The 57,135-nt window shown below is 62.7% G+C and carries 53 protein-coding genes (1 of these 53 only partly in view); 27 read left to right on the top strand and 26 right to left on the bottom strand.

All coding sequences use genetic code 11. From position 1 onward, the window contains the following. The 4 genes in view from moaC to WA950_RS12820 are tightly spaced (at most 15 nt apart) and all read right to left on the bottom strand, a layout consistent with a single transcriptional unit that may run on beyond the window. Positions 1-28, bottom strand: the 5' portion of a protein-coding gene (gene moaC, locus WA950_RS12835; protein WP_424552098.1) for a cyclic pyranopterin monophosphate synthase MoaC. 467 nt of this gene lie to the left of the window's left edge; only the first 28 of its 495 coding nucleotides appear in the window; it begins with the start codon at positions 26-28; its stop codon lies off the left edge, out of view. Then, positions 25-840 (bottom strand): indole-3-glycerol phosphate synthase TrpC, encoded by an 816-nt coding sequence (gene trpC, locus WA950_RS12830; RefSeq protein WP_424552097.1) that lies wholly within the window; start codon positions 838-840, stop codon positions 25-27. Before trpC ends, moaC begins: the two co-directional genes overlap by 4 nt. Positions 841-848: 8 nt before the next feature. Then, a complete protein-coding gene (gene trpD / locus WA950_RS12825; RefSeq protein ID WP_424552096.1) occupies positions 849-1,871 on the bottom strand; it encodes an anthranilate phosphoribosyltransferase in 1,023 nt (340 codons plus the stop codon). 15 nt (positions 1,872-1,886) lie between these two features. Further along, positions 1,887-3,776, bottom strand: a complete 1,890-nt coding sequence (locus WA950_RS12820; RefSeq protein ID WP_424552095.1) for a SurA N-terminal domain-containing protein — start codon at positions 3,774-3,776, stop codon at positions 1,887-1,889. 281 nt (positions 3,777-4,057) lie between these two features. On the opposite strand from WA950_RS12820, the gene WA950_RS12815 reads away from it, so the two are divergent. The 5 genes from WA950_RS12815 (at position 4,058) to WA950_RS12795 (ending at position 10,347) form a co-directional block, all read left to right on the top strand. Further along, a complete protein-coding gene (locus tag WA950_RS12815) occupies positions 4,058-5,704 on the top strand; it encodes a Na/Pi cotransporter family protein (protein WP_424552094.1) in 1,647 nt (548 codons plus the stop codon). 80 nt (positions 5,705-5,784) lie between these two features. Then, positions 5,785-7,164 carry a bifunctional UDP-N-acetylglucosamine diphosphorylase/glucosamine-1-phosphate N-acetyltransferase GlmU gene (glmU, locus tag WA950_RS12810; protein WP_424552093.1) on the top strand — a complete coding sequence of 460 codons (1,380 nt, stop codon included), beginning with the start codon at positions 5,785-5,787 and terminating at the stop codon, positions 7,162-7,164. Positions 7,165-7,292: 128 nt separating this feature from the next. Next, positions 7,293-9,119 carry a glutamine--fructose-6-phosphate transaminase (isomerizing) gene (gene glmS / locus WA950_RS12805; RefSeq protein ID WP_424552092.1) on the top strand — a complete coding sequence of 609 codons (1,827 nt, stop codon included), beginning with the start codon at positions 7,293-7,295 and terminating at the stop codon, positions 9,117-9,119. Continuing rightward, complete coding sequence (locus WA950_RS12800) at positions 9,116-9,610, top strand: GNAT family N-acetyltransferase (protein ID WP_424552091.1); 495 nt, start codon at positions 9,116-9,118, stop codon at positions 9,608-9,610. The genes glmS and WA950_RS12800 overlap by 4 nt, the downstream gene beginning before the upstream one ends. A 35-nt stretch (positions 9,611-9,645) precedes the next feature. Further along, complete coding sequence (locus tag WA950_RS12795) at positions 9,646-10,347, top strand: DUF502 domain-containing protein (protein ID WP_424552090.1); 702 nt, start codon at positions 9,646-9,648, stop codon at positions 10,345-10,347. 38 nt (positions 10,348-10,385) lie between these two features. Here WA950_RS12795 and WA950_RS12790 read toward each other — a convergent pair whose 3' ends face one another. Next, entirely contained in the window at positions 10,386-10,601 is a 216-nt protein-coding gene (locus tag WA950_RS12790) for a hypothetical protein (RefSeq protein WP_424552089.1), read from the bottom strand. Positions 10,602-10,736: 135 nt separating this feature from the next. Next, entirely contained in the window at positions 10,737-12,842 is a 2,106-nt protein-coding gene (gene recG, locus WA950_RS12785) for an ATP-dependent DNA helicase RecG (RefSeq protein WP_424552088.1), read from the bottom strand. Between the two features lie 163 nt (positions 12,843-13,005). Between recG and WA950_RS12780 the strand changes: the two genes are divergently transcribed. The 4 genes from WA950_RS12780 to WA950_RS12765 all read left to right on the top strand — a co-directional run bounded on the left by WA950_RS12780 (position 13,006) and on the right by WA950_RS12765 (position 18,338). Further along, positions 13,006-13,314, top strand: coding sequence for a succinate dehydrogenase assembly factor 2 (locus tag WA950_RS12780; RefSeq protein WP_424552087.1), 309 nt, complete (start codon positions 13,006-13,008; stop codon positions 13,312-13,314). Continuing rightward, on the top strand, positions 13,311-16,814 hold the full coding sequence (mfd, locus tag WA950_RS12775) for a transcription-repair coupling factor (protein ID WP_424552086.1): 3,504 nt from the start codon (positions 13,311-13,313) through the stop codon (positions 16,812-16,814). Before WA950_RS12780 ends, mfd begins: the two co-directional genes overlap by 4 nt. A 29-nt stretch (positions 16,815-16,843) precedes the next feature. After that, complete coding sequence (locus WA950_RS12770) at positions 16,844-17,602, top strand: class I SAM-dependent methyltransferase (RefSeq protein ID WP_424552085.1); 759 nt, start codon at positions 16,844-16,846, stop codon at positions 17,600-17,602. Positions 17,603-17,696: 94 nt separating this feature from the next. Continuing rightward, positions 17,697-18,338 (top strand): glutathione S-transferase family protein, encoded by a 642-nt coding sequence (locus WA950_RS12765; protein WP_424552084.1) that lies wholly within the window; start codon positions 17,697-17,699, stop codon positions 18,336-18,338. Positions 18,339-18,344: 6 nt separating this feature from the next. Here the strand turns inward: WA950_RS12765 and WA950_RS12760 are convergent, their stop codons facing one another. Both WA950_RS12760 and WA950_RS12755 read right to left on the bottom strand, forming a co-directional pair. Next, positions 18,345-19,016, bottom strand: a complete 672-nt coding sequence (locus tag WA950_RS12760) for a DsbA family oxidoreductase (protein ID WP_424552083.1) — start codon at positions 19,014-19,016, stop codon at positions 18,345-18,347. Between the two features lie 119 nt (positions 19,017-19,135). Continuing rightward, positions 19,136-20,932 (bottom strand): extracellular solute-binding protein, encoded by a 1,797-nt coding sequence (locus WA950_RS12755; RefSeq protein WP_424552392.1) that lies wholly within the window; start codon positions 20,930-20,932, stop codon positions 19,136-19,138. A gap of 292 nt (positions 20,933-21,224) precedes the next feature. Here WA950_RS12755 and WA950_RS12750 point away from each other — a divergent pair, with 292 nt between their 5' ends. Further along, positions 21,225-21,848 (top strand): invasion associated locus B family protein, encoded by a 624-nt coding sequence (locus WA950_RS12750; RefSeq protein ID WP_424552082.1) that lies wholly within the window; start codon positions 21,225-21,227, stop codon positions 21,846-21,848. 74 nt (positions 21,849-21,922) lie between these two features. Here the strand turns inward: WA950_RS12750 and hspQ are convergent, their stop codons facing one another. Then, positions 21,923-22,255 carry a heat shock protein HspQ gene (hspQ, locus tag WA950_RS12745; protein WP_424552081.1) on the bottom strand — a complete coding sequence of 111 codons (333 nt, stop codon included), beginning with the start codon at positions 22,253-22,255 and terminating at the stop codon, positions 21,923-21,925. 155 nt (positions 22,256-22,410) lie between these two features. Between hspQ and WA950_RS12740 the strand changes: the two genes are divergently transcribed. Both WA950_RS12740 and WA950_RS12735 read left to right on the top strand, forming a co-directional pair. Further along, entirely contained in the window at positions 22,411-23,394 is a 984-nt protein-coding gene (locus tag WA950_RS12740; RefSeq protein WP_424552080.1) for a hypothetical protein, read from the top strand. A gap of 42 nt (positions 23,395-23,436) precedes the next feature. Next, positions 23,437-24,474, top strand: coding sequence for a TAXI family TRAP transporter solute-binding subunit (locus WA950_RS12735; protein WP_424552079.1), 1,038 nt, complete (start codon positions 23,437-23,439; stop codon positions 24,472-24,474). A 93-nt stretch (positions 24,475-24,567) separates the two neighbouring features. Here the strand turns inward: WA950_RS12735 and glnA are convergent, their stop codons facing one another. Together glnA and WA950_RS12725 are read right to left on the bottom strand one after the other, a co-directional pair. Further along, complete coding sequence (gene glnA / locus WA950_RS12730) at positions 24,568-25,977, bottom strand: type I glutamate--ammonia ligase (protein ID WP_424552078.1); 1,410 nt, start codon at positions 25,975-25,977, stop codon at positions 24,568-24,570. A gap of 59 nt (positions 25,978-26,036) precedes the next feature. Continuing rightward, on the bottom strand, positions 26,037-26,375 hold the full coding sequence (locus WA950_RS12725; protein ID WP_003515720.1) for a P-II family nitrogen regulator: 339 nt from the start codon (positions 26,373-26,375) through the stop codon (positions 26,037-26,039). A gap of 360 nt (positions 26,376-26,735) precedes the next feature. On the opposite strand from WA950_RS12725, the gene WA950_RS12720 reads away from it, so the two are divergent. Further along, positions 26,736-28,223: an NAD(P)H-hydrate dehydratase gene (locus WA950_RS12720; RefSeq protein WP_424552077.1), complete on the top strand. Its 1,488-nt coding sequence runs from the start codon at positions 26,736-26,738 to the stop codon at positions 28,221-28,223. 40 nt (positions 28,224-28,263) lie between these two features. Here WA950_RS12720 and WA950_RS12715 read toward each other — a convergent pair whose 3' ends face one another. Continuing rightward, positions 28,264-29,067: a DUF72 domain-containing protein gene (locus WA950_RS12715; protein ID WP_424552076.1), complete on the bottom strand. Its 804-nt coding sequence runs from the start codon at positions 29,065-29,067 to the stop codon at positions 28,264-28,266. A 22-nt stretch (positions 29,068-29,089) separates the two neighbouring features. Continuing rightward, positions 29,090-32,008: an excinuclease ABC subunit UvrA gene (gene uvrA / locus WA950_RS12710; RefSeq protein ID WP_424552075.1), complete on the bottom strand. Its 2,919-nt coding sequence runs from the start codon at positions 32,006-32,008 to the stop codon at positions 29,090-29,092. Between the two features lie 289 nt (positions 32,009-32,297). On the opposite strand from uvrA, the gene WA950_RS12705 reads away from it, so the two are divergent. From WA950_RS12705 to WA950_RS12695, 3 genes are all read left to right on the top strand, one after another. Further along, positions 32,298-32,819 (top strand): single-stranded DNA-binding protein, encoded by a 522-nt coding sequence (locus WA950_RS12705; protein WP_424552074.1) that lies wholly within the window; start codon positions 32,298-32,300, stop codon positions 32,817-32,819. Positions 32,820-32,902: 83 nt separating this feature from the next. Further along, entirely contained in the window at positions 32,903-33,310 is a 408-nt protein-coding gene (locus WA950_RS12700) for a cupin domain-containing protein (RefSeq protein ID WP_424552073.1), read from the top strand. Between the two features lie 139 nt (positions 33,311-33,449). Next, on the top strand, positions 33,450-34,013 hold the full coding sequence (locus WA950_RS12695) for a GNAT family N-acetyltransferase (protein ID WP_424552072.1): 564 nt from the start codon (positions 33,450-33,452) through the stop codon (positions 34,011-34,013). 56 nt (positions 34,014-34,069) lie between these two features. Here WA950_RS12695 and WA950_RS12690 read toward each other — a convergent pair whose 3' ends face one another. Continuing rightward, positions 34,070-34,699 carry a MarC family protein gene (locus WA950_RS12690; protein WP_424552071.1) on the bottom strand — a complete coding sequence of 210 codons (630 nt, stop codon included), beginning with the start codon at positions 34,697-34,699 and terminating at the stop codon, positions 34,070-34,072. Between the two features lie 237 nt (positions 34,700-34,936). On the opposite strand from WA950_RS12690, the gene gyrA reads away from it, so the two are divergent. Then, on the top strand, positions 34,937-37,720 hold the full coding sequence (gene gyrA / locus WA950_RS12685; RefSeq protein WP_424552070.1) for a DNA gyrase subunit A: 2,784 nt from the start codon (positions 34,937-34,939) through the stop codon (positions 37,718-37,720). A 327-nt stretch (positions 37,721-38,047) separates the two neighbouring features. Here gyrA and WA950_RS12680 read toward each other — a convergent pair whose 3' ends face one another. Continuing rightward, the gene (locus WA950_RS12680; protein WP_424552069.1) at positions 38,048-38,173 is read right to left on the bottom strand and encodes a hypothetical protein; all 126 of its coding nucleotides are present in this window, start codon (positions 38,171-38,173) and stop codon (positions 38,048-38,050) included. Between the two features lie 249 nt (positions 38,174-38,422). Between WA950_RS12680 and coaD the strand changes: the two genes are divergently transcribed. The 6 genes from coaD (at position 38,423) to tgt (ending at position 42,825) form a co-directional block, all read left to right on the top strand. Next, complete coding sequence (coaD, locus tag WA950_RS12675) at positions 38,423-38,917, top strand: pantetheine-phosphate adenylyltransferase (protein ID WP_424552068.1); 495 nt, start codon at positions 38,423-38,425, stop codon at positions 38,915-38,917. 34 nt (positions 38,918-38,951) lie between these two features. Then, complete coding sequence (locus tag WA950_RS12670; protein ID WP_424552067.1) at positions 38,952-39,509, top strand: peptidylprolyl isomerase; 558 nt, start codon at positions 38,952-38,954, stop codon at positions 39,507-39,509. A gap of 68 nt (positions 39,510-39,577) precedes the next feature. Continuing rightward, positions 39,578-40,093, top strand: coding sequence for a peptidylprolyl isomerase (locus WA950_RS12665; protein WP_424552066.1), 516 nt, complete (start codon positions 39,578-39,580; stop codon positions 40,091-40,093). Positions 40,094-40,172: 79 nt separating this feature from the next. Continuing rightward, positions 40,173-40,622 carry a DMT family transporter gene (locus WA950_RS12660; protein ID WP_424552065.1) on the top strand — a complete coding sequence of 150 codons (450 nt, stop codon included), beginning with the start codon at positions 40,173-40,175 and terminating at the stop codon, positions 40,620-40,622. Between the two features lie 8 nt (positions 40,623-40,630). Beyond that, positions 40,631-41,698, top strand: coding sequence for a tRNA preQ1(34) S-adenosylmethionine ribosyltransferase-isomerase QueA (gene queA, locus WA950_RS12655; RefSeq protein WP_424552064.1), 1,068 nt, complete (start codon positions 40,631-40,633; stop codon positions 41,696-41,698). Further along, positions 41,695-42,825: a tRNA guanosine(34) transglycosylase Tgt gene (gene tgt, locus WA950_RS12650; RefSeq protein ID WP_424552063.1), complete on the top strand. Its 1,131-nt coding sequence runs from the start codon at positions 41,695-41,697 to the stop codon at positions 42,823-42,825. The genes queA and tgt overlap by 4 nt, the downstream gene beginning before the upstream one ends. A 9-nt stretch (positions 42,826-42,834) precedes the next feature. Here the strand turns inward: tgt and WA950_RS12645 are convergent, their stop codons facing one another. Both WA950_RS12645 and WA950_RS12640 read right to left on the bottom strand, forming a co-directional pair. Further along, positions 42,835-43,254, bottom strand: a complete 420-nt coding sequence (locus WA950_RS12645) for a DUF4864 domain-containing protein (protein ID WP_424552062.1) — start codon at positions 43,252-43,254, stop codon at positions 42,835-42,837. A gap of 188 nt (positions 43,255-43,442) precedes the next feature. Further along, on the bottom strand, positions 43,443-43,868 hold the full coding sequence (locus WA950_RS12640) for a DUF1428 domain-containing protein (protein WP_424552061.1): 426 nt from the start codon (positions 43,866-43,868) through the stop codon (positions 43,443-43,445). 276 nt (positions 43,869-44,144) lie between these two features. Here WA950_RS12640 and WA950_RS12635 point away from each other — a divergent pair, with 276 nt between their 5' ends. Then, the gene (locus WA950_RS12635; RefSeq protein WP_424552391.1) at positions 44,145-45,089 is read left to right on the top strand and encodes a phosphoribosylaminoimidazolesuccinocarboxamide synthase; all 945 of its coding nucleotides are present in this window, start codon (positions 44,145-44,147) and stop codon (positions 45,087-45,089) included. Here WA950_RS12635 and WA950_RS12630 read toward each other — a convergent pair. The 8 genes from WA950_RS12630 to WA950_RS12595 form a co-directional block, all read right to left on the bottom strand. After that, positions 45,077-45,904 (bottom strand): MBL fold metallo-hydrolase, encoded by an 828-nt coding sequence (locus WA950_RS12630; protein ID WP_424552060.1) that lies wholly within the window; start codon positions 45,902-45,904, stop codon positions 45,077-45,079. The genes WA950_RS12635 and WA950_RS12630 overlap by 13 nt on opposite strands. A gap of 2 nt (positions 45,905-45,906) precedes the next feature. Beyond that, a complete protein-coding gene (locus tag WA950_RS12625; RefSeq protein ID WP_424552059.1) occupies positions 45,907-46,686 on the bottom strand; it encodes a TatD family hydrolase in 780 nt (259 codons plus the stop codon). 7 nt (positions 46,687-46,693) lie between these two features. Beyond that, positions 46,694-48,244, bottom strand: coding sequence for a methionine--tRNA ligase (gene metG / locus WA950_RS12620; RefSeq protein WP_424552058.1), 1,551 nt, complete (start codon positions 48,242-48,244; stop codon positions 46,694-46,696). Positions 48,245-48,329: 85 nt separating this feature from the next. Beyond that, entirely contained in the window at positions 48,330-49,361 is a 1,032-nt protein-coding gene (locus tag WA950_RS12615) for a DNA polymerase III subunit delta' (protein ID WP_424552057.1), read from the bottom strand. Then, positions 49,358-50,041: a dTMP kinase gene (tmk, locus tag WA950_RS12610; RefSeq protein ID WP_424552056.1), complete on the bottom strand. Its 684-nt coding sequence runs from the start codon at positions 50,039-50,041 to the stop codon at positions 49,358-49,360. The genes WA950_RS12615 and tmk overlap by 4 nt, the downstream gene beginning before the upstream one ends. A gap of 124 nt (positions 50,042-50,165) precedes the next feature. Beyond that, entirely contained in the window at positions 50,166-51,329 is a 1,164-nt protein-coding gene (locus WA950_RS12605; RefSeq protein ID WP_424552055.1) for a D-alanyl-D-alanine carboxypeptidase family protein, read from the bottom strand. A 70-nt stretch (positions 51,330-51,399) separates the two neighbouring features. After that, the gene (locus WA950_RS12600; RefSeq protein ID WP_424552054.1) at positions 51,400-52,416 is read right to left on the bottom strand and encodes a septal ring lytic transglycosylase RlpA family protein; all 1,017 of its coding nucleotides are present in this window, start codon (positions 52,414-52,416) and stop codon (positions 51,400-51,402) included. A gap of 217 nt (positions 52,417-52,633) precedes the next feature. Continuing rightward, complete coding sequence (locus tag WA950_RS12595) at positions 52,634-52,843, bottom strand: hypothetical protein (RefSeq protein ID WP_424552053.1); 210 nt, start codon at positions 52,841-52,843, stop codon at positions 52,634-52,636. A 958-nt stretch (positions 52,844-53,801) separates the two neighbouring features. Here WA950_RS12595 and WA950_RS12590 point away from each other — a divergent pair. From WA950_RS12590 to WA950_RS12580, 3 genes are all read left to right on the top strand, one after another. Further along, positions 53,802-55,028 (top strand): hypothetical protein, encoded by a 1,227-nt coding sequence (locus WA950_RS12590; RefSeq protein WP_424552052.1) that lies wholly within the window; start codon positions 53,802-53,804, stop codon positions 55,026-55,028. Positions 55,029-55,032: 4 nt separating this feature from the next. Continuing rightward, positions 55,033-56,454 carry a caspase family protein gene (locus WA950_RS12585; protein ID WP_424552051.1) on the top strand — a complete coding sequence of 474 codons (1,422 nt, stop codon included), beginning with the start codon at positions 55,033-55,035 and terminating at the stop codon, positions 56,452-56,454. Positions 56,455-56,550: 96 nt separating this feature from the next. Further along, positions 56,551-56,805: a DUF982 domain-containing protein gene (locus tag WA950_RS12580; RefSeq protein ID WP_424552050.1), complete on the top strand. Its 255-nt coding sequence runs from the start codon at positions 56,551-56,553 to the stop codon at positions 56,803-56,805. Here the strand turns inward: WA950_RS12580 and WA950_RS12575 are convergent. Then, the coding region (locus WA950_RS12575) for a DUF1515 family protein (protein WP_424552049.1) at positions 56,786-57,135 on the bottom strand (350 nt) is incomplete at its 5' end. The genes WA950_RS12580 and WA950_RS12575 overlap by 20 nt on opposite strands.

Raw genomic sequence — 57,135 nt, 5'->3', positions numbered from 1 at the left:
GGGTGAGCGTGCGGTCGTCCCCGGTCATTCCGCCGCCAGCATGCCGGCAGCGCCGGTCAGAAGTTCGCGCGTCGCGGCTGTCACATCGTCCTTGCGCATCAGGCTTTCACCGACGAGGAAGGTGGAAATGCCGACCTTGCCGAGGCGTTCGCAATCCGCATGGGTGAAGATGCCGCTTTCGCCGACGAGCAGGCGGTCATCCGGCACCATGCCGGCCAGCTTCTCCGAAACGGCGAGATCGACCTCGAAGGTGCGAAGGTTCCGGTTGTTGACGCCGACGAGCTTGGACTTCAGCTTCAGCGCGCGCTCCATCTCTTCCTCGTCATGCACCTCGATCAGTACATCCATGCCGAGCGAGAAGGCAGCGTCTTCCAGCATCTTCGCGGCATCATCGCTGAGCGAGGCCATGATGAGCAGGATGCAATCCGCGCCCCAGGCACGCGCTTCCAGCACCTGATAGCTGTCGAACATGAAATCCTTGCGCAAGGCCGGCAGCGCGCAGGCCTCACGGGCAGCCGTCAGGAATTCCGGGGCACCCTGAAAACTCGGCGTATCGGTCAATACGGAAAGACAAGAGGCGCCTCCGGCCTCATAGGCTCTGGCGAGTGCCGGCGGATCGAAATCCGGGCGGATCAGGCCCTTGGACGGGCTGGCCTTCTTGATCTCGGCGATAAGACCGAAGCTGCCCTGGGCCTTTTTGTCCTTGAGGCTTGCGAAGAAGCCGCGCGGCGGCTCCTGATCACGGATGCGGGCGCGAAGCTCGGCGGGTGCGACACGCGCCTTGGCGGCGGCGATCTCGTCCAGCTTGTAGGCTTCGATCTTCTTCAAAATATCGGTCATGACCAATCCTACTCTGCCTGACCTTCATTGGAAACCGCGACCAGCCGCTCCAGCGCGGTGCGGGCACGGCCGCTTTCAAGCGCCTCGGTCGCAAGCGCCATGCCGCCGGCAAGCGTTTCCGCCTTGCCCGCGATGACGAGCGAGGCCGCCGCATTGGCAAGCGAGATGTCACGGTAGGGCATGTGCGCCCCGCCGAGCACGGAGAGCAGGGCTGCCGCATTGTGCGCGCCATCCCCGCCGCGAAGATCGTCGAGCGTCACCTGGGGAAGGCCGAAGTCGGCGGGCGTCAGCTCGAAAGTGCGGATCTTGCCGTCTTCGAGGGCCGCGACCTGCGTTGTGCCGGTCGTGGTGATTTCGTCGAGGCCGGAGCCGTGAACCACCCAGATGCTCTCGGAACCGAGGTCCCGCATCACCTCGGCCAGCGGCACCAGCCATTGCGGCGAGTAGACACCGAGCAGCTGGCGCTTGACGCCGCCGGGATTGGACAGCGGGCCGAGCAGGTTGAAGATCGTGCGTGTGCCGAGTTCGACGCGCGACGGGCCGACATGCTTCATCGCCGGATGGTGAAGCTGGGCGAACATGAAGCCGAGGCCGGCATCATGCACGCAGCGGGCGATTTCCGCCGGGCCGATATCGAGTTTCACGCCGAGGCAGGAAAGCGCGTCCGCCGTTCCCGATTTGGAGCTGAGCGCCCGGTTGCCATGCTTGGCGACGGGAACGCCAGCGCCCGCGACGATGATCGCCGCGAGCGTCGAGATATTGTAGGTGCCCGCGCCGTCGCCGCCCGTGCCGACGATATCGATCGCATCGGCCGGTACGTCGACGGGCAGCATGCGCGCGCGCATCGAGCCGACGGCACCGTAGATTTCGTCCACGGTTTCGCCGCGCACGCGCAGCGCCATCAGGAAGCCGCCGATCTGCGAGGGCGTGGCCGCACCCGACATGATGATCTCGAAGGCGCCCCGCGCATCCTCGCGGTCGAGCGCGCTGCCCGCGGCGACCTTGGCGATATATGGTTTCAGGTCGGACATGCGGTTCCGTCTCCCTTACCGCGCGATGCTTTGTTCGGCGAGCGTCCGGTTGATCGAGACGCCATAGGCCGTCTGCAAGGCGCTTACCATCTGGTCGAGGATGTCGTCGCCGCTGACGCCCGCGACGGCAGCGATCTGCTGGTCGTCATTGGCGAGCGCGTCGGTCGTCGCATCCGCATTCACTTCGGTCACCTTCAGGAGGATCTGGCCCTCGCCATCGACGCCGGGCGTGTTGGTGACATGGCCGACCGGACCGGCGAAGGCCGCGGAGACCGCTGCCGGGCCGAGGACCGGGTCCTGCGCGCCACGATGAAGGCCAGTCTTGTTCTCGACGACCATGCCAAGCTCGGTTGCGATGGCGGCAAGATCGCCGCCCTTGCGCACGCGCTCGGCCAGCTCTTCAGCCTTTTTGGCGAGCGTCTGGCGCTGCTGCTCGGCCGTCCAGTCGATGACGACGCGCTCGCGCACTTCGTCGAGCGTGCGGTCGCGATCCGGAATCACGTCGAGCACCTCGAACCAGGCATAGCCCTCGCGGCCGACATTGAGCGGCTGGGTTTCTGTGCCGACTTCCGTCTTGAAGACTTCGGCGAGAAGGGCGGCCTTTTCCGGCAGGCCGTTGATTTCCTCGCCCTTCTGGTCGTTGCCCTGGGCGTCGATCGCATCGATCGATACGGCCTTGAGGTTGTTCTTGGCAGCCGCCTCCGCAAGGCTCAGGCCTTCGGCGCGGCTGTCCTCGATGCGGTCATGCACCGCAAGAATGCCATTGGCCGCTTCGGAAAGGGCAAGCTCGTTGCGCAGCTCTTCCTTCACCTCGTCGAAGGTCTTGAGGTTTTCCGGGCGGATGTTGGTGATGCGCAGGATGATCGGACCGAAGGTGCCGTCGATGACCGGCGTCGTGCCGCCATTTTCGGTGACGGCGAAGGCAGGCTCGGCCAGCTTCTGATCCGGTACGTTGGTCTGCGCGAAGTCGCCGAGCAGGACGTCCGCAGCCGTCTTGCCCTGTTCGGTAAAGAGGGCATCGAAGGTCGTGCCGGAAGCAAGCTTTGCAGCGGCGGCATCAGCAGCGGCGCGATCGGCAAAGGTCAGCTGCTCGATGGTGCGCGTTGCCGGCGTGCGGTACTTCTCCTTGCTTGACTCGTAGTCGGCTTGCAGCGCCTCGTCGGTGATCGCAGCCGTGTCCACGATGTCCTTGGGCTCGAGCGCGACATAGACGATCTTGCGGAATTCCGGTGCGCGGTACTTGGCCTTGTTGGTTTCAAACCAGGGAGCAAGCACGTCATCGCCCGGCGCCTTGACCGGGTCGATATTGGCGTTGGAGAGCAGCAGGAAATCGATGGTGCGTGCTTCGTTGCGGTACTGGCGCAGCGCATTGGTCAGCACTTCAGGGGCCTTGTAGCCATCGGAGACGGCTTCCACGACCTGGGTGCGGATCGCCACCTGGCTGCGATTGTTGATGTAGTCGTTTTCGCGAAGGCCGGCATTGCGCAGCACGGCCGAGAAGGCCATGCGGTCAAACTGGCCATTGACGCCGCGGAAGGCCGGGTCGTCGGCAATCAGCTGGGCGAGACGGCCTTCGGAAAGGCCGAGGTTCATGTCGCGGGAAAGCTGATCCAGCGCCGCGCCGGCGACCAGTTCGGCAAAGACCTGGTTCTCGACGCCGAAGGCGCGCGCCTGCTCGGCATTGAGCCGCGTGCCGAAGCGCTGCGACATCGTGGCGACCTGGCGCTCATAGGCAAGACGGAAATCCGTCGGCGAAACCTTGACGTCGCCGACCGTGACGACGGCGCTGGACGTACCGGTGACGAGAGAGCTCGAAACGCCCCAGACTGCGAAGGAACCGACCAGAACGATCAGCAGGGCTTTTGCCACCCAGGTCCGGGAGGCGCGTCTCAGGGCGTCGAGCATCGTCTAATTTTCCTCATATGCGCGGCCATGCGGCCGGAAAACGTCTCTTAGCGGAAAGTTCGCAGGAATTGAAGTGCGCAGCTTGCGCGCATTGCGACACAAAACGGGGCTGCCGCAAATCAGTCAGGAAGTGACGATTTCCTTTGCCGGCAAATGAAATTTTTTTGAAATTATTGGCATATTCCGGCTCGATTGCACTGTCATAATTTGAAAATTCGTGGTCGGATACGGGATCGCTCCGGTGAGTCCGTCCGCGACTGCATGCAGGGAGGGCAGAAGACGTGGAATCCACTGTCGTCATGATCAATCTTTTCGGCGCGGTCGCGCTGCTGTTGTTCGGCCTCGCACAGGTGAAGGACGGCATGACGCGGGCGTTTGGTGCCAAGCTGCGCTCGGGACTGGCACTTGGCACACGAGGGCCGTTCCGCTCGTTCTTCGCCGGTTTCGTCGCGACGATTGCCCTGCAAAGCTCGACGGCGACGGCGCTGATGATCGCTTCCTTCGTGGAAAAGAACCTCGTTCGGGCGCGGATGGCGCAGATCGTCCTGCTCGGCGCGAATGTCGGCACGGCCGTCACCGCATGGCTGGTCGCGACCGGTATCGAATCGATCTCGCCGCTCATCATCCTCGTCGGCGTGGTCTTGTACAAATCATCCACTTCCACCGCCCGGCAGGGCCTTGGTTCCGCGCTCGTCGGAATTGGCCTGATGCTGCTCTCGCTGCACCTGCTGAGCCTTGCGACCGAGCCGATGCGCCAGTCGCCGGCGCTCGCCGCGTTCCTCAAGCTGCTTGACGGGGCGTGGCCGGCAGCGCTCGCCTTTTCGACCGTGCTTGCCATCATCTCTTCCTCGAGCCTTGCGGTCGTCGTTCTCATCCTGTCGCTGTCGGCGATGGGAATCCTCTCGCCCGCCCTCACGGTCATTCTCGTTCTGGGCGCCAATCTTGGCGGCGCGGTGCCGCCCGTTATCGCGACGCTCAAGGCCGCGGCCTCCGCCCGCCGCGTCACGCTCGGCAACCTGCTGGTGCGCGGGGCAGGGTGCCTTGTCGTCCTGCCCTTTGCGGGACAGGTGGCCGAACTCCTCGCCCTGCTGCCGATTCCGGCCACAAAGCTCCCCGTCGACGTGCACCTTGCCTTCAATCTCGTGGTCGCCCTCGTGCTCTGGCCGCTTTCCAGCCCGCTGTCGCGCCTGATGGAAAAGCTTGTTCCGGAGGACAAGACGGAGGAAACCGGACCGAAATATCTGGACGATACCGCGCTTTCGAGCCCGGTCGTCGCGCTTTCCGGGGCAACCCGCGAGGTTCTGCGCGTCGGCGACCTGATCGAGGCCATGCTGATCCGGACCATGCGCGCCTTCAACGACAACAATCTGGTGCCGTTGAAGGATGTCGGCGAACTGGAGCAGCAGGTCGACGTTTTGCAGCAGGAGGTGAAAATCTATCTTTCCCGCCTGGGCCGGCAGGGCGTCAGCGGCGACTGCGCCGCCCGCTCGATCATCATCATCGACTATGCCATCAACCTGGAGCATGTCGGCGACATCATCGAAAAGGGCTTGCAGGAGCAGGTGCGCAAGAAGGTGGTCAATGGCCTGAAGTTTTCCGACGACGGCTACAAGGAACTGGTCAACCTCTTCAACCTCACCATCGAGAACCTGCGCATCGCCCAGACGATTTTCGTCACGCGGGATGCAGGGCTCGCCCGCCAGCTCATGGAGGTGAAGGTGGATGTGCGGCGCATGGAAAAGCAGTCCTCCGAGCGGCATCTGGAGCGCCTGCGTGATGGCCGGCTCGATAGTCTCCAGACGAGTTCGCTGCATCTCGACATGCTGCGCGACCTGAAGCGGGTCAATGCGCACCTTGTCTCCGTCGCCTATCCGATTCTCGACGAGAGCGGCCTGCTCACGGAGAGCCGCCTGCGCAGCACCAGTTGAACAACCGAGAAATCCCTTTGTCTCTTTCTACCGCTTTTTGCTAAGGAACGGCGACGAATACGGGTGAACGAGGGATTCTCATGACCGCAGACCGGACGAAGCGCAACTGCCTGGCCGTTATCCTTGCGGCCGGCGAGAGCACGCGGATGAAGTCCTCCCAGTCGAAGGTGCTGCATCCCGTTGCGAACCGGCCGATGATCGCCCATGTGGTCGATGCGCTGGCGAAGGCCGGCATTTCCGATATCGCGCTGGTGCTTGGCCGTGACGCTGAAAAGGTCGAGGCTGCCGCGAAGAATGCGGCCGTCACGAATTCCGTCCACATTCAGACCGAACGGCTCGGTACGGCGCACGCGGTTCTTGCCGCGCGGGACGCGATCGCCAGGGGCTATGACGACGTGCTCGTCGTTTTCGGCGACACGCCGCTGATCACCGAGACGCCGCTGATCGCGGCGCGTGACGGCCTCGCCAACGGTGCCGACGTCGTCGTCATCGGTTTCGAAACGGCCGATCCCACCGGTTACGGCAGGCTGATTGTCGAGGACGGCGAATTGCTGGCGATCCGCGAGCACAAGGATGCGAGCGAGGCGGAGCGGGCGATCACCTATTGCAATGGCGGGCTGATGGCCATCGACGGGCGAAAGGCGCTCGATCTCATCGGTAAGATCGGCAACGCGAATGCCAAGGGCGAGTACTATCTTACCGATATCGTGGAGGTCGTGCGCGCGGCGGGCGGCCACGCGATTGCGGTGGAAGCGCCGGAAGAGGAACTGACCGGCTGCAACACGCGTGCCGAACTCGCCGTCATCGAGCGGCTCTGGCAGGAGCGCCGCCGCCTCGAAATGATGATCGACGGCGTTTCCATGATCGCGCCGGAAACCGTCTTTCTTTCCCATGATACGAAAATCGGCCGCGATGTGACCATCGAGCCGAATGTCGTCTTCGGACCCGGCGTGACCGTGGAGGGCGGCGCGCTCATCCATTCCTTCTCGCATATCGAAGGCGCGCATATTTCGGCGGATGCCGAAATCGGTCCCTATGCGCGTCTGCGCCCGGGCGCAAATCTCGGCAAGGGCTCCAAGGTCGGTAATTTCACCGAGGTGAAGAAGGCGGAGATCGGCGTGGGCGCGAAGGTCAATCACCTGAGCTATATAGGCGATGCCGTCATCGGCGCGCATACGAATGTCGGGGCAGGCACGATCACCTGCAACTATGATGGCATCAACAAGCATCTGACGCGCATCGGCGATGGTGCCTTCATCGGCTCCAACACGTCGCTTGTCGCCCCGGTCTCGATCGGCAACGGCGCCTATATCGCGTCCGGCAGCGTCATCACCGCCGATGTGCCGGACGATGCCGTCGCCTTCGCCCGCGCCCGGCAGGAAAACAAGGAGGGCCGCGCCGTGCTCATCCGCGAACGCAACCAGGCGATCAAGGATGCAAAGAAAAAGGCGGCACCGTAAGTCAGCCCATTGGGCGCGCCCACATTAACGGTTGCAATCGAAAGTGAGTGCGGGCGAGTTGCGCCACCGCAAAAAAACTCTACGAACAGAGCGCAATCGAAATACTTCGGAAGAGAGCGGAGCGGGCCATGTGCGGAATTGTCGGTATCATTGGAAATCAGCCTGTTGCGGGTCGCCTTGTCGATGCCCTGAAGCGCCTTGAATATCGGGGCTACGATTCAGCGGGCGTGGCCACCGTCGTCGACGGCAAGCTCGCGCGCCGCCGCGCTGAGGGCAAGCTCTTCAACCTGGAGAAGCGGCTGGCCGAGGAACCGCTTGCCGGAACCATCGGCATTGCGCACACCCGATGGGCTACACACGGCGCGCCGACCGAAGGCAACGCACACCCGCATTTCGTCGATGGCGTCGCTGTCGTCCACAACGGCATCATCGAGAACTTTTCCGAGCTGAAGGACGAACTGACTGCCGCGGGCGCAACCTTCACGACGCAGACCGACACCGAAGTCGTCGCCCAGCTCGTCGCGAAATTCCGCCGCGAGGGGCTCGGCCGCCGTGAGGCGGTTCACGCCATGCTGCGCCGTGTCACCGGCGCCTATGCGCTAGCCGTGATCTTCGAGGAGGACCCCTCGACCATCATGGCTGCCCGCAGCGGCCCGCCGCTCGCCATCGGTCATGGCCGGGGTGAGATGTTCCTGGGATCCGATGCCATAGCGCTCGCCCCCTTCACCAACGAGATCAGTTATCTCGTCGATGGCGACTGGGCGGTGATCGGCCGTGACGGCGCGCATATCTTCGACATCGACGGCAACCGCGTCGAGCGCCCCGTTCAGATTTCCTCGGCCGCAGCCTACCTCATCGACAAGGGCAACCACCGGCACTTCATGGAGAAGGAAATCCATGAACAGCCGGAGGCGATTTCGCACGCCCTCAGCCACTATGTCGATTTTCTTGCGCACACGGTGCGCCCGGTCGCCGGGGGTGTCGATTTCGCCAAGGTGCCGAGCCTTGCCATTTCCGCCTGCGGCACGGCCTATCTTGCAGGCCTCGTCGGAAAATACTGGTTCGAGCGCTATGCGCGCCTGCCGGTCGAAATCGACGTCGCGTCCGAGTTCCGCTACCGCGAAATTCCGCTCAATCCCGACGCGGCGGCGCTCTTCATCTCGCAATCGGGCGAAACGGCCGACACGCTGGCCTCGCTGCGGTACTGCAAGGAGCAGGGCCTGAAGATCGGCGCGGTGGTCAATACGAAGGAATCGAGCATTGCCCGCGAGTCGGATGCAGTGTTCCCGATTCTTGCCGGCCCGGAAATCGGCGTCGCGTCCACCAAGGCCTTCACCTGCCAGCTCGCGGTTCTGGCGGCACTCGCCGTCGGTGCGGGCAGGGCGCGCGGCACTCTGAGTGAGGCGCAGGAAAAGGAACTCGTGCGCAATCTCGCAGAAATGCCCCGCATCATGGCGCGCGTGCTCAACACCATCCAGCCGGCGATCGAGCAGCTTTCGCGCGAACTGTCCAAGTGCAAGGACGTGCTCTATCTCGGCCGCGGCACCAGCTATCCGCTGGCGATGGAAGGCGCGCTGAAGCTCAAGGAAATCTCCTATATCCACGCCGAGGGCTATGCCGCCGGCGAACTGAAGCACGGCCCGATCGCGCTGATCGACGAGAACATGCCGGTCATCGTCATCGCGCCGCATGACCGCTTCTTCGAAAAGACCGTGTCGAACATGCAGGAAGTGGCCGCGCGCGGCGGGCGGATCATCTTCATCACCGACGAGAAGGGTGCTGCGGCCTCCAAGCTCCCGACGATGGCGACGATCGTGCTGCCCAATGTCGACGAGATCATTGCGCCGATGATCTATTCGCTGCCGATCCAGCTTCTGGCGTACCATACCGCCGTCTTCATGGGCACGGATGTCGATCAGCCGCGCAACCTGGCCAAGTCTGTGACAGTCGAATGATCGTCCGGGCGGAACGCGAAGAGGATTTTGACGCCATCCGGGTTCTGACGGAGGCTGCGTTCAAGACGGCGCCGCATGCCGACGGCACGGAGCACCTGATCATCGACCGCCTGCGCGCCGCCGGGGCGCTGACGCTTTCGCTCGTGGCGGAAGCGGACGGCGCCGTCGTCGGCCACGTCGCCTTTTCGCCCGTTTCCCTCTCCGACGGCAGCCAGGGCTGGTACGGGCTCGGTCCGATTGCGGTCGATCCGTCCCGGCAGGGCAAGGGCATCGGCGGCAGGCTCGTGCGTGAGGGGCTCGACCGGCTGAAGGCGCTGGGGGCGACGGGATGCGTGCTGCTCGGCGATCCCGCCTATTACAGCCGCTTCGGCTTCGAGCCGGATCCGAAGCTGACGCTTGAAGGGGTGCCGCCGGAGTATTTCATGCGTCTGGCCTTTTCATCGGTTTACGGCGGGGGAACCGTTACCTATCATCCGGCCTTCTACGGCTGAGTGACCTCCCACACTCGCTTCACACTGGATGATCGATGACCGACCTTGTGCCGAGACAGTCGCTGGCCATGCGGCTGCGCAACAATTTCCTGACCGGGCTCGTCATCTGCGCGCCGATCGCCATTACCATATGGCTGACCTGGACGTTCATCCGCTGGGCGGACAGCTGGGTGAAGCCCTATATTCCGGCGTCCTACAACCCTGAAAACTATGTGCAGTTCGCCATCCCCGGCTTCGGCCTTCTCATCGCGCTGGTGCTGATCACGCTTGTCGGCTTCCTCGGCAAGAACCTCATCGGCCGCACCGTCGTCGAGTTCGGCGATTCTCTGTTCAACCGCACGCCGCTGGTGCGCACGGTGCACAGGAGCCTGAAGCAGATCTTTGAAACGGTGCTGAAGGACAAGGGCAATTCCTTCAACAAGGCGGCGATGATCGAGTATCCGAGCGCCGGCCTCTGGGCGATCGTCTTCGTGGCGACGGATGCGCGCGGTGAGATTGCGACGAAATTCAAGGCCATGGGCAAGGACATGGTGGCCTGCTTCCTGCCGCCAACGCCATTTCCGACTGCCGGGTTCCTCGTCTATGTGCCGCGTGAAAAGATCGTGCCGCTCGAAATGAGCGCCGAGGATGCGGCCAAGCTCATCATCTCCGTCGGCCTCGTCACGCCGCCGGAAAAGGCGCTGCAGCTTGTCGAAAGCGACGAGCAGCGCAAGGCCAAGCCCAAGAAGAAGGGGTGAGAGCGAGCCGCCCCGAAGGCGGGACGGCTCGACATAATCTACTCGCTGTCGGCAGCGTCCTTCTGGTTCTTCAGAAGGATCTGGTCGGCTTCAGCCGGCAGGCGGGATTGTTTTTCGGTGGTGACGACGCTTGCGGTCGTGATCGTCTTGTCGACATTGGCCTCCGCAGAGGTCTGGTTGTGCCAGGCGCATTCCGCAAAGGCGGCGGATGCCGAGAGGGCAAGTATTGCTGCGACTACGAGAACTGTCTTCATGGCATTTCTCCTTTTTCGCTGTTGCGATGAGAAGTATGCCTTCACGCGCCTTCTCGGCGAAATCACGATTTTGTGGATCGGAGCATTTCCGCACCTCTGCGCGGCGCGACCGCTGCATGCTCTTGCTCGGATTGCCTAGCCGGCGCGCAGGAAGCGGATCGCCTCGTCGCGGCGGTGGAGATAGAGCAGGGTGCGGATCGCCTCGCCGCGTTCGTCCGTCAGGTCCGGGTCGCGCTCCAGCACATAGGCGGCATCCTTGCGGGCTATTTCCAGCAGGTCGCCATGGGCTTCGAGGCTCGCCACGATGAAACCGGGCGTGCCGGACTGGCGTGTGCCCAGCAGCTCGCCTTCGCCGCGCAGCTTCAAATCCTCTTCCGCAATGCGGAAACCGTCTTCCGTCTCGCGCAGGATGGAGAGGCGCGCCCGGCCGTTTTCGCTCAGCGGCCCCTTGTAGAGCAGGATGCAGCTCGATGCCTCCTCGCCGCGCCCGACCCGGCCGCGCAACTGGTGAAGCTGGGCAAGGCCGAAACGCTCGGCGTGTTCGATCACCATGATCGAGGCATCCGGCACGTCGACGCCGACTTCCACGACGGTCGTCGCCACGAGAAGCCGCGTCTCGCCGCTCTTGAAGGCGAGCATCGCCGCGTCCTTTTCCGGCCCGCTCATCCGGCCGTGAACGAGGCCGGCAGCCTCGCCGAAGATGCTGGCGAGCGTCGCATGCCGTTCCTCGACGGACATGAGGTCGCTTTCTTCCGATTCTTCCACCAGCGGGCAGATCCAGTAGGCCTTCTTACCCTCGGCGAGCGCGGCGCGCAGGCGCTCGACGATATCGCCGGTGCGCTCCTGCGGCACGACCACGGTCTGGATGGGTTTGCGGCCGGCGGGCTTTTCCGTCAGCTTCGACACGTCCATGTCGCCGAAGGCGGCGAGCACGAGCGTGCGCGGAATGGGTGTTGCGGTCATCACCAGCATATGTGGCGAGATTCCTTTTGCCGTGAGGCGCAGGCGCTGGTGCACACCGAAGCGGTGCTGCTCGTCCACCACAGCAAGTACGAGGTCCCTGTAGGCGACATTGTCCTGGAAGAGCGCATGGGTGCCGATGACGATCTGCGTCTCGCCGGAGGCAATCCGCTCGAGGATGGCGTCCCGTTCGCGACCCTTCGTGCGACCGGTGAGCACGTCGATGGTGACGCCTGCCGGCGCCGCCATGCGGGAAAGCGTGGCAAAGTGCTGGCGGGCGAGGATTTCCGTCGGCGCCATGAGCACCGCCTGTCCACCGGATTCGACGGCCGCGAGCATGGCCATCAGCGCCACCGCCGTCTTGCCTGCGCCGACATCGCCCTGCAGCAGCCGCAGCATGCGTTGATCGCCGGCCATGTCCTTCAGCACTTCCGCAATCGCAGTCTGCTGGCTGTTGGTGAGCGAAAAGGGCAGGGCGGCAATGACAGGGCGGCTGAGCGCGCCGGTAGCCTTCACCGGCCGGCCGGCGACCTTGCGAAGGCGCTGACGCACGAGGGCGAGCGAGACCTGGCCAGCGAGGAATTCGTCATAGGCAAGCCGCCGGCGGGCGGGGGCCTGAGGGTCGAGATCCGTCTCGTCGCGCGGGTCGTGCAGGCGGTGGATGGCGTCGAAGGCAGAGGGAAAACCTTGTCGCTGCGACAGCGTGGGATCGATCCATTCCGGCAGGTGCGGCACGCGGGCGATGGCCGCTTCCACCGCCTTGCGCAGCACGCGCGACGTCAGGCCCGCCGTAAGGCCATGCACCGGCTCGACCAGCGGCAGGTTGTCCGCCTCGCCGAGCCGCACCATGTAGTCGGGATGCACCATGGAGGGCCGGCCATTGAACCAGTCGACCTTGCCGCTGACCACCACTGTCTCGTCGACGGGAAGCGCCTTTTCCAGCCAGTTGCCCTTGGCCCGGAAGAAGGTGAGCGCCAGTTCCCCGGTCTCGTCGTGCAGGAACACCCGGTACGGCATGCTCGATTTTCCGGGCGGCGGCGGCTGGTGGCGGTCGATACGGCCGGTGATCGTGACGATGACGCCCGGCGGCGCATGGGCGATGCCGGGCTGGTTGCGCCGGTCGACGATGCTGTGCGGGAAATGGAAGACAAGGTCGATGACCCGGCAATCCTCGATGCTCTCCTGGCCGAGCAGGCGCGCGAACAGCTCTCCCAGCTTCGGGCCGATGCCCGGAAGGGTGGAGAGGGGAGCGAAGAGCGGATCGAGAAGGGCGGGGCGCATGGCGGCCAAAATCGCCGGAGAAGGACGCTTTGGCAAGGCTGACAAGCGGCTTTTGCCGGTCTATAGAAGCGCCGGACAAAGCAATTCCGGGAAAAGTGTGCAACGGTCTTCCACCGGAAGCCGTGTTTGAAGAGTTGCAAGCGGTAGGAAAGCGAGAACGATCATGACGGGAACGACACGCTCAAGCGCCGATATCGATCCGCGCCGCAAGCGCATCCTCTTCCGCTGCTGGCATCGCGGCATCCGCGAGATGGACCTGGTGCTCGGCGCCTTTGCCGATGCCGAGATCGAAACGCTCTCCGATGCCGAGCTCGACGAACTGGAGCGCATCATGGACGAGGAGGACAACGACCTCGTGAAATGGGTGACCGGTGAAAAGCCGGTGCCGGACGAATTCCGCGAGGGTCTCTTTCCCCGTATCGCCGCCTATCGCCCCGATTTTTCGCCGCTCTTCAAAGACGACCGCGCATGATCCCCGGCTTTTCCTCCGAGCGCATCGCGGCGGCTGGCCGTCCCTTGACCATCGGGGCCGTGCCGTCCGGCATCGAGCCGCTGATCCTCGCCGACCTTGCCCGCACATCCGGCCCCGTCGCCTATGTGCTTTCGGACGGCCAGCGCATTCCCGATATCGAGCAGATGCTCGGCTTCGCCGCGCCCGATATTCCGGTGCTGACGTTGCCCGGCTGGGACTGCCTTCCCTATGACCGCGTCTCGCCGAGCGCCGAAGTGTCGGCGCGCCGGCTTTCCGCGCTTTCGGCGCTGATTGCGCACCAGAAGAAACCGCACCCGGCCATCGTGCTCGTCACCGTCAATGCCATGCTGCAGAAGACCGCGCCGCGCGGGATCATCGAAAGCCTTGCCTTCACGGCAAAGCCCGGCAACCAGATCCGCATGGACGATATCGCCGCACGGCTGGAGCGCAATGGCTTCGAGCGCGTGGCGACCGTGCGCGAGGTCGGCGAATATGCGGTGCGTGGCGGCATTCTCGATGTCTTCGTTCCCGGCAGCGCCGAGCCGCTTCGCCTCGATTTCTTCGGCGACACGCTGGAAAGCATCCGGTCCTTCGATCCCGCCAGCCAGCGCACGACCGGGCAGGCCCGCACCCTCAGCCTCAACCCCATGAGCGAGGTGTCGCTGACGCCCGAGACTATTTCGCATTTTCGCAAGCACTATCTCGCATCCTTCGGCGCGGCGACGCGCGACGACGTGCTCTATCAGGCCGTCTCCGAGGGCCGGCGTTATGCCGGCATGGAACACTGGCTGCCGCTGTTCTACGACCGGCTGGAAACGGCGTTCGACTACCTGCACGGCTTCCGTATCGTAACGGACCATACGGTACGTGAAGCAGCCGTCGAGCGTTCGCGCCTCGTGCGCGATTATTACGAAGCCCGCACGGCCTCTGCGACACAAGGCAAGGGACAGATCGCGCAAGCGACGCCCTACAAGCCGGTGCCGCCCGGCCAGCTCTATCTCGATGCCGAGCGCTTTGCGCACGAACTCGACGAACGCAACGCCATCCGTCTTTCGCCGTTCAACGAGCACGAAGGCGAGGCGCGGCATGTCGAGACTATCGCGGCGCGGCCGGGCATGCGCTGGGCGCGACCGGCGGGCAGCGAGGATACCGACGGCAACCGGGTCAACGTCTTCGACCAGACGGTCAAGCACATTGCCGACAAGCGTGCATCCGGCGCGAAGGTTCTGGTCACCGGCTGGTCTGAAGGCTCGCTCGACCGTCTCTTGCAGGTGCTCGGCGAACATGGTCTCGGCAATATAGTGCCAGTCGAAAAATTCGCCGACCTGCGCAAGCTGAAGCCGGGTGAGGCGGGCTCTGCTGTGCTCAGCCTCGAAAGCGGCTTCGAGGCAGGTGACATCATTGTCATCGGTGAACAGGATATTCTCGGCGATCGCATGGTGCGGCGCTCGAAGCGGCGCAAGCGCGGTGCGGATTTCATCAGCGAGGTGGCCGGGCTCGACGAAGGCTCGATCGTCGTGCATGCCGAGCACGGCATCGGCCGGTTCGTTGGCCTGCGCACCATCGAGGCGGCGGGTGCACCGCATGCCTGCCTCGAACTCGTCTATGCGGACGAGGCAAAGCTCTTCCTGCCGGTCGAAAACATCGACCTGCTCTCGCGCTATGGCGGCGAGGGTACCGATGCGATGCTCGACAAGCTCGGCGGCGTCGCCTGGCAGGCGCGCAAGGCCAAGCTCAAGAAGCGCCTGCTCGACATGGCGGGCGGGCTCATCCAGATCGCCGCGGCGCGCCTCGTGCGCCAAGCGCCGGTACTGGCCGCGCCGGATGGCATCTACGACGAATTCGCCGCCCGCTTCCCCTATGACGAGACGGACGATCAGGCAAATGCCATCGATTCGGTGCGTGAGGATCTGGGCGCCGGCCGGCCGATGGATCGCCTCGTGTGCGGCGACGTCGGCTTCGGCAAGACGGAGGTGGCGTTGCGCGCCGCCTTCATCGCGGCAATGAACGGCGTGCAGGTTGCCGTCGTCGTGCCGACGACGCTGCTGTCCCGCCAGCACTTCAAGACCTTCACCGACCGTTTCCGCGGCCTGCCGATCCGCCTGCAGCAGGCGTCCCGCCTTGTCGGCTCCAAGGAACTGGCGCTGACCAAGAAGGAATTGTCGGAAGGCAAGACCGATATCGTCGTCGGCACCCACGCGCTGCTCGGATCGTCGATCAAGTTCGCCAATCTCGGCCTCCTGATCATCGACGAGGAGCAGCATTTCGGCGTGAAGCACAAGGAACGGCTGAAGGAACTGAAGAGCGACGTGCATGTGCTGACGCTTTCGGCAACGCCGATCCCGCGCACCTTGCAGCTTGCCATGACGGGCGTGCGCGAGCTCTCGCTCATCACCACGCCGCCGGTCGACCGTATGGCCGTGCGCACCTTCATCTCGCCGTTCGATCCGCTCGTCATTCGCGAGACCCTGATGCGCGAGCACTACCGCGGCGGCCAGAGCTTCTACGTCTGCCCGCGCCTCAGCGATCTTTCGGAAATCCACGATTTCCTGCGGCAGGACGTGCCGGAGCTGAAGGTGGCGGTCGCGCACGGCCAGATGCCGGCGACCGAACTCGAAGACATCATGAACGCCTTCTACGAAGGCCGCTACGACGTGCTGCTCTCCACGACCATCGTCGAATCCGGCCTCGACGTGCCGACGGCGAACACGATGATCATCCACCGGGCCGACATGTTCGGCCTGGCGCAGCTCTACCAGTTGCGCGGCCGCGTCGGTCGCTCGAAGGTGCGCGCCTTCGCACTGCTCACTTTGCCGGTCAACCGCACGCTGACGGGCATGGCAGAGCGCCGCCTCAAGGTGCTGCAATCGCTCGATACGCTCGGCGCCGGCTTCCAGCTGGCGAGCCACGACCTCGACATCCGCGGCGCGGGCAACCTGCTCGGCGAGGAACAGTCCGGCCATATCAAGGAAGTCGGCTTCGAGCTTTACCAGCAGATGCTGGAAGAGGCCGTGGCCGAGATCAAGGGCGACGAGGAGGTTGCCGATAGCGGCTGGTCGCCGCAGATTTCCGTCGGCACGCCGGTCATGATCCCGGACGAATACGTGCCCGACCTGCATCTTCGCCTCGGCCTCTACCGCCGCCTTGGCGAGATCACCGAGCTTGGCGACATCGACGCCTTCGGCGCCGAGCTGATCGACCGTTTCGGCCCGCTGCCGATCGAGGTCCAGCACCTGCTCAAGATCGTCTACATCAAGTCGCTCTGCCGCGTGGCGAATGTCGAAAAGCTCGATGCCGGCCCGAAAGGCGTCGTCGTTCAGTTCCGCAACAAGGAATTCCCGAACCCGGCGGCGCTGGTCGGCTATATCGCCAAGCAGGGCACGCTGGCGAAGATCCGGCCCGACCAGAGCCTGTTCCTTGCCCGTGACTACCCGACGCCGGAAAAGCGCCTGACCGGCGCGGCGCAGGTGATGACGCAGCTTGCGGGGCTGGCGAAGTAGCCTCTGCACGCCACGTGGAGAATTTTGAAATGCAGAACAGATACAGCACCTTGGCATCCCTGGTGTATAATCTGGACAAGCCGGTGGGCCGGTCCTTTGGCGATGTGGAATACTATCGTGAACGACTTGCTGGCTGTAGCGGGATCGTTCTGGAGCCCGCGGTCGGCAATGGCCGTGTCTACGTGCCGCTTCGGGAAGCGGGTATCGACGTCGTCGGTTTCGACGCCTCCGAGGAGATGCTTGCCTATTGCCGGCAAGAGTGCAGCGGGCGGAACATCGCTGCCAGCCTCACATGCCAGACGTTCGAGGCGTTTGACTACGAACAGCGGTTTTCGGCCGCCATCATCCCCGCCGGGTCATTCCAGCTCATTACCGAAGCCGACAAGGCCATCGCCTTTCTGAAGCGCATCCACGATCACCTTCAGCCGGGCGGAAAGCTCATCCTGGACATTGACGGGATCGGCGGATTTCTTTCGCCGACCGGTGCTGTGCGGAGCTGGAAAACTGCCGACGGCGATCTTTTGACCCTGATCGACCACCGCGCCGAGACAGATTTTGTCTCGCAGACCACGCTCTCGTATCTTCGTTATGAACGATGGACGCAGGGCAGGTTGCTCGATACCGAACTCGATCTTTTCGCGCTTCGCTGGTGGGGTGTGCAGGAACTAACGCTTGCGCTGCATACCGTCGGGTTTTCTGATATCGTGGTATCGGGCGGCTATGTCTTCGGTCAGGCGCCCGCCAAGAATGCCGAGACCATCACATTTGAGGCGCGGCGGGACCGATAGATACACCGCCGCTTCGACGATCGACAGGCAGACCAAGTCTCGTGCCGGAACCGCGCAGCCAGTGGTCAGGCGGTCTGTATCGATGGGGGGTGTCATGTCTGCCGTAAATGCTACCGTTGTCGTCTACGGAGCCGCCTATAGCGTCTATGTACGGGTCGTGCGGATGGCTCTGCACGAGAAGGGCGTGCCTTACGATCTCGTGCCCGTTGACGTGTTTGCCGATGAGGGCCTGCCGACAAACCATCTGGCGCGCCATCCCTTCGGCCGCATTCCCGCTTTCGAGCATGACGGGTTTGTCCTCTACGAGACGAGCGCGATCACCCGCTATGTGGATGAAGCCTTCGCCGGATCGTCGTTGCAACCTGAAGCCTTGTTCGAAAGAGCGCGGATGAACCAGATCATCGCCATGCTGGACAATTACGCCTATCTGCCGATGGTGTGGGACGTGTATGTGCAGCGCGTTCTTGCAGCGGAAGAAGACGCGGCGGATGAAGTGCGAATAATGGCGGGGCTGGATAAATCGCGCACATTCCTGCAGGCGCTTTCCGCATTGCTGCTAGAGCACCGGTGGCTTGCCGGGGCGAACGTTTCACTCGCCGATATTCACGCCGCACCGATTTTTGGCCTGTTCGGGGAAGCGCCGGAAGGGCGCGCGCTTCTCTGCGAATTCCCGAAGGTTCAGGCGTGGTGGCAGCGGGTACAGGCCCGTCCGGCTTTCGCTGCCGCCGTTGCCTGAGGCGGTTCAGGTAGCGCCGACGCCTTCCTGCGCCTTCATCGCCGCGATCTCGCGGAAGGCGTCGGTCAGGACGTCAGCCGATTGCGCGCCCATGACGGCGTATTTGTTGTCGATGATGAAGCACGGAACGCCGGTGACGCCCATCTCGCGGGCCATGCCGATCTCTTCCTTGACCGAATCGACATCGGCGCCGGCGGAAAAGAGGGCGCTCACGACGGCGCGATCCATGCCGGAGGCTTCGGCGATGTCGAGCAGAACGGTGCGGTCGCCGACATTGCGGCCTTCCTCGAAATAGGCTTTGAACAGGGCAAGCGCGACGCGGCCCTGCACCTCGGTGCCTTCGATCATCGCCCAGCGCAACAGGCGGTGGGCGTCGAGCGTGTTCGGGCTGATTTTCACCGCCGCGAAATCGAAATCGATGCCGGCCTCATGACCGAGGCCCCTCAGCATGTCATGGGCGCGATCCACGGCATCGGCACCGCCGAGCTTTTCGGCCAGGTGCTTCTTGTGATCGACGCCTTCCGGCGGCATGTCGGGATTGAGCTGGTAGGGGCGGAACGTCACCGAGACGGCAAGCTCGTCCTTGATGCTCTCGATGGCCTGTTCAAGCCGTTTCTTGCCGAGATAGCACCAGGGGCAGACGACATCCGAGACGACATCGATCGTAATGGCTTCCATCCGGTTATCCTTTCGAGATGCCGGAAAATTCCGGTTCAAACTTACCGTCGAGATAGTCCTGCCTGCCGCAGCTTTCAACAGGTTACCTCAGGGTAACCGCAATTCTGGGGATGGCCTCTTCATTGTGCCCGCTCGTCCCACCATGTCGGGAACTGGAAGCCGTAGAGCGGAACCGTTTCCGGCCGCATGATGCGCTTCGAATGGGCGACCCATTGTTCGCCGAGGTGGTAGAGCGGCACGACATAATAGCTGGAAAGCAGCATCCTGTCGTGCAGGCGCACGGCCGAGCGGAAATCTTCCGCCGTTCGTGCCTGCAGCATTGCATCGAGGATTCGGTCCACGTCTGGATCGCCGACGCCCGCGAAATTCGAGCTGCCCTGCCGGTCGCGGGTGATCGAGCTCCAGTAGCTGATCTGGTCGACACCAGGCGACAGCGAGGACGGAAACGCCTTGATGATGATGTCGTAGTCGAAAGTCTGGCTGCGGCTTTGGTACTGCGAATCGTCCACCGTGCGGATGCCGGCCTTGACGCCCAGCGCGGCGAGGAAGCGCTGGTAGGCAAGCGCCAGCTTCTCCTGGTCGGCGTTCTGCGTCATGATCTCGAAGGTCAGCGCTTTTCCATCCGCGTCGACCATGCGGCCGCCCTTGATGGCGTAGCCGGCCTTCTGGAAATGATCCATCGCCTGGCGCAGAACCTTGCGATCACGGCCCGAGCCGTCCGTCTTTGGCAGGAGATGCGTGCCGGCGAGGATATCCGGCTCGATGCGTGCAATGGCAGTCCCGGCAATCTCGCGCTCGCGCGCATCCGCCGGGCCGGCCATCGAGCTGAGATCGGAATTCTGCCAATAGCTTTCCGTGCGCTTGTAGGCGTTTTCGAACAGGCTGCGGTTTACCCATTCGAAATCGAAGACCAGCGTCAGCGCCTTGCGCAGCTCAAGGTTCTGGAACACTGGGCGGCGGGTGTTGAAAACGAAGCCGAGCATGCCGGACGGCGTCTTCGGCTTGATGGCGTCCTTGACCACGGCGCCGGACTGCGCGGCCGGGAAATCGTAGCCACGCGCCCATTTCGTGGGATTGCCTTCCTGGTAGAGATCGATCTCGCCCTTCTTGAAGGCCTCGAACAGCGTGTTTTCCTGCAGGAAGTATTCGACGGAGATCTGGTCGTAGTTGTCGAAGCCGATCTTTGCCGGCAGATCCCGGGCCCAATAGTCAGGATTGCGTGCAAACACGATCTTTTCGCCCGGCTTCACGTCCTTCACCCGGTAAGGGCCGGAGCCAAGCGGGAAGGCGAGGGACGTTCGGTCGAAGGTTTCGACATCGATCGCATGCCTGGGCAGGATGGGCGAGAGGGCCAGCAGCAGCGGCAGTTCACGGTCCGCCTTGTCATTGAAGGTGAAGCGCACGCCCCGCTCGCCCACCTTCTCCAGCTTGTCCACGCTTTCGAGACGCCGGTTGAACGGCGTGCGGCCCTTGTCGCGCAGAAGCTCGAAGGTGAAGATGACGTCTTCGGGCGTTACCGGTTTGCCGTCCGCCCATCGCGCCTTCGCATTGAGATTGAACTGCACGAAGGAGCGGTCGTCGTCCCATTCCACCGTTTCGGCCAGAAGGCCATACATGGTGAAGGCCTCGTCGCGCGAGCGCTGCAACAGCGATTCGTAGACGAGGTTGCCGAATTCCGGATCCCACATGCCGCGGGCCGTCGTGCGCATGCTCTTGAGGATGAAGGGGTTGAGATTGTCGAACGTGCCGACGACGCCATAGGCGATGCGTCCCCCCTTCTTCACATCCGGATTGACGTAGCTGAAATGCTTGTAATCCGGCGGCAGCGCCGGTTCACCGTGCATTGCAATGCCGTGTACGGGGGCGGCATGGCCGAGCGTGGCGCCGAGGCCGAGCGTGCAGGCGGCGAACGCCATCAGGAAGGGGCGCAAGAGTGTCTCCTCGTCAGGGTCCGGATGATTCTCATCCATTATAACCGCCAGAATGGGGACGGTAGCGTGGCGCTGTGGGAAATAGAAGGCATGGGGGATTTACGCAAGGAAAGGCTGGATATCCGGCGCGGCCCATTGTAACAGAATACGCCGAAGCGGGTCATGCAAATGCCTCATTTCGCCGACAGGAGAGCGCACGGCAGACCAAAACGCCCTAGAGGGGGCCCAGGAGGGGCGTCGTCGCTCCGGCACCGGATTTTCAGGAGACCGAACTCGTATGATCTTCACATCGAATCTCATCAAGCGGACCGTGCTTTCCGCCTTTGCTGCATCCGTTGCCATGGCGGCTGCGCCGTCCGCAGCGCTTGCACAGCAGGCTGCTCCGCCGAAGGGCTGGTTCAAGGTCTGCACCAAGCAGGAAGACAACGATGTCTGCATCGTACAAAACCTGCTGACGGCAAACAGCGGCCAGCTCATCACGGCCGTTGGCCTGATCACCGTCACCGGCAAGACGAACCGCAAGATCATGCAGATCTCGGTTCCGAGCGCACGCCTCGTCCCGGCCGGCGTCCAGATGCAGATCGATGGCGGCAAGGGCCAGAAGATCGACTACGCCATCTGCATGCCCGACAAGTGCGTCGCAGAAGTGCTGCTGACCGACCAGATGATCGCCAGCCTGAAGAAGGGCGGCGAGGTGGTCTTCACCTCGATCAACTTCCAGCGCGCGCCGAACCCGATCAAGATCTCGCTTGAAGGCTTCACCGGCGTGTTCGACGGCGAGCCGATCGAACAGTCGCAGCTCGAAGAGCGCCAGCGCCTGCTGCAGGAAGAAATGCAGAAGAAGGCCGAGGAAGCTCGCAAGAAGCTCGAAGACGCCCAGAAGGCGGCCAAGAGCCAGTAACAGGCTTGCTGTACCAGATACAAAAAACCCGGCCATCGGCCGGGTTTTTTGCGTTTTACGGTCGGCGACGGCGGCTAGTGAAAGATGCCGCTCTGTTCCTTCCAGCGGTAATGGCCCTGGTCCACATCCATCAGTGCGCGAACCTGCGGATGACGGATCGGCATGCCGCTGTCATCGGCCACGAGGTTCTGCTCGGAGACATAGGCCACATATTCCGAATCATCGTTTTCCGCGAAAAGATGATAGAAGGGCTGGTCCCTCGATGGCCGTATTTCGGCCGGGATGGCATTCCACCATTCTTCCGTATTGGCGAATTCGGGATCGACGTCGAAGACCACGCCACGGAAGGGGAAAACCCGGTGGCGGACCACGTCGCCGATGGCAAATTTAGCGTCTCGCATCTTCATGGCGTACCTACCTTTCCTCCTATATTTGGGTAATTGCGCTGAAACATCAATAGTTCCGGTGCCTCGCACGTTGTATAGACCGAGATCGGCGGCGCTTGCGCCTCCAGCTGTTTCGGCGTACCTCGAAGAACAACGTCTTGGACGGATCGGATGGCATGAACAGTCAGTGGGGCAGGAGCGGCAACGGACCGGCGCAGAGCAACGGCTCGGGCCTCGGCAGCATCCTGTTTGCCTCCGTCGTGAGCCTGGCGCTCGGCGCGGCAGGCGGCTATGGCGCATTCCGCATGGCGGGTAGTCCGGCCTCCAGCGAAGTCGACCAGCGAGACCAGCGCATCGCCGATCTTGCCCGCGAACTCGACGCGCGCGTCGCGCAGGTCGAGGAAAGCACGCAGAAGGCGCAGGCGCTGACCGAGGAGAACGCCACCCTCAAGCGCCAGTTCGAGACCATGCCCGACAATTCCGGCACGACGGATGCCGCGATCGCCATTGCTGAAAATGCGAAACTGACCCAGGAAATCGTTCCGGCACTGAAAAACGAGCTGGAACTCTCCTTGCAGCGTGTAGCCGATGCCGAGGCGCTGAAAAAGCGGGCCGAAGAAGCGGTGCTTGACGGAGAACGCCAGCTTTCAGTGAGGGCGGACCAGATCGCACGGCTGGAAAAGACACTGGAGCAGGCTCGTAGCCAGCAGGCAACAACACTGAGCGCCGAGACCGGGCGCCTGCAGGCGGAAGCTGACGCGCTGCGGCGTCAATTGACGGAAATGCGCGAAGAAACGGCCCGCAAGGATCGGGAAATCGCCGTGCTCAACGCCGGCAACGCTTCCCTCACGGCACGGATCAGCACGCTGGAGACCGCCGCGCGCTCGGCGCAGCAGAGCGGACCGGAAGACAGCGCACAAAAGCCGGCACGCGACAATACCAAGCCCGCCGACAGCCGCAGCCCGCGCAATGCGGCGCTCGTGGCAGACGTGATGCAGGGCACGCCCGGCCTCGACCGCCTGACCGGCAGCGAGCGCGACCAGCTCGAACGCACACTTGTTTCCGGCGAGTGCGTCACCAATGCGCTCGGCGGCGTGTTCAAGCGGGTGCCGGTGCTGACGCTCCGGAACCTGATGCGCGGCCTCGACAGCGACTGCTAATTCTGCGGCGGTATGGCCGCCTGCTTTGGGAAGGAGACCTCGATGAAGCGATCTGTTCTGGCTGTCGCGCTCGGCCTTGCGCTTTCTGTAGGCGGCGCATCGGCCCAGGAATTCGAGCGCAACATCATGACCGGCGGCCCGCAGGGCACCTATATCAAGATCGGTCACGACATCGCCGCGCTTGGCTCCGAGTGCGGGCTGAAGCTGAACGTCGTGGAAAGCACCGGTTCTCTGGAAAATTTCGTCGGCGTGCGCAACCGGCGCAACACGCAATTCGGCATCGTCCAGAGCGACGTGCTCGAATACCTGAAGACCTTCGAGGCGAACGATCCGGAAGTGCAGAAGGCGGTGAAGGGCGTGCGCATCATGTTCCCGCTCTATAACGAGGAGGTCCACGTTCTCGCGCGCAAGGACATTACCAGCATGAAGGACCTTGCGGGCAAGAAGGTCGCCGTCGGCAAGAAGGACAGCGGCACTTTCCTGACCGCAACGCTCATCATGGACATCCTGCAGGTCAAGGCCGGCGCCCGCATGGACATCAACCCGGACGAGGCGCTGCCGAAGCTTTTATCCGGCGAGATCGACGCCTTCTTCTATGTCGCCGGTGCGCCCGCATCGCTCTTTTCCGGCTCCGCGATCGACCAGGCGAAATTCCATCTCGTGCCGATCACCGAGGCGCCGCTGCTCGCGACCTATACGCCGTCGCGCATCGAGCCGGGCACCTATTCCTTCCAGGATCAGCCGGTCGATCTCATTGCAGTCAAGGCGGTGATGATGACCTACGACTACGATACCAAGCGCAATGCCTATCATCGTGACAGCTGCAAGACGGTGGCGGATTTCTCAAGCCTCATCGTCGGCGGGCTCGACAGGCTGAAGACCACGGGGCACCCGAAGTGGAAGACCGTCGACCTGACGGCGCTGCCGCCGGGCTGGCAGGTGGGTGTCTGCGTCAAGGCCGGCATGGCGCTCGACTACAAGCCGGCCTGCAAGCCAGCCGGCGGCAACGCGTCCGGCGGGAATGCCGACGAATCGAACGAGGAATATCTCAACCTGCTCAAGCAGCGGCTGCAACAATAGCACCCCGCGAGCGGCAACAAAAAACCCGGCCAATGGCCGGGTTTTTTCGTCTGAGGGAACCTCCCGCCTTGAGGCGGGAGGAAACCGGGCCGATCAGGCCGAGTAGTACATGTCGAATTCGACCGGATGCGGGGTCATTTCATAGCGCATGACCTCGACCATCTTCAGTTCGATGTAGGAATCGATCTGGTCGTCGTCGAACACGCCGCCGGCCGTCAGGAACTTGCGGTCCTTGTCGAGGCTTTCCAGCGCTTCGCGCAGCGAGCCGCAGACGGTCGGGATCTTCTTGAGCTCCTTCGGCGGCAGGTCGTAGAGGTCCTTGTCCATGGCCTTGCCGGGATGGATCTTGTTCTTGATGCCGTCGAGGCCGGCCATCAGCATGGCGGCAAAGCCGAGATAGGGGTTGCCGAGCGGGTCGGGGAAGCGGATTTCGACGCGCTTGGACTTCGGACCCGTGCCGAACGGAATGCGGCACGAAGCCGAACGGTTGCGCGCCGAATAGGCGAGCAGCACCGGAGCCTCATAGCCCGGGACGAGACGCTTGTAGGAGTTCGTCGTCGGGTTGGTGAAGGCGTTGATCGCCTTGGCATGCTTGATGATGCCGCCGATGAAGTAGAGGCAAGATTCCGACAGGCCGGCATATTCGTCGCCTGCAAAGGTCGGCTTGGTGTCCTTCCAGATCGACAGGTGGACGTGCATGCCCGAGCCGTTGTCGCCGAAGATCGGCTTCGGCATGAAGGTTGCCGTCTTGCCATAGGCATTGGCGACCTGGTGCACGACATACTTGTAGATCTGCACCTTGTCGGCGCTGCGAACGAGCGTGTCGAACTTGACGCCGAGTTCGTGCTGGGCGGCTGCCACTTCGTGGTGCTGCTTTTCGACGGTGACGCCCATCTCGGTGAGGACCGTCAGCATCTCGGAGCGCATGTCCTGGCAGCTGTCAACCGGCGGAACCGGCAGGTAGCCGCCCTTGACGCGCGGACGGTGGCCGAGGTTGCCGGTCTCGTAGCTGGTGTCGTCGTTGGACGGCAGCTCGGAACTGTCGAGCTTGAAGCCGGTATTGTAGGGATCGGCCTTGTACTTGACGTCGTCGAAGACGAAGAATTCCGGCTCCGGGCCGGCATAGACGGTATCGCCGATGCCGGACGCCTTGAGGTAGGCTTCGGCCTTCTTGGCGGTGCCGCGCGGATCGCGGTTATACGCTTCGCCAGAGACGGGCTCGAGAATGTCGCACAGGATGACCATGGTGGACTGGGCGAAGAAGGGGTCCATGTGGACCGTCGCCGGATCGGGCATCATCACCATGTCGGATTCGTTGATGGCCTTCCAGCCGCCGATCGAGGAACCGTCGAACATGACGCCATCGGCGAACATGTCTTCGTCGACGCAGCCCACGTCCATCGTGATGTGGTGCAGCTTGCCACGGGGGTCCGTGTAGCGCAGGTCGACGAACTTTACGTCGTTTTCCTTGATTTGCTTGAGGATGTCATTGGCAGTCGTCATTAGCGATGGTCCCTGTATGTGATGACGAGTGGAAGCCTTGGCCGGACGGCCAGGCGGTATTAGATGGCATCGACGCCGGTTTCGCCCGTGCGGATGCGGATGACTTCTTCGACGTTGGAGACAAAGATCTTGCCATCGCCGATGCGGCCGGTCTGGGCCGCGTTGCGGATCGCCTCGATGACGGCCTCCGCATTTTCGTCCGCCAGGACGACTTCGACCTTTACCTTGGGCAGAAAGTCGACCACGTATTCGGCCCCACGGTAAAGTTCCGTGTGCCCCTTCTGGCGTCCGAAACCCTTCGCCTCGGTGACGGTGATACCCTGCAGGCCGACTTCCTGAAGGGCCTCCTTCACCTCATCGAGTTTGAAAGGCTTGATGATCGCTTCGATCTTCTTCATGAGAAAATGACTCTCCGCTTCTCCCGTTCGCGCAGGACTGCGCCCGCTGCTCACTTCAAATGCATGTAGCATGCCAACTTGAAGCAGGATGCGTGCCAGATGGAATGAAATCCGTTTCTTTCACGATCATGCTCGTCTTCACGCCGGGATGATGGGACTTTCCGGGCAAAAGGGCCAGTGGAATCTGCCTAAAAATTGTGTCTTCCATGCCGCAGATCGCCGGATGGCGCCGCCGCAGGCAGGGCCATCGCTGGAAGCTGCAATTTTGAGCATATCGAATATGCAGATGCTTAAAAAACAGGCTCTCGATGCGGTGCGGCCGGGCTTGTCTCCATCGCGTCTTTGCGGGCATGGTGGAGCATGCACAGGGAAATCGACACGCTGATCATCACGCCCGCCGAGATGGGCCGTATCGACCACGCCGCCGCCGCATCGGGGCTTTCAAGCTACGGGCTCATGGAGCGGGCAGGGCAGGCGGTTGCGGCCGCCGCGCTGCGCCGCTTTCCCAGTGCATTGCGGTTTGCCGTGCTCTGCGGCCCCGGCAACAATGGCGGTGACGGCTACGTTGCGGCGCGGGTCTTGCGGCAGGCCGGTGCCCAAATCGCGGTCCATGCCCTTGGCGACCCGGCCTTACTGAAAGACGATGCGGCTGCGGCCTTCGCGAATTTCGCCGGAGATGCCGCGCCGCTCGCGGACTATGCGCCGCGTGCAGGCGACGTCGTCATCGACGCGCTGTTTGGAGCGGGATTGTCGCGCGATCTGCCTGACGAAGTTCCCAAGATCATCCACGCTGTCCGGCAGAACGTCCTGCCCGTACTGGCGATCGACCTGCCTTCCGGCATCGATGGCCGAACAGGGCAGGTAAGGGGCGCAGCTTTCGAGGCCGCTGCATCCGTCACCTTCATGTGCCGCAAGCCGGGCCACCTGCTGCTTCCCGGCAAAACCCTCGCGGGCGACGTGGAAGTCTTCGATATCGGTATTCCCGGGCGCATCCTCGCCGGGCATGCAGGCCATATGAGGGTCAATACACCCGCCATCTGGCGTGTGGCGCTGCCGCCGCAGACGGAAGCGACGCATAAATATGTGCGCGGGCATCTTGCCGTCTTCTCCGGTCCTGCGGCTGCCACCGGCGCAGCCCGGCTTTCCGCCATGGCCGGCCTTCGCGCCGGCGCGGGCCTCGTCACGCTGCTGTCGCCGGGGCAGGCGTTGTCGACCAATGCGGCGCACCTGACCGGCATCATGCTGAAGCCGCTCGATCTTGCGGGGGACCTCGCCGCCGTGCTCAAGGACGAGCGGCTCAAAACCTTCGTTCTCGGACCGGGCTTCGGCAATGCGGACAGGGCGAAGCGATATGTTCGCCTGCTTGCCGAGCGGGGCCGCCATCTCGTTCTGGATGCCGATGGCATCAGCGCCTTCCGCGACGAGCCGGATACCCTCTTCTCGCTTTATGCCGGCGGCAATCCGCGTCTGGTTCTGACGCCGCACGATGGAGAATTCGCCCGCCTGTTTCCCGATCTTGCCGCTGACGCTACGCTGTCGAAGATCGAGCGCGCGCAGAAGGCCGCCGCCCGCAGCAATGGCGTGGTCATTCTGAAAGGGGCCGATACGGTGATCGCAGCGCCGGACGGCCGCGTGCTGGTGAACGAGAACGCGCCACCCTGGCTCGCGACGGCAGGGTCCGGCGATGTGCTGGCCGGTATTGCCGGCGCGCACCTGACACAGGGCATGCCGGCCTTCGAGGCTGCCGCCGCCGCCGTCTGGCGTCACGGCGAGGCAGGACGCATCGCGGGCGAGGGGCTGACGGCGGAAGACCTGCCGGGCGCTATTCCGCCCTGGCCGGCCGGGTGACCGGCCATTTTTTCACGCCTGCGGCCAGTGACAGGACCTATCAGCCGACGCGTTTTTGCAGTTCGCGTGCGCCGTTCGGTGCGTTCACCTTGCCGGAGGTGATGAAGAAGGCGAAGACGTCGCGGGGCTTTTGAGCGGGCTTCGTGTCGGGGGCGATCTTCGGCAGGTCTGTCGGCTCGCTGCCGCCTGCCCAGTCCTTCAGCCGCATCGCCCATTCGTCGAGCGCCTCCGGCGGATAGCAGGTCTTGATATCGTCCGAGCCCCTTTGCAGGCGGGCATAGACGAAATCCGCCGTCACATCGGCAATCTCGGGATACTCCTCATGCTGCGCATAGACGATCGCTGCATTGTACTTGCGGGCGAGCGCCGCAAATTCGGGCACCAGGAACGTTTCGTTGCGCACTTCCAATGCGTGTTTCAGCGCAAGACCGTCCTGCTTCTCAGGCAGGAGCTTCAGGAAGCCCTCGAAATCCTCCGGCTCGAACTTCTTCGTCGGGGCGAACTGCCACAGGATCGGGCCGAGATGGACGCCGAGTTCGGTTAGGCCCTGCGTTAGGAATTTCTCGACGGATTCACCGCCATCGGCCAGGACCTTGCGGTTGGTCGTGAAGCGGCTTGCCTTCAGCGAGAAGATAAAACCGTCCGGCACTTCCGAGGCCCATTTGGCAAAGGTCTCCGGCTTCTGCGAGCCGTAATACGTGCCGTTGACCTCGATGGCCGTCAGTTCCCGGCTGGCGAATCCCAGCTGGCGCTTCTTCGGCAGCTTTTCCGGGTAGAAGGTGCCTTCCCACGGATCGAAGGTCCAGCCGCCGATGCCGGTGCGAATGGTGCCGGATGTGCTCATCATCGTCCTCCCTGTGAATGGTTCACTCCGCCGCCGCCTGCTTCATCGGCCGGCGCTCCAGAAGTTCGCGCAGGAAATGGCCGGTATAGGAGCGCTCGACCTTGACGATATCCTCCGGCGTGCCTTCCGCGATCACCTCGCCGCCGCCATCGCCGCCCTCCGGACCGAAGTCGATGACCCAGTCCGCCGTCTTGATGACTTCGAGATTGTGCTCGATGACGACCACCGAATTGCCCTGGTTGACCAGTTCGTGCAGCACTTCCAGCAGTTTGGCGACGTCATGGAAGTGCAGGCCCGTCGTCGGCTCGTCGAGAATGTAGAGCGTGCGGCCGGTCGAGCGCTTCGACAATTCCTTGGCAAGCTTGACGCGCTGCGCCTCGCCGCCCGACAGCGTGTTCGCCTGCTGACCGACCTTGATATAGCCGAGACCGACCTGGTTCAGCGTCACCAACTTGTCGCGCACGGCCGGCACGGCGGCGAAGAACTCCACGCCTTCCTCGACGGTCATGTCCAGCACATCGGCGATCGACTTGCCCTTGAAAGTGACGTCGAGCGTTTCGCGGTTGTAGCGCTTGCCATGGCAGACGTCGCAGGTGACATAGACGTCCGGCAGGAAGTGCATCTCGATCTTGATGACGCCGTCGCCCTGGCAGGCCTCGCAGCGCCCGCCCTTGACGTTGAAGGAGAAGCGTCCCGGCTGGTAGCCGCGCGCCTTTGCCTCGGGAAGGCCCGCGAACCAGTCGCGGATCGGCGTGAAGGCGCCGGTATAGGTGGCCGGGTTCGAGCGCGGCGTGCGGCCGATCGGCGACTGGTCGATATCGATGACCTTGTCGATATATTCGAAACCGTCGATGCGCTCGTGCTCGGCCGGGATTTCGCGCGCGCCCATGATCCGGCGGGCGGCCGACTTGTAGAGCGTCTCGATCAGGAAGGTCGACTTGCCGCCGCCGGAAACACCGGTGACCGCCGTGAAGACGCCGAGCGGAATGGCGGCCGTAACATTCTTCAGATTGTTAGCTTTCGCGCCGACAACCTTGATTTCTTTTTTCTTTTTCGGCTTACGGCGTTCGCCCGGTATGGCGACGGAAAGCTCACCGGAAAGGTATTTGCCGGTAAGCGACGCCGGGTTAGCGATGACCTCGCCGGGCGTGCCCTGCGCGATCACCTCGCCGCCATGGATGCCGGCGGCCGGGCCGATATCGACCACGTAGTCCGCCGTCAGGATCGCGTCCTCGTCATGCTCCACCACGATCACCGTATTGCCGATATCGCGCAGGTGCCGCAGCGTATTGAGAAGGCGGGCGTTGTCGCGCTGATGCAGGCCGATCGAGGGCTCGTCGAGCACGTAAAGCACGCCCGTAAGGCCGGAACCGATCTGCGAGGCAAGGCGGATACGCTGGCTCTCGCCGCCCGACAGCGTGCCGGAATTGCGTGAAAGCGAAAGATATTCCAGACCGACATCGTTGAGGAAGCGCAGGCGCTCGCGGATCTCCTTGAGGATGCGGACGGCGATCTCGTTCTGCTTGGTGTTGAGGTGTTCCGGCAACCCGTCGAACCAGTCACGCGCCACGCGGATCGACATGGCCGTCACTTCGCCGATATGCAGCTTGTTGATCTTCACCGCCAGCGCCTCTGGCTTGAGGCGGTAGCCGTTGCAGGCCGGGCAGGGGGCGGCGGACATATAGCGCTCGATCTCTTCGCGCGACCAGGCCGAATCCGTCTCTTTCCAGCGGCGCTCGAGATTGGGAACGATACCCTCGAAGGTCTTCATCGTCGTGTAGGAGCGGGCGCCGTCCTTGTAGTTGAACTCGACCTTCTCCTTGGTGCCGTAGAGGATCGCGCCCTGCGCCTGCGCGGACAGTTCCGACCAGCGGTTGGACAGCTTGAAGCCATAGGCGGCGCCAAGCGCCTCGAGCGTCTGGTTGTAGTAGGGCGAGGAGGATTTCGCCCAGGGGGCGATGGCGCCGTCGCGCAGCGTGCGCTCGCTTTCCGGCACGATGAGGTCCTGATCGATCTTCTGCTGGCTGCCGAGGCCGTCGCAGGTCGGGCAGGCGCCGAAGGGGTTGTTGAACGAGAAGAGCCGCGGCTCGACTTCCGAAATGGTGAAGCCGGAGACCGGGCAGGCGAATTTTTCAGAGAAAAGCACGCGCTCATGCGTCTCGTTCAGCGACTTGTTGGCCGAGCCGCCGGCCGCCGTGTCCTCGACGGGCAGGGGCTTTTCGGCAAATTCGGCGATGGCGAGGCCCTCGGCGAGCTTGAGGCAGGTTTCAAGACTGTCCGCCAGGCGCGAGGCGAGGTCAGCGCGAACGACCACACGGTCCACCACCACGTCGATATCGTGCTTGTACTTCTTGTCGAGCGCGGGAACATCGGCGATCTCGTAGAACTGACCGTCGACCTTGACGCGCTGGAACCCCTTTTTCATCAGTTCGGCGAGTTCCTTCTTGTACTCGCCCTTGCGGCCGCGCACGATCGGCGCGAGAATGTACAGGCGCGTGCCTTCGCCGAATTCCAGCACCCGGTCGACCATCTGGCTGACCGTCTGGCTTTCGATCGGCAGGCCCGTCGCAGGAGAATAGGGCACACCGACGCGCGCGAAGAGCAGGCGCATATAGTCGTAGATTTCGGTGACCGTGCCGACGGTCGAGCGCGGGTTCTTCGACGTCGTCTTCTGCTCGATCGAGATGGCGGGAGACAGGCCGTCGATCTGGTCGACGTCCGGCTTCTGCATCATTTCGAGGAACTGGCGCGCATATGCCGACAGGCTCTCGACATAGCGGCGTTGGCCTTCGGCGTAGATCGTGTCGAAAGCGAGCGACGATTTTCCCGAGCCCGAAAGGCCGGTCATGACGATCAGCTTGTTGCGGGGCAGGTCGAGATCGATGCCCTTGAGGTTGTGTTCGCGGGCGCCGCGGATGGAAATGGTCTTGAGTTCGCTCATGGTGTCCAGCGTCTGAGGTCGTTGCGCGTCCAAAACAGGGTTGGCCCCTATGTAGGGATAGGATCCGGCCTGTCCATGCGCCGTCGCAGAATTCCGTGCCTGTTTCCGATTCGGTTGACAAGAGTGTAGGGAATTATTAGAACAAAAAAAGAACAAATATTTGCAATTGATCTGTGGATTACCACTTGCGCGGGGCGGCGCCGGAGAACGGCAGCCGATAAGATAGCGTATTCATCTAGTGAAATGATGTCGGGCGCCATAGTCCGGCGCGACAACGGGAAGTACGGGTATGGCTGGAAGCGTCAACAAGGTGATCTTGATCGGGAACGTAGGTGCGGATCCGGAAATCCGCCGGACGCAGGACGGTCGGCCGATCGCCAACCTGCGCATCGCCACCTCCGAATCCTGGCGGGACCGCAACAGCGGTGAGCGTCGCGAGAAGACCGAATGGCACACCGTCGTCGTCTTCAGCGAACCCCTCTGCAAGATCATCGAGCAATATGTGAAGAAGGGCGCCAAGCTCTATATCGAAGGCGCGCTGCAGACCCGCAAGTGGCAGGACCAGACCGGTAACGACCGCTACTCGACGGAAGTCGTGCTGCAGGGCTTCAACGCGACGCTCACCATGCTTGACGGTCGCGGCGAAGGCGGCGGCGAGCGCCGTGGCGGCGGCGATTTCGGCGGCGGTGCGCCGAGCTACGACGATTACGGTTCGCGTCCGTCGTCGGGCGGCGGAAGCAGCAGCGGTGGCGCAAGCCGCTCGGGCGGTTCGCCGCTCTCGCGCGACATGGACGACGACATCCCGTTCTGAGACGGACGGAAGCGGGGCCGGCATTGCGTCGGCCTCCGTTCGGCGCGCTTCCGGTGCGGCAGCAATGCTGAAGGAGGAGCGTCATGCCTGACGAAAAGACGGTCGCAGACGTGCTATTTCTGCGGCCGGGCGAGGGGCGGGCCTATCCGCTCGGCCGCATGAATGCGGTCTTCAAGGCGGACCACGGCGAGACCGGCAGCGCCTATAGCGTTTCCGAATGGTGGCTGGAGCCGCATACGACCGGGCCGGGCGCCCATTCCCACACGGACAATGTCGAACTCTTTTACGTGATCGCCGGCGTCGCCAGCATTCTTGCCGGCGAAACCTGGCTGGAAGCACCGGCCGGAAGCTTCGTGCGCATCCCGGCCAACATGATGCACGATTTCGAGAACCGCACGGACGAGCGGGCTGGGCTGCTCAATGTGTTCCTGCCCGGCGGCTTTGAAGAAAACATGCCGGCCATCGCAACGTGGTTCGCCGACAACCCTTGAGCGGATCGGCCTTGAGCGGATCGGCCTCGAGCGGATCGAAACGAGCGCGGCGCCTCAATTCACCTTTTGCCTGTTGTATCGCCAGCAAGGATGCAGGCAGCCCTTGCAACGGATACAGCCTCCCCTTAGATCAGCCACCATGAGCCTGGATCCAGACCTGCCACTCACGACCGAACGGCTCGTGCTTCGAAAATTCACGAAAAGCGATTTTCCCGCGTTCGCCGCCTATCGTTCCCGGCCGGATATCTATCGCTATCTCTACGCCGATGCGCCGGACGAAAAGGCGCTGCAGCAGATGTTTGCGAAACTGCTCAGGCCCGCCTTCAAGCAGGATGGCGACGTCTTCAAGCTTGCCGTCATACGCAGGGACGACGATGCGCTGCTCGGCGAGGTCCTGCTGAAGCACGAGAGCAAGGACGCGCTGCAAGGCGAGGTGGGCTATATTTTCAACCCCGCCTATGCCGGCAAGGGATATGCGACGGAAGCCGTTGCCGCGATGATCGACATCGGCTTTTCCAGATTCGGCCTTCACCGGATCTTTGCGCGGCTGGACAGCCTGAACAGGGGGTCGGTCGGCGTCGTCGAGCGCCTTGGATTGCGCCGCGAGGCGCATCTGGTCGAAAACGACCGCTTCAACGGCACCTGGGGCGATGAATATATCTACGCCGTTCTGGCGCGCGAATGGAAAGCGCGGCAGGCCTGAACAGGCAGCCGGACGCCATGCCGCCGGCCTGCCTTTCGCGAGCGCCCCTCAGGTTCTCAGAAGGCGAAGGCGGACTTCACGCCGTCCACCACGAATTGCACCGCCAGCGCCGCCAGGATGACGCCGAGCAGGCGGGTGAGGATGGCGCGGCCGGTATTGCCGAGGAACCGGTCGATACGCTCGGCGATGACCAGCGAGAGAAACAGGATGCCGAGGCAGAGCGCGAGCACGCCGATCAGCGCGCCGCGTTCGAGGGCAGTCGGAAAGGAGCCGGAAAGCAGCACCGTCGCGGAGATCGCGCCGGGGCCGGCGATCAGCGGCAGGGCGAGCGGGAAGACGGCGATGTTGTGGATGTGGTCGCGCGTGATCGCCACTTCGCTGGTCTTTTCCTTCCGCTCGTTACGGCGCTCGAAGATCATTTCGAAGGCTATCCAGAACAGCAGCAGGCCGCCGGCAATGCGGAAGGCGCCCATGGAGATGCCGAGCAGCGAGAGAACGCTCGCACCGGTGAGCGCGAAGACCGAAAGGATGCAGAAGGCGATGATGGAGCCGCGCAGCGCCACCTGCTTGCGCTGCGGCCGCGTCATGCCCACGGTCAGTCCCAGGAAGATCGGTGCAAGGCCCGGAGGGTCTATGGTCACGAGCAAGGTCGTGAACGCATTGACCAGAAGATCGACATTGAGCATGGAAGGCGTTCCCCTCGCCGTTGAGCGGCCGTTTTGCCGACCTTGTGCCCGCATTTCTAGGCGAGGGCGGGGCGCAAGGGAAGGGCAGTCGCGAAGTCCGGCTCATGTGGCCATCAAAATGCGCAAATTGGCGGTTTTCTGGGAAAAGCCTGTTCAAAACCCCTGGCAAAATTGGCGCTCGGAGCGCCGGTAGGCTATAAAATTGCATCTGATTCTGAACAACGATCGTGACCGAAATTGACAGAACAATCGACACCCGGCGGCAAGAACCCTCCCGGCATTGAGCCGATTTCCATCATCGAGGAAATGCAGCGGTCCTATCTCGATTACGCCATGAGCGTGATCGTCAGCCGCGCGCTGCCCGATGTGCGCGACGGCCTCAAGCCAGTGCACCGGCGCATCCTCTACTCGATGAGCGAGATGGGCGTCGACTGGAACAAGAAATATGTGAAATCGGCCCGCGTCACCGGTGACGTGATGGGTAAATACCATCCGCACGGCGACAGCGCGATCTATGACGCCCTGGCGCGCATGGCGCAGGACTGGTCGCTCCGCCTGCCGCTGATCGACGGTCAGGGTAATTTCGGCTCCATCGACGGCGACCCGCCGGCAGCCCAGCGTTACACGGAATGCCGCCTCGAAAAGGCCGCCCATTCCCTGCTCGACGACCTCGACAAGGAGACGGTCAACTTCCGCGACAACTATGACGGCACGATGAGCGAGCCCGTCGTCGTTCCGGCTAAGTTCCCGAACCTGCTCGTCAACGGTGCTGGCGGCATCGCCGTCGGCATGGCGACGAACATCCCGCCGCACAATCTCTCTGAAGTCATCAACGGCTGTATCGCGCTGATCGACAATCCGGCGATCGAACTGCTCGACCTGATGCAGTACATTCCGGGACCTGATTTCCCGACCGGCGCCCTCATCCTCGGCCGCGCCGGCATCCGGCAGGCCTACGAGACCGGCCGCGGTTCCGTCATCATGCGCGGTCGCGCCCATATCGAGCCGATGCGCGGCGACCGCGAACAGATCATCATCACGGAAGTTCCCTTCCAGGTGAACAAGGCGACGATGATCGAGAAGATGGCCGAGCTGGTGCGCGACAAGCGCATCGAGGGCATCTCGGACCTGCGCGACGAATCCGACCGTCAGGGCTACCGCGTCGTCATCGAGCTGAAGCGCGACGCCAATGCCGATGTCATCCTGAACCAGCTCTACCGCTACACGCCGCTGCAGACCTCCTTCGGCTGCAACATGGTGGCGCTGAACGGCGGCAAGCCGGAACTGATGACGCTGCTCGACATGCTGCGCGCCTTCGTCGCCTTCCGCGAGGAAGTCGTCAGCCGCCGCACGAAGTACCTGCTGCGCAAGGCGCGCGACCGCGCCCACGTCCTCGTGGGCCTCGCCATCGCCGTTGCCAATATCGACGAGGTGATCAGCCTCATCCGCCGTGCACCCGATCCGCAGACGGCGCGCGAACAGTTGATGGAGCGCCGCTGGCCGGCCAAGGACGTCGACGTGCTGATCCGTCTCATCGACGATCCGCGTCACCGCATCAACGAGGACCTCACCTACAACCTCTCCGAGGAGCAGGCCCGCGCCATCCTCGAACTGCGTCTGGCGCGCCTTACCGCGCTCGGCCGCGACGAGATCGACGAGGAACTCAACAAGATCGGCGAGGAGATCAAGGATTATCTCGACATCCTGTCCTCGCGTCTGCGCATGATGAACATCGTCAAGGCCGAACTTGCCGCCGTGCGCGACGAATTCGGCACGCCGCGCCGCACCGAGATCACCGACGGCGGTCCGGACATGGACGACGAGGACCTGATCGCCCGCGAGGACATGGTCGTGACCGTGTCGCATGCCGGTTACGTCAAGCGCGTGCCGCTCGCCACCTATCGCGCGCAGCGCCGCGGCGGCAAGGGGCGCTCCGGCATGGCCATGAAGGACGAGGATTTCGCAACCCGCCTCTTCGTCGCCAACACGCATACGCCGGTCCTGTTCTTCTCCTCGCGTGGCATCGTCTACAAGGAGAAGGTCTGGCGCCTGCCGATCGGAACGCCGCAGTCGAAGGGCAAGGCGCTCATCAACATGCTGCCGATCGAACCGGGCGAACGCATCACCACCATCATGCCGCTGCCCGAGGACGAAACGACGTGGGAAAACCTCGACGTCATGTTCTCGACGACCCGCGGTACGGTTCGCCGCAACAAGCTCTCCGATTTCGTCCAGGTCAACCGCAACGGCAAGATCGCGATGAAGCTGGAGGAGGACGGCGACGAAATCCTCAATGTCGAGACCTGCACGGAGCATGACGACGTGCTGCTGACCACGGCGCTCGGCCAGTGCATCCGCTTCCCGGTCGATGACGTGCGTGTCTTCGCCGGCCGCAACTCGGTCGGTGTGCGCGGCATTTCGCTGGGCAACAACGACCGCATCATCTCGATGACCATCGTCAGCCATGTCGATGCCGAGCCGTGGGAGCGTGCTGCCTACCTCAAGCGCTCGGCCGCCGAGCGCCGCGCCAGCGGTGTCGACGAAGAGGATATCGCGCTTGTCGGCGAGGAAGTCGGCGAAATCGGCGATCTTTCGGAAGAGCGCTACCAGGAACTGAAGGCACGCGAACAGTTCGTGCTGACGGTCTCGCAGAAGGGCTTCGGCAAGCGATCGTCCTCCTATGACTTCCGCACGTCGGGCCGCGGCGGCAAGGGTATCCGCGCCACCGACACGTCCAAGACCAACGAGATCGGCGAAGTGGTTGCCGCATTCCCGGTCGAGGACAAGGACCAGCTCATGCTCGTCTCCGATGGTGGCCAGCTGATCCGGGTTCCGGTCGGTGGTATTCGCATCGCCAGCCGCGCGACAAAGGGCGTCACGATCTTCTCCACCGCAAAGGACGAGAAAGTCGTGTCGGTCGAGCGCATCAGCGAACCGGAAGGCGACGATGACGATGCGATGAACGGCGAGGCTGAGGGCGATATCGAAGCCGGAGACGTGACGCCGGCCGCCGAGGAATAGGCGCCTCACGCATAATGGAAAAGGAAAAGCCGGACGGGCAGGGAACGACCGTCCGGCTTTTCATTTGTAGCGGGCAGCCTGGAGGGAAGGCTACCCGCCTTTGCGGCGGCATACATGCTGCGCCGTCCCTGGCGCCTTGCGACTCGGGACGGGCAGGGAGGCGTTCTCACACGCCAAAGCCGCCTGCTTCTGCTTTCAGCCTCGCTACCTTCAATTCTGCGCGATCCTGCTTGAGCTCAAGGATTGCGCGCGCGAAATCGACGGTGAAGACGGTGCTGATGAAAATCGTGAAAAGGATCGTAAGGGCCGCCATCATACTTCAACCCGTCAACGCAGCCACTTGCCGCGCGCCGCGGATTCGGATGTCGTAGGCCGCTCCTCCTCGCGCAACGCATGGATCGTTGCGGCGGTAAGGGCGATGAACATCGTCATGCAGAGTAGAGCGAGTGCCATTTCCGTGTTCCTTCCAGCCTAAGGAAACGCATTACTGGTTCCACTGTGTTCGGTCTGGGAAACGCGCGACTGCTGTCTTTGTTCCCGACCCCGATGCTGAAATTTAAACATGACGCATCTGAAATGGTCTTGAACAACGCATTCAGGCGCGGTTCATGTTCTTCACGGGGGACAGACCCGGATAGGATGGACGCCGCCCTTGCAGAATGCGGCGGTCCATGACAAAAGGCGGCAAACGGGACCTTGCCGATGACTGTTGCCTTTTACCCTGGCTCTTTCGATCCGATCACCAACGGCCATATCGACGTGCTGGTCCAGGCGCTCAAGGTGTCGCCCAAGGTCATCGTCGCCATCGGTATTCATCCCGGCAAGACGCCGCTGTTCTCCTTCGAGGAGCGCGCCGAGCTCATCCGCCTTTCCATCAAGGAAGCATTGCCGGAACGGGCAGGGGACGTCAGCATCGTCTCCTTCTCCAATCTGGTTGTCGACGCCGCCCGCAGCCACAACGCATTTCTGCTCATCCGGGGCCTGCGTGACGGCACGGATCTCGATTACGAGATGCAGATGGCCGGCATGAATCGCCAGATGGCGCCGGACGTGCAGACCGTATTCCTGCCGGCAGGCGTAGCCTCGCGGCCCATTACCGCCACATTGGTCCGCCAGATCGCGGCCATGGGCGGCGATGTCAGTGCCTTCGTACCGGCGCCCGTTTTTTCTGCTTTGAAGGCCCGCACGAAGGGCTGAGTGCAATTATCCTGAACCCCACAAGGGAGCTATCATGAACGTCCTCCGTCTCGCCTTTGCAGGAGCCATGTTCCTCGCGGGCACCGCCCTGGCCCAGGCCACCGATTTCATCACGATCCAGCTGAAGGACGGCCCTGTTGTCATCGAGCTGAACGACAAGGCGCCGAAGCATGCCGAGCGAATCAAGGCGCTCGCCGCTGCCGGCGAATATGACAATGTCGCCTTCCACCGTGTCATCGAGGGCTTCATGGCCCAGACCGGCGATGTCCAGTATGGCGACATGAACGACGGCTACCAGGCGCAGGCCGCCGGTACGGGCGGCTCCAGCCAGCCGGATCTTCCGTCCGAATTCTCCGACGTGCCCTTCGCACGCGGCACGGTCGGCATGGCGCGGGCGCAGGACCCGAATTCCGCCAACTCGCAGTTCTTCATCATGTTCGCCCCGGGCGACTTCCTGAACGGCCAGTATACGGTCGTCGGCCAGGTCATCGAAGGCATGGAGAATGTCGACAAGATCAAGCTCGGCGACAAAGCAAACAACGGTTCCGTCACCGACCCCGACCGCATGGTCAAGGTAACGGTCGGCAAGTAATATCACTTTTTGATTTTCCGCCTGTTGCAATCGCGAAACCGCGGGCAGGCTTTAGAAGGAGAAAGACCATGGCCGAGATCAAGGATCCGGAAAACACCATCATCATGGAGACCACGAAGGGCAAGGTGGTCATCCAGCTTCTTCCGGATCTCGCCCCGGGGCATGTCGAGCGCATCAAGGTACTGACGCGCGAAGGTGCCTATGACGGCGTCGTCTTCCACCGCGTGATCGAAGACTTCATGGCCCAGACCGGCGACGTGCAGTACGGCAAGACCGGCGGCAAGGACTTCAACCCGGCGCGCGCCGGCATGGGCGGCTCTGAAAAGCCGGACCTGAAGGCCGAGTTCTCCAACATGAGCCACGTGCGTGGCACGTGCTCCATGGCCCGCAGCCAGATGCCGAACTCCGCCAATTCGCAGTTCTTCATCTGCTTCACGGATTCCCCCTGGCTCAACAAGCAGTATTCCGTCTGGGGCCAGGTCATCGAAGGCATGGAAAATATCGACAAGATCAAGCGCGGCGAGCCGGTGCGCGATCCCGACACCATCGTCTCGATGAAGGTTGCCGCCGACGTAGCGGCCTGATAGAAAACCTTCGATTTCGACCGCGCTCGCCCCGGCGGGCGCGGTTTTTCTTTGCCCTATTTTTCAAGAGACCGCCGACATGGCTGCTTTCCTCTGGGCGCTGCTCGCCATTGCAGCCGGCGCATGCATCGCGATTCAGGCTCCCGTCAACGCGCTGCTCGGCCGAGGTCTCAGCATGCCGGTCGCAGCCGCCTGCGTTTCTTTCCTTTCCGGTGCGCTCATCCTGGCATTCGTCGTTCTTGCCACGGCTTCGTTCGAAGGGCGCTCACCCGATTGGCGCGGCGCGGACCTCTGGCTCTACATCGTCGGCGGGGCGCTGGGCACAGTCTATGTGACGACAGCCATTTTCCTGACGCCGCGCATCGGCGCGGCCGCCGTCATGGCCTTTGCCGTTTCCGGCCAGCTTCTTGCCGGCATCTTGCTCGACCGTATCGGTTTCCTCGGCATGGCCGTGCGTGAAATCTCCGTCGGTCGCATCAGTGGGGCCGTGCTGCTCGTCGCCGGCGCCCTCATGATCCGCTTTCTCTGAGGTCAGCCATGCGTGTCGATCTCTTCGATTTCGATCTTCCGGAAGAAAACATCGCGCTGCGCCCCGTGACGCCGCGCGAGGCGGCAAAGCTGCTCGTCGTGCATCCCGGCGCGAAGGTGCCTTTCGAGGATCGCACCGTGGGTGACCTGCCGTCGCTTCTGCGCGCCGGCGATGCACTGGTCTTCAACGACACCCGCGTCATACCCGCGCAGCTCGAGGGCATCCGCCACCGCGAGGGCGCGGGCGGCCAGAAGGTGTCCGCGACGTTGCACATGCGCATTGCCGGCGACCGCTGGAAGGCTTTCGCCCGGCCCGGAAAACGCATCAAGCGCGGTGACCGCATCACCTTCGGCGCGGCGGAAGACCTGTCGGCCATCGTCGAGGAGAAAGGCGAGGGTGGCGAAGTCACCCTGCACTTCGACGCCTCCGGCCCGGATCTCGACCGCGCCATCGCCTCCGTCGGCCATATCCCGCTGCCGCCCTACATAGCCTCCAAGCGCGAGGACGACGAGGCGGACCGGCGCGACTACCAGACGATCTATGCCCGCGAGGAGGGCGCGGTCGCCGCTCCCACCGCCGGGCTCCACTTCACCGACACCCTTTTCGAAAAACTCGACGCACTCGGCGTCGAGCGGCATTTCGTGACGCTGCATGTCGGCGCCGGCACCTTCCTGCCGGTCAAGGCGGACGATACGGCGGACCACGTCATGCACGAGGAGATCGGTTATGTCTCCGAGGAGACCGCCGCAGCACTCAACGCCGTCCGGGCGAGGGGCGGGCGGATCGTTTCCGTCGGCACCACCTCGCTACGCCTGCTCGAAAGCGCGGCTGCGCAGGATGGCGCGATCAGGCCCTGGTCCGGCGCGACAGGCATCTTCATCACCCCCGGCTACCGCTTCCGCACGGCCGACATTCTGATGACCAATTTCCACCTGCCGAAGTCGACGCTCTTCATGCTCGTCTCGGCATTCTCGGGGCTGGATACGATGCGCGGCGCCTATGCGCATGCGATCGCGACCGGCTACCGCTTCTATTCCTACGGCGACTCCAGCCTGCTATTCCGGAACGACCGATGACCGATACATTCCAGTTCAAATTGCTCGCCACCGATGGCAAGGCACGTCGCGGCGAGGTCTCCATGCCGCGCGGCACGATCCGCACGCCGGCCTTCATGCCCGTCGGTACGGTGGGCACCGTCAAGGCGATGTATCTCGACCAGGTGCGCGAGCTGGGCGCCGATATCATCCTCGGCAACACCTATCACCTGATGCTGAGGCCCGGCCCGGAGCGCGTCGCACGGCTCGGCGGCCTGCATGAACTGATCCGCTGGCCCCATCCAATCCTCACCGACAGCGGCGGTTTCCAGGTCATGTCGCTTTCCGGGCTGCGCAAGCTCGACGAGCAGGGCGTGACCTTCAAGAGCCATGTCGACGGTGCGCTGCACCACATGTCGCCGGAGCGCTCGATCGAAATCCAGGGCTTGCTCGGCAGCGATATCCAGATGCAGCTCGACGAATGCGTGGCGCTGCCGGCATCGCCGAAGGAAATCGAGCGCGCCATGGAAATGTCGCTGCGCTGGGCCGAGCGCTGCAAGGTCGCGTTCGGTGACCAGCCGGGCAAGGCGATGTTCGGCATCGTGCAGGGCGGCGACATTCCGCAACTGCGCGTGCGTTCTGCGCAGGCGCTCGCCGAGCTGAACCTCAAGGGCTACGCCATTGGCGGCCTTGCGGTGGGCGAGCCGCAAGAGGTCATGCTCGACATGATCGACACGACCATTCCCCATATGCCCGCCGAAAAGCCGCGTTACCTGATGGGCGTCGGCACGCCGGACGACATGCTGAAATCCGTCGCGCGCGGCATCGACATGTTCGATTGCGTGATGCCGACCCGCGCCGGCCGCCACGGGCTTGCATTCACCCGGCGAGGCCGCATCAACCTGCGCAATGCGCGCCATGCGGAGGACACGCGCCCGCTCGACGAGGAATCGGGCTGCCCGGCCACGCGCGATTACTCCCGCGCCTATCTGCACCATCTCGTGCGCGCCAACGAGTCGCTCGGCGGAATGCTGCTGACCTGGAACAATCTGGCCTACTATCAGGACCTGATGGCGGGCATCCGCAAGGCGATCGAGGAAGGCCGCTACGCCGATTTCATGGCGGAAACGCAGGAAGAATGGGCGAGGGGCGATCTCGCCCCCGTCTGAACTGCCACGTCAGATCGCCGGACCCGGCGCGGTGCGCACCATGTGCACGCCATTGATCTTGTAGCTGCCGTCCGGCTGCTTCAGGAGCTGGTAGAGCGCGGTCCAGTCCTTGCCGTCGGGCCCCGAGATCAGCACTTCCTGCACCACCATGTCGCCCTCGACCCTGGATCGCCCGAAGGCGAAATTGCCCGGCCGATAGACCGGCGCATAGCCCTTCCTGACCATGTCGAAGAAGGCATCCTCCGTCGGGAATTTTCCGCGAATGGCAGGTGAGGCGAAGGAATAGGCCGCCTTCGCGTCGCCGTTCAGGAAGGCGGCGATCTGGCTCTGGATGACGTCCTGCGCTGTATCGACCGGTTCTTCGGCTTGCGCGACAAGCGGCATCAGGGACAACGAAACGCAAAGGAACATGGCGGCAGGCATTCTCATGGCGCACCCTCCTTGTCGACAAGCCAGAATAGCACGAAAACCCCGAGGCGCTTCACGCACTCAACGGCGCATTTCAGTCCATACCAAATATAATAATCTCGTTTAAAAACAAACTACTACACTATAATGATAATCTTAAATACAAATTTGCGCAATACTTAATATAAAGGCAGGGCGGCCATGGAATCTCAACCAGCGCGATGCTCCTGGAACATCATGAGCCGGGTGAACCCGCCCGCGACAAGACGGCGACCTTCGAACAGCATCTCTTCGTCCGGTTTCGGCTGAACGCGAGGGTCGGACAGAGCCTTCTTCAATCCCGCATCACGGGCTGCTTTGCTCGGCCATTCCGTCCAGGAGAGGATGACCGTTTCTCCCGGCCCGGCATCCGCAGCAGCGATGAAGTCGCGCAAGGGGCCAGCATCCGCCAGAGCGTCGCGCGCCTCATCGGCGTGGAACTGCTTGCCGTCGTCGTCACCGGGGTCGAGCAGGCAATCGACGATCCTGATCGCACCGTACTCGCGATATACGCTGGCGATCTTCTCGGAGAACGCCTTGTAGGCATCCAGCTTGTCGGTCGCGATCGGGATCAGGTAGCCGTCGATATAGGTCATGCCACACTCCAAGCCTTCGCATCCAACCCGAGAGATCGTATCGTGTTGACCGGCTACTGGCGAGATGGAGAGCAACGCGCCTGTGGCAAGGATCAAAGCGGGAAGCGCCGCCCAAGGTGGATCGCATATCGCATAAGATAGATTATGGAACTTAAAGGTGTGCCGAACGGCCTGAAAGCTCTGGAAATCCGGTTTCTGCCTTGACCCGGAACCACTCCCAGCCTTAAGCGAAACGGCAGACGGAACCAACAGCGAAAGCCTTCTCCCATGAGCGATTTGCGCATTCTCTCCGACGCCCATATCCCGGAACTGCCGAACCGCTACAAAGGCAAGGTCCGGGAGAATTACGATCTGCCAGACGGAAGCCGCATCATCATTGCGACAGACCGGCTCAGCGCCTTCGACGTCATCCTGACCGCAATTCCCTTCAAGGGCCAGGTGCTGACCCAGACCGCGCGCTACTGGTTCGAGGAAACCGCCGATATCTGCCCGAACCATGTGCTGTCCTATCCAGACCCGAATGTCGTCATCGGCACGCGGCTCGACATCCTGCCGGTCGAGATCGTCGTGCGCGGCTATCTTGCCGGCACGACCAGCACCTCTATCCTGACGAAATACCGCAAGGGCGAACGCCAGATGTACGGCATCACGCTTCCGGACGGCCTCAGGGACAATGAAAAGCTTCCCGAGCCGATCATCACGCCCACCAGCAAGGCGTTCGACGGCGGCCATGACGAGCCGCTCTCCGGCGAGGAAATCCTTGCCCAGGGCCTCCTGACGCCCGAGCAATGGGAAACGGTCTCGCGCTATGCGCTGGCGCTCTTTGCCCGTGGCCAGGCCCGGGCGGCCGAACGCGGGCTGATCCTCGTCGATACCAAGTATGAATTCGGCACGGACAAGAACGGCCGCATCGTGCTTGCCGACGAGATCCATACGCCGGATTCGAGCCGCTACTGGATCGCCGACAGCTACGAGGAAACCTTTGCCAAGGGCGGCCGGCCGGCAAGCTTCGACAAGGATTTCGTGCGCGCCTGGGTCACCGAGCGCTGCGACCCCTACAAGGACGCGATCCCGGAAATCCCGCGTGAACTGGTCGAGCAGACCTCGAAGGTTTACATCCAAGCCTTTGAGCAGATTACTGGAAAATCGTTTGAGCCTGATCTGTCCGAGGACACGGTTCTCGCCCGTATCCGCAAGAATCTGGCGCCTTATTTCGCCTGATCATCGCCAAGCACGACCTCGAAACTGAGACCATCATACGCCGGCTCCACATGGGCCGGCGTTTCCTTTTGCACCGTCTCATAGTCGAGCGGCACATGCATGTGCGTGAGGATCGCTTGCGTAGGCTTCAGCCGCTCGATCCATTCCAGCGCCTGGCTGAGCGACAGATGGCTGGCATGATAGCGGTATTGCAGCGCGTCGATCACCAGCATGTCGAGGCCCGCAAGGTGCGGCACGGTCTCGTCCGGGAAATCGCTGATATCGCTGCAATAGGCGATATTGCCGATGCGGAAGCCCAGCGAGTGGATCGAGCCATGGACCTGGAGCAGGGGCTGGAACGTAATGGCGCCCCCTCGCCCCTCGATCGTCACCGGCGCATCCATCGGATCGATCAGGTTCTCCGTCACGATTGGCGGATACATGCTGCCGGCCGGGGTCTTCAGGCAGTAGCCGAAACCATCGCGGATCCGCTCCATCGTGACGGTGTCGGCCCAGATCGGCACCTGCGTGTGGTTGTGCAGCACGAAACCGCGAATATCGTCGATACCGTGGATGTGGTCGGCATGGGCGTGCGTATAGAGCACCGCGTCGATGCTCTCGACACCCGCCGCAATCATCTGCGCGCGGAAATCTGGGCCCGTGTCGATAACGACGGTCGTCACGCCTTCCGGGCCGAACTGCTCGACGAGGAAGGCGGCGCGGGTGCGGCGGTTCTTCGGGTTGGCGGGATCGCAGGCGCCCCAGTCACCCGTGATGCGCGGCACGCCGGGCGACGAGCCGCAGCCGAGAATGGTGAAGCGTCGCCGGTAGACCACGGCTACACCCGCGGCATTTTCGAGAAGATCCGGAAGGCGTTGTCCGTGGTGATCCTGGCCATTTCATCGACGCTGACGCCGACGGTATCGGCCAGAACGGAAGCCGTATGCGCCACATAGGCCGGTTCGTTGCGCTTGCCGCGGTACGGTTTGGGCGCAAGATACGGCGCGTCGGTCTCGACCAGCATCCGCTCCAGCGGCACGGTTTTCGCGATCTCACGCAGCTCTTCCGACTTCGGGAACGTCAGGATGCCGGAAAAGGAGACGTAGCCACCAAGCGCGACGCCGATGCGGGCAAGCTCCGGGCCGGAAGAGAAGCAATGCAGCAGGAAGGGGAACGCCCCCTTTCCGGTTTCCTCGGTCAGAATCGCCGCCATGTCCTCGTCCGCCGAACGGGAATGGATAACCAGCGGCAGACCGGTCTCGCGAGCGGCTGCGATATGGTTCCTGAGGCCGACGATCTGGGCGTCGCGTGGGGCGTTGTCGTAGTAGTAGTCGAGACCCGCCTCGCCGATCGCCACCACGCGCGGATGCTTCGACAGCTCGACCAGTTCCGAAACCGGAATATCGAGTTCCTCATCCGCATTGTGCGGATGCGTGCCGACCGAGCAGAAGACCGACGGGTATTTTTCCGCGATTGCCAGGATCGTCGGGAACTTGCGCACCCGTGTCGAGATGGTGATCATCTGGCTGACCCCGGCCGCGTGCGCCCGCGCGACAATATCGTCGCGCTCCGCTTCGAAATCGGGGAAATCCAGATGGCAATGGGTATCGATCAGCATCGCAGCTTCACGCCTCGGGCGCCACGTAACGAGGGAAGACCGGGCTCGGCGCTTCCAGCGGCGTGCCGCTGGCAAGCCGTCCCGCCTCGCCCAGCGCCGCGAAATCGCGCTTGTCGGCCGGTGCGGCAACGAGATCGAGCAGCTTGCCGCTGGATGCGGGCATGAAGGGCTGCAACAGGATCGCGATCTGGCGCACGACTTCCGCCGTCACATAGAGCACGGTGCCCATGCGGACCGGATCGGTCTTCTTGAGCGCCCAGGGCGCCTCGCCGGCGAAATAGCGGTCGGCTTCCGAGACGACGGCGATGATCGCGGCCAGCGCCTTGTGGATCTGCTGCTTTGCCATTTCCTCGCGGGTGATCGCATGCAGCGCATCGACGGATGCAAGCATGGTGCGGTCGGCATCCGTCAACTCGCCGCATTCCGGCACCTTGCCGTCGCAGTTCTTGACGATCATCGACAGCGAACGGCTGGCAAGGTTGCCGATGCCGTTGGCAAGGTCGGAATTGATGCGCGTCGCGATCCCCTCCTCGCTGTAGCTGCCGTCCTGGCCGAAGGAGACCTCGCGCAGGAAGAAGTAGCGGATCTGGTCGAGGCCGAAATGGTTCACCAGGTTGACCGGATCGACGACGTTGCCGAGCGACTTCGACATCTTCTCGCCCTTGTTGAGCAGGAAGCCGTGGGCGAAGACGCGCTCGGGCAGCGGCACGCCGGCCGACATCAGGAAGGCCGGCCAGTAGACGGCGTGGAAGCGGATGATGTCCTTGCCGATGACGTGGATGTTCGCCGGCCAGAATTTCGCGCGCGGGCCTTCCGGGTCGGTGAGGTAGCCGGTCGCGGTGAGGTAGTTGGTCAGCGCGTCGACCCAGACATACATGACATGCGCCGGATCGCCCGGGACCGGAATGCCCCAGTCGAAGGTCGTGCGCGAGACCGAAAGGTCCTTGAGCCCGGACTTCACGAAGGAGACCACCTCATTGCGGCGCTCGGCCGGCAGAATGAAGTCCGGGTTGTCCTCGTAGTGCTTCAGGAGTCTGTCCTGATACGCGGAGAGACGGAAGAAGTAGCTCTCCTCCTCCACCCATTCGACGGGCGTTCCCTGCGGTCCGTAGCGCACGCCGTCGGCGCGCTTCTCGGTCTCGTTCTCCTGGTAATAGGCCTCGTCGCGCACCGAGTACCAGCCCGCATAGCCACCCTTGTAGATGTCGCCATTGGCTTCCATGCGGCGCCAGATCTCGGCGCAGGCCTCGTAGTGCCGCGCCTCGGTGGTGCGGATAAAATCATCATTCGATGCATTAAGAAGAGCAGTCATATCGCTGAATTCTTTAGCATTTCTGTCGGCAAGTTCGCGCGGCGTCACGCCTTCCTTGCGCGCGGTCTGCTGCATCTTCTGGCCGTGCTCGTCCGTGCCGGTCAGGAAGAAGACGTTGAGCCCGTCGAGCCGCTGGTAGCGCGCCATGGCATCCGACGCGATCAGCTCGTAGGCATGGCCGATATGCGGCTTGCCGTTCGGATAGGAAATGGCGGTCGTGATGTAGTAGCGGGATCTGTCGGTCATGGGAACGTTCTGTCTTCGGTTGTGCAATGCCGCAAGGTATTAGACCATGCGGGCGTGGAGGGAAACAGCAAGTTTCCCCTTTGAGCTAGAGCGAGGCCCGGATGTCGTCGAGCACGCTGATGATCGTCTGCTTGCGATCGAGATTGTAGCCGAGGGCGATGGAGATGCGCTCGCCGAGCTGCGAGGAGAGATGGGCAAGGCGATCGGCGCGGGTGATGTCGCCGGAAAGGGCGGCGGCGCGGGCAGCATCGGTCACGAAATCGCTGGCGTGCTGGCAGAAGAAGGAAAAGACCGTGTCGCTGTCCTTGGCCGACAGCACGTCGGCAAGCTTGTGAACGTCACGGCGCGGCGGTTCGGCCGGCGCCTCGACAATTGCGCGAAAGGCTTCGACAATATCGAAGCCGCCATAGTTCACCAGCTTCAGCGCCTCGGAAACGCTGCCATGGGCAGCAGAGAGGACATCCCCTGCCCGCGCACCGGACGGCGCAGCGCCGAGGCTGTCGAGTGCGGCGGCAAGATCCTGCTCTGATAAGGGAGACAGCGTGAGCGGCAGGCAGCGCGAGCGGATGGTCGGCAGCAGCTTGCCTGGCGCATGGGTCAGGACGAGGAAGAGCGAGCGCTTTGGCGGCTCTTCGAGGATTTTCAGGATGGCATTGGCGGCGTTGCGATTGAGGTCGTCCGCCGGGTCGATGATGACGATGCGCCAGTTGCCCGTGCCGGAGGTCTGCGCCAGGAATTTCCCGGCCTTGCGCACCTCGTCCACCGTGATCGCCGATTTCACCTTGCCCGTCTTCTCGTCGACCGGCCGCGTCAGGTGCAACAGATTGTGCGAAGCGCCGGTCGCCAGCTGGCGGGTGATGGGCGAAGCGGGCGACGGATCGGCGATCGCTTCCGGTGCCTCGGCCGGCTCGGGATGGTGCAGCACATGGTTGGCGAAGCGGAAGGCCAGCGTCGCCTTGCCGATGCCCTCGGGCCCCTCGATGAGGATGGCGTGATGGCCCTTGCCCGAACGATAGGAGCGCGCCAGGAAGCGTTCCGCCTCACTGTTGCCGAAGAACTTCGTCTGCTCGGCGGGGTGTACCGCGCCATCCAGAATGCCGGGGCGATCCTCGCTCACGAGATGCGCTCCGGGGCATGGCTGCCATGTGCGTTGATCGGCAGCAATGGCTCGATGATGCCGAGCACCTCCGCGAAAATCGCTTCACGCGGCTTCGTCGCGTCGATCACGCGGCAGCGCAACGGTTCGCGCTCGGCGATATCGAGGAAGGCTTCGCGGCGCTTCTCGTGCGTTTCCAGCTTTTCCTTCTCGAAACGGTCGGGCTGTTCGTCCGGGCCGGCGGCGCGCTTGCGGGCGCGCTCGAGGCCGACGGAGGCCGGCAGGTCGAAGATGACGGTACAGTCGGGTACGACGCCGTTGATCGCCACGCGCTCCAGCGCCTCGACGAAGGGCTGCTCCAGATTGCCGGTAATGCCCTGGTAGACGCGGGAGGAATCCATGAAGCGGTCGCACAGGACCACCGTGCCTGCCGAAAGCGCCGGTCGGATGACCTGCTCGACATGGTCGCTGCGCGCGGCGGCGAACAGGATGGCCTCCATGCGAATGCCGTAAGCCTCGGCAGCACCGGAGAGGATGACATGGCGCACGGCTTCGGCGCCTCTCGAGCCGCCGGGCTCGCGCGTCATCAGCACCGTCAGGCCACGCTGACGCAAGGCATCCGCCAGAAGCCGGATCTGTGTCGACTTTCCGGCGCCCTCGCCGCCTTCAAACGTGACAAACAAACCGGGTGCGGCAGACAAATCCTACTTCCGTTCCAGTGGTCGCCGAAGCGATCTTGACAATTTCCGCCGGGCAGAGCCGAGTCGGATCACTACTAACCCATGTTTCCGGCAGACGAAACGCTTTTCGCCCTGCCTGTCCCCGTCAAATCCAGAAGAAGAAGAGTTCGACCAGCGCATCGAGCGCGCGCGAGCGTAGCGTGCCGACGCCGACCGCGCCGGCTGTCTTCACCGGAACTTCACGAAGCAACTGCTTGTCGTTCCAGATTTTCAGCGTGCCGACCGCCTGCCCCGGCACCACGGGGGCGCGCACTGGCCAGGAATAGACGACGCGGGCGACGAGCCGCTGCGAATTGTCCTTGGGCAGGAACACGTCCACCTGCTCGCCCGCGACCAGCGGCACGACGGAGCTGTCGCCGCCATAGACGCTGGCATCGGCAATCGTTTCCCCCTGCTTGAAGAGCGTGCGGCGCTCGAAGGAGGAGAGCGCCCATTCGATGATGCGCCGGGATTCCTCGATGCGCGCCTTTTCGCTTTCCATGCCGCCCATGGCGAGCAGCAGGTGTTTTCCATCCCGGTTCACCGCCGCGACGACGGAATAGCCGCCCTCCTCCGAAAAGCCGGTGACGAACCCGGTCACGCCGATATTGAGGGCCAGCAGCGGATTGCGGTTGCGCTGCTTGATTTTGTTCCACTCGAATTCGGGCTCGAGATAATAACGCATATACTGCGGATAGGTCGCCTGCAGGTGGCGGGCGAGCGTCACCATCTCGCGCATCGTCACCTTGTTTTCCGGGTTCGGAAGCCCGGTGGCATTGGCGAAGGTGGATTTGTCGAGGCCGAGCGCCCTCGCCTCCTTCGTCATCCGTTCGGCAAAAGCCGTTTCCGAGCCGGCAATCCCCTCGCCAAGAATGATGCAGGCGTCGTTGGCAAACTGCACCGTAACGCCACGGATCAGGTCCTCGACGCGCACATTCGATTTCAGCGCAGCGAACATGGTGGAGGTGCGCGATGGCGCGCCACCGGTCCGCCAGGCATGTTCCGTTACGGGGTACTGCGTTTCAAGCGTGATCTCGCCGCCGGCCAATGCCTTGAAGACGGTCGCCATGTTCATCAGCTTGGCGAGCGAGGCGGCGGTGACCGCTTGGTCCTGCGCCCGGGCGAACAGCACCGTGCCGGTTTCCGCCTCGATCATGTAGACCTGTTTCGCCTTGACGTCGAAACCGGCCTGCGGCGCCGCCGACTGGGCGTGCGCCACGGTAATGAAAGACAGGGCAAGAACAAGGCAGGCGAACAGGCGGCGATGCATGGCGACTCCGGATGTCGTCACACTTCCACAGCCGCGCGCATTGCGCAAACGGCCTGCCCCGCGCCAGCCATCAACCGGCGTTTTCCGCGAGGGCGGAGAGCGGCGTCAGCTTGCCGTCGATCGTCAGGATGGCGTCGAAGGCGCCCGCGGCATCGCGCACCCGCTCGTCGGCATAGGCGGCGGCGAAGCTGGGATCGGCTGATAGCTGCGGGATGAAATTCGGCCGTTCGAGCGGCATCGGCCCAATGTCCGGCAGAAGGACGAACTGTTCCATGGCCTGGAAAGCATCGCTCGCCGGCGCCGTCTTAGCGAGCGCCGTCATCGTGCTTTCGGCGGGAGCCGTGAGGAACCCCTCGCCGGCGCCAACGCCCGGCAGCGCGCGGTTGTCCGCCGAAGCGACCATGACGCCGGTGGCGATCTGGCCACCCGGGTCCGCCGCAGGAACGCGCGAGCCCTTCAGCACATAGGAAGCCATCAGATAGGGCATATCGTTGCCGTCGAGCGGCGCCTTGCCGACATATTGAACACGGACCTTGGCGGTGCCCGTGCGCTTCATGTCGAGCAGGTCGGCGGTCTTGGAGGAAACGTCGATAACGCGGCCCTCATGGAACGGACCGCGATCGTTCACGCGCACCACGACGGAGGTACCGTTCTCCATGTTGGTGACCCGCGCATAGCTCGGCAGCGGAAACGTCGGGTGGGCGGCGGACAGGTGATACTTGTCGTAGACTTCGCCATTGGCCGTCTTGCGGCCGTGGAAAGCCGAGCCGTACCAGGAGGCAAGGCCGGTTTTGCTATAATCCGGCTCTTCCTTCGGCTGATACCACTTGCCGCGAACCTGATAGGCCTTGCCGAGCTGGTAGCGGCCGCCGCCTTTCGGCACGGCCTGCCCTTCCTCGACGATGCGCGGGCTTGCCTTCACGCCATAATCGGATTCGGAGAAGAACTCCTTGCTGCGCACCTTCTTCTTGGGCGCAGGCGTCGTGGTGGCGCAGGCAGCAAGGCCCGCACAGACCAGCGGTATAGCGATGAGCCGAAGGCCCTTGCCGAGCCGGCTCGCATTCTTCTCGATAGTCTTTTGTCCCACGCCGCTATTGTCCCCGACGATGTGCCGCCACCTGCCTTGCCCCTGCAAGTGGACCGTCAATGTCACTCAGTAAATAACAGTACGTTAATCATGCCAATAACATGGCAAAATTGCGAATGAATGGGAAGCCGAAGGCCAGGATCGATGTTTTATGGTTTATGCATGGTTAAGGCGCCCACCGCGGAACGGATGGGCGCCCGCCAATATATTCGTCATTTCAAGGCGTGTGGAGGACGTCGAAGAGCCGGTCCGGATCACGCACGCCGTGGCGATAAAGCGTTATGATCGAGCGCGCGAGAGAGCGGGCCTGGGCATCGTCAGGCTTTGTCATCGTGGTTGCCGTCAAGCGAGTGAACACGCCCTTGAGAACGTCAAGGTCATGCGGTTCAAACATGCCGATATGCGTGGGATCTCGAAGCACGTCCATTGATGCCTCCCTTTTCCACATCCAGCCGGCAAGATTGCTTCCGGGTGCTCATGAACTCTAGGAGCATAATACGTCATCAACAAGTCGGGAAATATTGCACAGCCCGTGTCCCCCGGAATGGCAGAGCGCACCCTCATAAAAAAGCGCTAGGAATTCGCTCGCCTTTCGGGCGGAAGGAGATTGACGGCGACAGGTATGGAACGCACGGCCAAGCCGGATGTTTCAAGGGGGCAGCGAAACACATACGGAGAACGATGATCATCGATGGCGGAAGAGGTGTCCGTTAGACGGATAAATCTAACGCGCTGATTTTCAATATAGCGTTTATAGGCCAAGCGTTTAAAATACCCCCACATATACCCCCAATTCAAGCGATGGGGTGTTCTTGACGAGTTCTTGCCCCTCCCCTGTCCCTGGATCATCTACGCTGCGGGAACGCACGCACTTGGCAGTTTTCTCTCTACGGTCACGCAGTGCTGCCACCGCACATCTTCCATGATTGCGTGACCGTGGACCGGAAGCAGGTTGTTGCCGACCCTTCGACATGTGGCGTCCGGTCACCTGGAATCAACGATCGCAAGCTAACTTTTCATAAAAGTGCGATTGTTTGGTTGCCCGTGAGGGCGCGGGAGCCTTGGTTGGAGCCGAGGCGCAAGTCCGGGACTTGCTGGTAGTCCGCGCCCCCCTCGCGGCTGCCTCCCGCCAATTCCTCCTCCCGTGCTGCCGCGTCAAGGATCCTTTAAAACTGCACTCTTGTGCTACCCGCAAACGCGCTATCGCCCGAAGAATGGGAGAGGTTGAAGAGTGAGGGGCCGGTTTCGTAGATGAAAAGTCCGAAGCCGCTCCACCCCGAGATCAGATACAACGTCCGTGACGACGGAACGGGCATGTGGGCGATCTACGACGTCTTCACAGGATTATCGGCCGATCTAACTCCAGGACTCGAAACAAAATAGGTTTGCAGCTTGCGCTTGTAGACATCCTGAGTGAATATTACTGCTTACTTCAGTCAGATTTCTATTCTCCATGGGGTCATATGCTCGCAAGAATATTGTTCTCTGCATCAAACCTCACCCTTTTAGCCGTCTGGACAATAGCCTTTATTGTAGACGCCCACGCTCTTGAAATCTGGAGAAACCAGCAGCGATACGACATTGAAGTCCGGTTGCCGAAGGGGGCTTCATTTCAGCATCGAGGTGTGGACCGGACGTTTTCCAGCAACGGCATTTCCGGCAATCTTCGACTGATCCAGGACAACTATGAAAATTGCACGCAGCTCCTCGAGGAACGACGGGTGAACCGTGCCAAGGATGGATTCACGGCGGTCTCTGATCGGAAAGCCTCGCGACGCGACTGTGCCATCACGATCGCCAACCCCGCCACTGGCCAGATGATGACATCGAATTACATATGGCTCGACATCTGCAAATGCTTCGCAGCAGTGCATTTCACTTACGCGAAAAAGGCCGCCGGCACGCTCGGAAAAGTCTCCTCCCCGATCCTCGCTTCACTGCGCGCTGGTGCTTCCGGACGAAAGGAGCGTGACCCCAAGGTGGCGGACGGCCCTGGCGCCACAACGAAAGGCGAAATTGAAAAACCAGTCGTCAAGAACTCTTCGGCAGTGGCCGAAGCCATCGCCATATTGAAGCAGCGAGGCTTCCCTGCTCCACGCGTCGCCCAGTTCGTATCGCACACCTATTATGACCTGGTAGACACCGCTTATGGCCAGCCCAAAGGCACCGCACAACAGCAAGAGTTTTCTGTTGGAGCAGGTGACTATGAGTACGATCTCGAGACAGGAACGGCTATAGGCGCCATGTCCATCAAGGAGTTCGCACGCAACGTCTCAAGCTGCTACCGTCACGATCAGTACTGGAAACACTGCAAGCTCAACTACCATCAGGAGATGGGGTGCCGGATGACCGAGAACTGGCAGCGCGTCTGCCGAAACTACAAGCCAAGCGGAAAAGACTGGCTGATCGGCGATCTCTGCTTCTGGGAGCCAAAAGGCGACATTCCAATGTTGCCGGCGAAAGCGAATGCAGAAAAAACGGTTCAGCTTCCAAAGGTGGCGGAGGTAAAACCCGGCGCCGCCGGCAAGAAGAAGCAGCAGAAGAAGGCTTCGCTGCCGCGGCGCCCTTACTGCGACGAAACTCCCTGGCCTGAACATTTCGGAAAGCAGTGAGGGCATGATGGCGCGCGTTGTCCTGGCACTACTCTTCATCCTCTTCGTCGGCGCATCGGCGCGGGCCGAAACCAATGTCTTCCAGGATGCAGGCAAGCGCCTTGCGCTCGTCATCGGCATATCCGACTACGAGCACGCGCAGCCGCTCCGCAATCCGGTCAACGACGCGCGCCTCATGGCGAAGTCGCTGGAAGACCTTCGGTTCGAGGTCATTTTCGTGGAGAATGCCGGGCGCGCGCAACTCACCTCGGCCCATGCCGATTTCCTGTCGCGGCTGGATGGTACGGATATCGCCGTCCTTTACTATGCGGGGCATGCGATCCAGATCGACAGCGCCAATTATCTCGTCCCGAGCGACGCCGCCCTGCGATCGGTGGAGAGCGTTTCCTCCGAGCTTGTGGATCTGGCCCGTATCGTCAACGAGATGGACAGTCGGGCAAAGACGAAGATCGTCATCCTGGACGCCTGCCGGGACAATCCCTTCGAGCGGCAGCTGGCCGAGGTGCTCGCCCATGCTGGCGGCGAACGCAGGCTAGGCCGCGGGCTTGCTGCCATCCGTGAGCCCGCCAGGTTGGAGAAGCCGGAGGGCGAAGGCTTCAACACCTACGGCAGCATCGTCGCCTTCGCTGCCGCTCCCGGCGCTACTGCTACAGATGGGGATGGCGACAACAGCCCCTACACCAAAGCACTGGCGGCGGAGCTCGCCAGGCCCGGTGTGGAGGTCGGCCAGATGTTCCGTGTCGCCGCCGCAACTGTGCTGGCCGAGACGGGCGGAAAGCAGCGCCCGGAATATCTCGTCCGGCTGACGGATGAGGTGTTTTTCTCGCGGCCCCAACCCTCCGACTGCGATTACTTCGCCATCGCCCCCTACAATCAGGTTGGTATTCCCGGCGTGGAATTCGATAAGATCCGGCCGGCAAGTGCTATTTCCGCCTGCGAGGCAGCGCTCGCGGCTGAGCCGGACCATCCGCGCTTCCTGCACAATCTCGGTCGGGCTTACGACGCGGCGAGCGACTACGATCGGGCCGTCGCTTTCTATAGAAAATCGGCAGATCTCGACTACGTGCCGGCGTTCAGCACGCTTGGCGTGATGCACATCAATGGCCAGGGCACGCAGCAGGATTTTGTGGAAGGCGTAAGGCTTTTGAAACACGCCGCATCGCTTGGCTACCGGCTGGCCAAGGTCGGACTACGAAACCAGGACTTCAGCGCAATCTTCGAGCAAGACCAGTTTAAAGCCTTGCAGTCCGCATTGAAGGAACGGGGTCACTACAAAGGACCGGTGGACGGCGACTTTGGATCGGGCTCCAAGGCAGCCCTGGAAGCATTTCAGGCTGCCGAGGGGCTATCATCAGGCGGCGCCACTCTGGAAACGCTCGATCGCCTCTCCCTGCTCGCGGTCATCCCGAACTACAAATTGAACTGAAGCAACTGGGAACAATATCAACCTGTAGAAGTTCTATTGGCCTTGGTCACTCTTCGCCCCGCCCAGCGCGGGGCGCTTTTTGTTTGCGGGAGATTGATGAGGGCCGATAGGTGCTGGGACAAGCCGAGTACGTTTGAAACGATGAATCCTGGCAAGTTCCATACGATTTCAAGCACCGTGGAGGCCGCCAGGATACTCGTCACAGTGCCCCTTCGCACAGGGCGGGGCTACCGGAAGGCGCGCATTGCATGCATATCGGTCCTGGAGGGGAACGGCGATCCACCCATCGCCCGCGAGGCCTTCCTCAAAGCCGCGGAAGAAGCCGGCGTTTTTATCCGCCCCTCCCGATAATCACCATCCCGATCCGCCTAAGCGCCTCGCTGAAGGTCACGCCCAGCGCCATGCCGCCCACCCCCATCATGCCCAGGGCGCCCATGCCCATCAGCTTCCAGCGCCGGACCTCATCCGTCACCGGCTTCATCTCCCTGACGTCCTTTTCCAGCGTCGCGACGGCCGTCTGCACCTCGGCGGCGGCTCCCACGACTTCGTCGATACGCCTGTGCATCTTGGTCCGGCTGGCATCGGATCTGTCGTCAGACCGTTGTATCTTGTCCTCGATCCGCCGAAGATCCTCCAGGATTGCCCGCTGGCTGGCGATTAGTTCGCCCATCTGCTGGTGCA

The sequence above is a fragment of the Shinella sp. genome, assembly GCF_049651085.1.
Taxonomy (GTDB): Bacteria; Pseudomonadota; Alphaproteobacteria; order Rhizobiales; family Rhizobiaceae; genus Shinella.
The sequence above is the reverse complement of the archived record's forward strand: the minus strand, read 5'-3'. Positions and strand labels throughout refer to the sequence as shown.

Coding starts and splice junctions, on each gene's coding strand:
- WA950_RS12595 (WP_424552053.1), bottom strand. CDS start 52,843: ATGGACGTGCTTCGAGATCCCACGCATATCGGCATGTTTGAACCGCAT.
- uvrA (WP_424552075.1), bottom strand. CDS start 32,008: ATGAGCGAACTCAAGACCATTTCCATCCGCGGCGCCCGCGAACACAAC.
- WA950_RS12720 (WP_424552077.1), top strand. CDS start 26,736: ATGCACAGGGAAATCGACACGCTGATCATCACGCCCGCCGAGATGGGC.
- WA950_RS12790 (WP_424552089.1), bottom strand. CDS start 10,601: ATGAAGACAGTTCTCGTAGTCGCAGCAATACTTGCCCTCTCGGCATCC.
- WA950_RS12665 (WP_424552066.1), top strand. CDS start 39,578: ATGGCCGAGATCAAGGATCCGGAAAACACCATCATCATGGAGACCACG.
- WA950_RS12695 (WP_424552072.1), top strand. CDS start 33,450: ATGAGCCTGGATCCAGACCTGCCACTCACGACCGAACGGCTCGTGCTT.
- WA950_RS12715 (WP_424552076.1), bottom strand. CDS start 29,067: ATGAGCACATCCGGCACCATTCGCACCGGCATCGGCGGCTGGACCTTC.
- glnA (WP_424552078.1), bottom strand. CDS start 25,977: ATGACGACTGCCAATGACATCCTCAAGCAAATCAAGGAAAACGACGTA.
- WA950_RS12625 (WP_424552059.1), bottom strand. CDS start 46,686: ATGCTGATCGATACCCATTGCCATCTGGATTTCCCCGATTTCGAAGCG.
- WA950_RS12690 (WP_424552071.1), bottom strand. CDS start 34,699: ATGCTCAATGTCGATCTTCTGGTCAATGCGTTCACGACCTTGCTCGTG.
- WA950_RS12580 (WP_424552050.1), top strand. CDS start 56,551: ATGAGGGCCGATAGGTGCTGGGACAAGCCGAGTACGTTTGAAACGATG.
- WA950_RS12800 (WP_424552091.1), top strand. CDS start 9,116: ATGATCGTCCGGGCGGAACGCGAAGAGGATTTTGACGCCATCCGGGTT.
- WA950_RS12725 (WP_003515720.1), bottom strand. CDS start 26,375: ATGAAGAAGATCGAAGCGATCATCAAGCCTTTCAAACTCGATGAGGTG.
- tgt (WP_424552063.1), top strand. CDS start 41,695: ATGACCGATACATTCCAGTTCAAATTGCTCGCCACCGATGGCAAGGCA.
- metG (WP_424552058.1), bottom strand. CDS start 48,244: ATGACCGACAGATCCCGCTACTACATCACGACCGCCATTTCCTATCCG.
- trpC (WP_424552097.1), bottom strand. CDS start 840: ATGACCGATATTTTGAAGAAGATCGAAGCCTACAAGCTGGACGAGATC.
- WA950_RS12780 (WP_424552087.1), top strand. CDS start 13,006: ATGACGGGAACGACACGCTCAAGCGCCGATATCGATCCGCGCCGCAAG.
- queA (WP_424552064.1), top strand. CDS start 40,631: ATGCGTGTCGATCTCTTCGATTTCGATCTTCCGGAAGAAAACATCGCG.
- WA950_RS12740 (WP_424552080.1), top strand. CDS start 22,411: ATGAACAGTCAGTGGGGCAGGAGCGGCAACGGACCGGCGCAGAGCAAC.
- WA950_RS12645 (WP_424552062.1), bottom strand. CDS start 43,254: ATGAGAATGCCTGCCGCCATGTTCCTTTGCGTTTCGTTGTCCCTGATG.
- WA950_RS12820 (WP_424552095.1), bottom strand. CDS start 3,776: ATGCTCGACGCCCTGAGACGCGCCTCCCGGACCTGGGTGGCAAAAGCC.
- WA950_RS12755 (WP_424552392.1), bottom strand. CDS start 20,932: ATGGCGTTCGCCGCCTGCACGCTCGGCCTCGGCGCCACGCTCGGCCAT.
- WA950_RS12770 (WP_424552085.1), top strand. CDS start 16,844: ATGCAGAACAGATACAGCACCTTGGCATCCCTGGTGTATAATCTGGAC.
- mfd (WP_424552086.1), top strand. CDS start 13,311: ATGATCCCCGGCTTTTCCTCCGAGCGCATCGCGGCGGCTGGCCGTCCC.
- WA950_RS12660 (WP_424552065.1), top strand. CDS start 40,173: ATGGCTGCTTTCCTCTGGGCGCTGCTCGCCATTGCAGCCGGCGCATGC.
- WA950_RS12605 (WP_424552055.1), bottom strand. CDS start 51,329: ATGCATCGCCGCCTGTTCGCCTGCCTTGTTCTTGCCCTGTCTTTCATT.
- WA950_RS12670 (WP_424552067.1), top strand. CDS start 38,952: ATGAACGTCCTCCGTCTCGCCTTTGCAGGAGCCATGTTCCTCGCGGGC.
- WA950_RS12640 (WP_424552061.1), bottom strand. CDS start 43,868: ATGACCTATATCGACGGCTACCTGATCCCGATCGCGACCGACAAGCTG.
- WA950_RS12735 (WP_424552079.1), top strand. CDS start 23,437: ATGAAGCGATCTGTTCTGGCTGTCGCGCTCGGCCTTGCGCTTTCTGTA.
- coaD (WP_424552068.1), top strand. CDS start 38,423: ATGACTGTTGCCTTTTACCCTGGCTCTTTCGATCCGATCACCAACGGC.
- WA950_RS12760 (WP_424552083.1), bottom strand. CDS start 19,016: ATGGAAGCCATTACGATCGATGTCGTCTCGGATGTCGTCTGCCCCTGG.
- WA950_RS12750 (WP_424552082.1), top strand. CDS start 21,225: ATGATCTTCACATCGAATCTCATCAAGCGGACCGTGCTTTCCGCCTTT.
- trpD (WP_424552096.1), bottom strand. CDS start 1,871: ATGTCCGACCTGAAACCATATATCGCCAAGGTCGCCGCGGGCAGCGCG.
- WA950_RS12680 (WP_424552069.1), bottom strand. CDS start 38,173: ATGGCACTCGCTCTACTCTGCATGACGATGTTCATCGCCCTTACCGCC.
- WA950_RS12700 (WP_424552073.1), top strand. CDS start 32,903: ATGCCTGACGAAAAGACGGTCGCAGACGTGCTATTTCTGCGGCCGGGC.
- recG (WP_424552088.1), bottom strand. CDS start 12,842: ATGCGCCCCGCCCTTCTCGATCCGCTCTTCGCTCCCCTCTCCACCCTT.
- glmS (WP_424552092.1), top strand. CDS start 7,293: ATGTGCGGAATTGTCGGTATCATTGGAAATCAGCCTGTTGCGGGTCGC.
- WA950_RS12765 (WP_424552084.1), top strand. CDS start 17,697: ATGTCTGCCGTAAATGCTACCGTTGTCGTCTACGGAGCCGCCTATAGC.
- glmU (WP_424552093.1), top strand. CDS start 5,785: ATGACCGCAGACCGGACGAAGCGCAACTGCCTGGCCGTTATCCTTGCG.
- WA950_RS12585 (WP_424552051.1), top strand. CDS start 55,033: ATGATGGCGCGCGTTGTCCTGGCACTACTCTTCATCCTCTTCGTCGGC.
- WA950_RS12795 (WP_424552090.1), top strand. CDS start 9,646: ATGACCGACCTTGTGCCGAGACAGTCGCTGGCCATGCGGCTGCGCAAC.
- WA950_RS12705 (WP_424552074.1), top strand. CDS start 32,298: ATGGCTGGAAGCGTCAACAAGGTGATCTTGATCGGGAACGTAGGTGCG.
- hspQ (WP_424552081.1), bottom strand. CDS start 22,255: ATGAAGATGCGAGACGCTAAATTTGCCATCGGCGACGTGGTCCGCCAC.